The 50,127-nt window shown below is 72.0% G+C and carries 45 protein-coding genes and 1 pseudogene; 30 read left to right on the forward strand and 16 right to left on the reverse strand.

The genetic code is table 11. The annotated features are described in order from the left end of the window. Positions 1–16: 16 nt before the first annotated feature. Positions 17–1,486 (reverse strand): type IV secretory system conjugative DNA transfer family protein, encoded by a 1,470-nt coding sequence (locus HF519_RS10950; RefSeq protein ID WP_169412780.1) that lies wholly within the window; start codon positions 1,484–1,486, stop codon positions 17–19. A 66-nt stretch (positions 1,487–1,552) separates the two neighbouring features. On the opposite strand from HF519_RS10950, the gene HF519_RS32815 reads away from it, so the two are divergent. Next, complete coding sequence (locus HF519_RS32815; protein WP_169412782.1) at positions 1,553–1,723, forward strand: hypothetical protein; 171 nt, start codon at positions 1,553–1,555, stop codon at positions 1,721–1,723. Positions 1,724–1,947: 224 nt separating this feature from the next. Here HF519_RS32815 and HF519_RS10960 read toward each other — a convergent pair whose 3' ends face one another. From HF519_RS10960 to HF519_RS10975, 4 genes are all read right to left on the reverse strand, one after another. After that, on the reverse strand, positions 1,948–2,841 hold the full coding sequence (locus HF519_RS10960; protein WP_169412784.1) for a hypothetical protein: 894 nt from the start codon (positions 2,839–2,841) through the stop codon (positions 1,948–1,950). Beyond that, on the reverse strand, positions 2,838–4,601 hold the full coding sequence (locus tag HF519_RS10965; protein ID WP_169412786.1) for a type IV secretory system conjugative DNA transfer family protein: 1,764 nt from the start codon (positions 4,599–4,601) through the stop codon (positions 2,838–2,840). Before HF519_RS10965 ends, HF519_RS10960 begins: the two co-directional genes overlap by 4 nt. Continuing rightward, on the reverse strand, positions 4,598–5,725 hold the full coding sequence (locus tag HF519_RS10970) for a hypothetical protein (RefSeq protein ID WP_169412788.1): 1,128 nt from the start codon (positions 5,723–5,725) through the stop codon (positions 4,598–4,600). The genes HF519_RS10965 and HF519_RS10970 overlap by 4 nt, the downstream gene beginning before the upstream one ends. A gap of 186 nt (positions 5,726–5,911) precedes the next feature. Then, complete coding sequence (locus tag HF519_RS10975) at positions 5,912–6,220, reverse strand: hypothetical protein (RefSeq protein ID WP_169412790.1); 309 nt, start codon at positions 6,218–6,220, stop codon at positions 5,912–5,914. A 499-nt stretch (positions 6,221–6,719) separates the two neighbouring features. Between HF519_RS10975 and HF519_RS10980 the strand changes: the two genes are divergently transcribed. From HF519_RS10980 to HF519_RS11005, 6 genes and pseudogenes are all read left to right on the forward strand, one after another. Continuing rightward, positions 6,720–7,481 (forward strand): DUF6879 family protein, encoded by a 762-nt coding sequence (locus HF519_RS10980; protein WP_169412791.1) that lies wholly within the window; start codon positions 6,720–6,722, stop codon positions 7,479–7,481. Positions 7,482–7,492: 11 nt separating this feature from the next. Beyond that, positions 7,493–8,338 carry a helix-turn-helix domain-containing protein gene (locus HF519_RS10985; protein ID WP_169412793.1) on the forward strand — a complete coding sequence of 282 codons (846 nt, stop codon included), beginning with the start codon at positions 7,493–7,495 and terminating at the stop codon, positions 8,336–8,338. A gap of 135 nt (positions 8,339–8,473) precedes the next feature. Beyond that, positions 8,474–9,908: pseudogene (locus tag HF519_RS10990) on the forward strand (ISNCY family transposase). A 295-nt stretch (positions 9,909–10,203) separates the two neighbouring features. Next, positions 10,204–10,662 (forward strand): helix-turn-helix domain-containing protein, encoded by a 459-nt coding sequence (locus HF519_RS10995; protein ID WP_169412795.1) that lies wholly within the window; start codon positions 10,204–10,206, stop codon positions 10,660–10,662. 1 nt (position 10,663) lies between these two features. Continuing rightward, positions 10,664–11,215 carry a PIN domain-containing protein gene (locus tag HF519_RS11000; RefSeq protein WP_169412797.1) on the forward strand — a complete coding sequence of 184 codons (552 nt, stop codon included), beginning with the start codon at positions 10,664–10,666 and terminating at the stop codon, positions 11,213–11,215. A gap of 471 nt (positions 11,216–11,686) precedes the next feature. After that, on the forward strand, positions 11,687–13,057 hold the full coding sequence (locus tag HF519_RS11005; protein WP_169412799.1) for an FAD-binding oxidoreductase: 1,371 nt from the start codon (positions 11,687–11,689) through the stop codon (positions 13,055–13,057). 237 nt (positions 13,058–13,294) lie between these two features. Here HF519_RS11005 and HF519_RS11010 read toward each other — a convergent pair whose 3' ends face one another. After that, positions 13,295–13,693: a type II toxin-antitoxin system VapC family toxin gene (locus HF519_RS11010; protein ID WP_211169859.1), complete on the reverse strand. Its 399-nt coding sequence runs from the start codon at positions 13,691–13,693 to the stop codon at positions 13,295–13,297. Then, positions 13,690–13,968, reverse strand: a complete 279-nt coding sequence (locus tag HF519_RS11015; protein ID WP_169412801.1) for an AbrB/MazE/SpoVT family DNA-binding domain-containing protein — start codon at positions 13,966–13,968, stop codon at positions 13,690–13,692. Before HF519_RS11015 ends, HF519_RS11010 begins: the two co-directional genes overlap by 4 nt. Before the next feature lie 274 nt (positions 13,969–14,242). Between HF519_RS11015 and HF519_RS11020 the strand changes: the two genes are divergently transcribed. From HF519_RS11020 to HF519_RS30420, 7 genes are all read left to right on the forward strand, one after another. Then, positions 14,243–14,833 carry a TetR/AcrR family transcriptional regulator gene (locus HF519_RS11020; RefSeq protein ID WP_169412802.1) on the forward strand — a complete coding sequence of 197 codons (591 nt, stop codon included), beginning with the start codon at positions 14,243–14,245 and terminating at the stop codon, positions 14,831–14,833. 523 nt (positions 14,834–15,356) lie between these two features. After that, positions 15,357–16,112, forward strand: coding sequence for a glycosyltransferase (locus tag HF519_RS33270; protein WP_246243154.1), 756 nt, complete (start codon positions 15,357–15,359; stop codon positions 16,110–16,112). 689 nt (positions 16,113–16,801) lie between these two features. Next, on the forward strand, positions 16,802–18,304 hold the full coding sequence (gene rox, locus HF519_RS11035) for a rifampin monooxygenase (protein ID WP_169412808.1): 1,503 nt from the start codon (positions 16,802–16,804) through the stop codon (positions 18,302–18,304). 308 nt (positions 18,305–18,612) lie between these two features. Beyond that, positions 18,613–20,076 carry a protein adenylyltransferase SelO gene (locus HF519_RS11040; protein WP_169412810.1) on the forward strand — a complete coding sequence of 488 codons (1,464 nt, stop codon included), beginning with the start codon at positions 18,613–18,615 and terminating at the stop codon, positions 20,074–20,076. A gap of 183 nt (positions 20,077–20,259) precedes the next feature. Then, positions 20,260–20,637, forward strand: a complete 378-nt coding sequence (locus tag HF519_RS11045; protein ID WP_169412812.1) for an ATP-binding protein DrrA1-3 family domain-containing protein — start codon at positions 20,260–20,262, stop codon at positions 20,635–20,637. A gap of 169 nt (positions 20,638–20,806) precedes the next feature. Beyond that, the gene (locus HF519_RS32320) at positions 20,807–23,980 is read left to right on the forward strand and encodes an ATP-binding protein (protein WP_312860044.1); all 3,174 of its coding nucleotides are present in this window, start codon (positions 20,807–20,809) and stop codon (positions 23,978–23,980) included. After that, positions 23,977–24,597 carry a hypothetical protein gene (locus tag HF519_RS30420; protein WP_211169860.1) on the forward strand — a complete coding sequence of 207 codons (621 nt, stop codon included), beginning with the start codon at positions 23,977–23,979 and terminating at the stop codon, positions 24,595–24,597. Before HF519_RS32320 ends, HF519_RS30420 begins: the two co-directional genes overlap by 4 nt. A gap of 66 nt (positions 24,598–24,663) precedes the next feature. On the opposite strand, the gene HF519_RS11060 is transcribed toward HF519_RS30420, so the two are convergent. The 4 genes from HF519_RS11060 to HF519_RS11075 all read right to left on the reverse strand — a co-directional run bounded on the left by HF519_RS11060 (position 24,664) and on the right by HF519_RS11075 (position 28,611). Continuing rightward, positions 24,664–25,482 carry an alpha/beta fold hydrolase gene (locus HF519_RS11060; protein WP_169412815.1) on the reverse strand — a complete coding sequence of 273 codons (819 nt, stop codon included), beginning with the start codon at positions 25,480–25,482 and terminating at the stop codon, positions 24,664–24,666. 382 nt (positions 25,483–25,864) lie between these two features. Further along, the gene (locus HF519_RS11065) at positions 25,865–26,920 is read right to left on the reverse strand and encodes a class I SAM-dependent methyltransferase (RefSeq protein WP_169412816.1); all 1,056 of its coding nucleotides are present in this window, start codon (positions 26,918–26,920) and stop codon (positions 25,865–25,867) included. Between the two features lie 305 nt (positions 26,921–27,225). Beyond that, positions 27,226–28,455: an FAD-binding oxidoreductase gene (locus tag HF519_RS32820; protein ID WP_169412817.1), complete on the reverse strand. Its 1,230-nt coding sequence runs from the start codon at positions 28,453–28,455 to the stop codon at positions 27,226–27,228. A gap of 6 nt (positions 28,456–28,461) precedes the next feature. Next, positions 28,462–28,611, reverse strand: coding sequence for a hypothetical protein (locus tag HF519_RS11075; RefSeq protein WP_169412818.1), 150 nt, complete (start codon positions 28,609–28,611; stop codon positions 28,462–28,464). Positions 28,612–28,859: 248 nt separating this feature from the next. Here HF519_RS11075 and HF519_RS11080 point away from each other — a divergent pair, with 248 nt between their 5' ends. The 5 genes from HF519_RS11080 to HF519_RS11100 are packed head-to-tail and all read left to right on the forward strand — an operon-like array spanning position 28,860 to position 33,623. Continuing rightward, a complete protein-coding gene (locus HF519_RS11080; RefSeq protein ID WP_312860042.1) occupies positions 28,860–29,060 on the forward strand; it encodes a heavy-metal-associated domain-containing protein in 201 nt (66 codons plus the stop codon). Further along, positions 29,057–29,434, forward strand: a complete 378-nt coding sequence (locus tag HF519_RS11085; RefSeq protein WP_169412819.1) for an FAD-dependent oxidoreductase — start codon at positions 29,057–29,059, stop codon at positions 29,432–29,434. Before HF519_RS11080 ends, HF519_RS11085 begins: the two co-directional genes overlap by 4 nt. A gap of 47 nt (positions 29,435–29,481) precedes the next feature. Further along, positions 29,482–29,907 carry a hypothetical protein gene (locus HF519_RS11090; RefSeq protein ID WP_312860043.1) on the forward strand — a complete coding sequence of 142 codons (426 nt, stop codon included), beginning with the start codon at positions 29,482–29,484 and terminating at the stop codon, positions 29,905–29,907. Then, positions 29,904–33,125, forward strand: a complete 3,222-nt coding sequence (locus HF519_RS11095) for a heavy metal translocating P-type ATPase (protein ID WP_169412820.1) — start codon at positions 29,904–29,906, stop codon at positions 33,123–33,125. Before HF519_RS11090 ends, HF519_RS11095 begins: the two co-directional genes overlap by 4 nt. 27 nt (positions 33,126–33,152) lie before the next feature. Next, positions 33,153–33,623, forward strand: a complete 471-nt coding sequence (locus HF519_RS11100; RefSeq protein ID WP_169412821.1) for a DUF6010 family protein — start codon at positions 33,153–33,155, stop codon at positions 33,621–33,623. 697 nt (positions 33,624–34,320) lie between these two features. On the opposite strand, the gene HF519_RS11105 is transcribed toward HF519_RS11100, so the two are convergent. Beyond that, positions 34,321–35,052, reverse strand: coding sequence for a TetR/AcrR family transcriptional regulator (locus HF519_RS11105; protein ID WP_169412822.1), 732 nt, complete (start codon positions 35,050–35,052; stop codon positions 34,321–34,323). Between the two features lie 126 nt (positions 35,053–35,178). On the opposite strand from HF519_RS11105, the gene HF519_RS11110 reads away from it, so the two are divergent. The 11 genes from HF519_RS11110 (at position 35,179) to HF519_RS11160 (ending at position 45,306) form a co-directional block, all read left to right on the forward strand. Beyond that, positions 35,179–36,024, forward strand: a complete 846-nt coding sequence (locus HF519_RS11110) for an alpha/beta fold hydrolase (RefSeq protein WP_169412823.1) — start codon at positions 35,179–35,181, stop codon at positions 36,022–36,024. Continuing rightward, complete coding sequence (locus HF519_RS11115) at positions 36,021–36,293, forward strand: extradiol ring-cleavage dioxygenase (RefSeq protein ID WP_169412824.1); 273 nt, start codon at positions 36,021–36,023, stop codon at positions 36,291–36,293. Before HF519_RS11110 ends, HF519_RS11115 begins: the two co-directional genes overlap by 4 nt. A gap of 2 nt (positions 36,294–36,295) precedes the next feature. Next, a complete protein-coding gene (locus HF519_RS11120; RefSeq protein WP_169412825.1) occupies positions 36,296–37,123 on the forward strand; it encodes a DODA-type extradiol aromatic ring-opening family dioxygenase in 828 nt (275 codons plus the stop codon). A gap of 44 nt (positions 37,124–37,167) precedes the next feature. After that, positions 37,168–37,542, forward strand: coding sequence for a bifunctional 3-phenylpropionate/cinnamic acid dioxygenase ferredoxin subunit (locus tag HF519_RS11125; RefSeq protein ID WP_169412826.1), 375 nt, complete (start codon positions 37,168–37,170; stop codon positions 37,540–37,542). Then, on the forward strand, positions 37,539–38,831 hold the full coding sequence (locus HF519_RS11130; RefSeq protein WP_169412827.1) for an aromatic ring-hydroxylating oxygenase subunit alpha: 1,293 nt from the start codon (positions 37,539–37,541) through the stop codon (positions 38,829–38,831). The genes HF519_RS11125 and HF519_RS11130 overlap by 4 nt, the downstream gene beginning before the upstream one ends. Beyond that, positions 38,828–39,400 carry a 3-phenylpropionate/cinnamic acid dioxygenase subunit beta gene (locus tag HF519_RS11135; RefSeq protein WP_211169862.1) on the forward strand — a complete coding sequence of 191 codons (573 nt, stop codon included), beginning with the start codon at positions 38,828–38,830 and terminating at the stop codon, positions 39,398–39,400. The genes HF519_RS11130 and HF519_RS11135 overlap by 4 nt, the downstream gene beginning before the upstream one ends. Then, positions 39,397–40,248 carry an SDR family oxidoreductase gene (locus HF519_RS11140; RefSeq protein WP_211169863.1) on the forward strand — a complete coding sequence of 284 codons (852 nt, stop codon included), beginning with the start codon at positions 39,397–39,399 and terminating at the stop codon, positions 40,246–40,248. Before HF519_RS11135 ends, HF519_RS11140 begins: the two co-directional genes overlap by 4 nt. Before the next feature lie 44 nt (positions 40,249–40,292). Beyond that, entirely contained in the window at positions 40,293–41,309 is a 1,017-nt protein-coding gene (locus tag HF519_RS11145; RefSeq protein ID WP_308259246.1) for an NAD(P)H-dependent flavin oxidoreductase, read from the forward strand. Next, complete coding sequence (locus HF519_RS11150) at positions 41,306–42,844, forward strand: long-chain-fatty-acid--CoA ligase (RefSeq protein WP_169412829.1); 1,539 nt, start codon at positions 41,306–41,308, stop codon at positions 42,842–42,844. Before HF519_RS11145 ends, HF519_RS11150 begins: the two co-directional genes overlap by 4 nt. Positions 42,845–42,929: 85 nt before the next feature. Next, positions 42,930–43,190, forward strand: coding sequence for a hypothetical protein (locus tag HF519_RS11155; RefSeq protein ID WP_169412830.1), 261 nt, complete (start codon positions 42,930–42,932; stop codon positions 43,188–43,190). A gap of 991 nt (positions 43,191–44,181) precedes the next feature. After that, positions 44,182–45,306, forward strand: coding sequence for an LLM class flavin-dependent oxidoreductase (locus HF519_RS11160; protein WP_169412831.1), 1,125 nt, complete (start codon positions 44,182–44,184; stop codon positions 45,304–45,306). Between the two features lie 339 nt (positions 45,307–45,645). Here HF519_RS11160 and HF519_RS11165 read toward each other — a convergent pair whose 3' ends face one another. The 4 genes from HF519_RS11165 to HF519_RS11180 form a co-directional block, all read right to left on the reverse strand. After that, entirely contained in the window at positions 45,646–46,413 is a 768-nt protein-coding gene (locus tag HF519_RS11165) for a FadR/GntR family transcriptional regulator (protein WP_169412832.1), read from the reverse strand. A 121-nt stretch (positions 46,414–46,534) separates the two neighbouring features. Then, positions 46,535–48,469: a flavin-containing monooxygenase gene (locus tag HF519_RS11170; protein ID WP_211169864.1), complete on the reverse strand. Its 1,935-nt coding sequence runs from the start codon at positions 48,467–48,469 to the stop codon at positions 46,535–46,537. 98 nt (positions 48,470–48,567) lie between these two features. Then, positions 48,568–49,524 carry an alpha/beta hydrolase gene (locus HF519_RS11175; protein ID WP_169412833.1) on the reverse strand — a complete coding sequence of 319 codons (957 nt, stop codon included), beginning with the start codon at positions 49,522–49,524 and terminating at the stop codon, positions 48,568–48,570. A 1-nt stretch (position 49,525) separates the two neighbouring features. Beyond that, on the reverse strand, positions 49,526–50,127 hold a 602-nt coding region (locus HF519_RS11180; RefSeq protein ID WP_169412834.1), incomplete at its 5' end, for a dehydroquinate synthase/iron-containing alcohol dehydrogenase family protein.

The raw sequence follows: 50,127 nt of genomic DNA on the forward strand, positions 1-50,127 counted from the left end.
GGGGTGGAGTCGTTCATCAGGCGGCATCCTCCACCGGGTCGGGGACGGCGGTGAGGGGGGCCGGTGCGACGCGCTGGGTTTCCCCCGGTCGACGGACCGGTGGGGCCGGGTGGAGCCGGCGCCGGCGGCGGCGCCAGCCGGGCTCGAACCGGACGATCGCCGGCTTGGTACCCAGCCCGAGGACGTAGGCGTGCCAGCGGGGCAGCCCGTAGATGGTGTGCCCGGTGACCACCGGTTCACGGGCCTTCGACTGGTTACGCGAGCGGGTGCAGCGCCCGTCACCGTTGTCGCTGCGGCCTTCGCTGGTCTGCACCACGGTGCGCTGCCCGGCGAGGTAGGCCAGGTGCTCGAGGTCCTCGCGGGCGGCGACCCCGGGCAGGACGATCCGGGTGGGCAAGTTGGCGAAGATGGTGTGGGCGCGGGTGCGGCCCCAGCGGGTTTCCAGCTGGGCGAGGTCCTGGGCGACGGCCCAGACGGTGATCCCCCAGCCGCGGGAGTCCGCGGCCCAGTTGTCCAGCGGGACCGGGGTGATGTTGGCGATCTCGTCGAGGAACAGGCCCAGCGGCGGGTCGAGCTGTCCGCCCGGGTTGAGCGCGGCGACCTGTTTGGCGGTGCTGAACACCGCCTCGGTCAGCGCGGTGAGCAGCGGGGCGATCCGCTGGTCACCCTCCCCGGCGATGACGTAGAGGGTGCCCGGCGAGCGCAGGTAGGCGGCGAGGTCGAAGCCCTCCCCCGCGCCCGGGCGACACGCCTGGGCCACGGTCGGGTTGTCCATGAACGCGACCGCCGGGGCGAGCGCGGCGAAGTAGCCCGAGCGCGTGTTGGGCGCCGCGGCCAGGTTCTGCTCGAGCGTGCCGAGCCACCCCGACGGCACGCTCGTGCCGTACTGGGACAGCAGCCCGGCCGGGGTCCGGTCCTGCGGGTGCAGCGCCCAGGCCATGACCTGCCCCATCCCGTGACCCTCCAACGCCGCCGCGAGCAGGTAGCAGCGCAGGATCTCGGAGGCCTTGGCCGCCCAGAAGTCCGCGTTCTGGGTGCCGGTGGCCCCTCCCCCACCACGGACCAGCGCCCGCGCCCGGGCATCCGCGGTCCCCGGGTCCACGCATCCGGCGACCGGGTCCCACCGCAGCGTCGAGGCGACGGACCCGAGGCCGGTCGGGTTGAAGACGTGCACCGGCCCGAGCTGGGCGCGGTCGGCGGCGGTCATGTCGACGAACTCGGTCTTGGTACTGGTGACATTGGCCGGGCCCGGGCACTCCCGGATCGGCCCGACCAGCAGCGAACTCTTCCCCGAGCCCTGCGGGCCCAGCACGAGCACGCCCCGCTTCCACGGCGTGTAGACCGGGCGCCGGCGCAGGATCGCCGGGCCGGAGACCAGCCGGCCCACACACGCGCCCGCGGCCGAGACCGGCCGGGCGGGCAGGCCGGGGCGGCGCAGCCCACCGCGCACGGCCGCCGGGCCGGCAGTGGCGCGGTACTCGCGCACGTCGAGCCAGCCGTCGGCCCCGATCCGGCGGCGCAGCCGCGCGCTCGGCCGAAACGGCCGGGAGACGTGTCGATTACGGGCACGGTCATCGGCATCCCGAAGGGCATCCGCCGCAGCATCGCGGGCTCGACGACGGACATGCCGGTCACGCTGCTGGGTGCCACGGTCGTCACGTTCCCGACGGGCGCGATCCCGCCACCTGCGGGGCGCTGGACGGCAGCCGCGCCCGCTCCGTGACGTGACGATCGATGTGGGGCTCGCGGTGTTGTCCGCGCTCGTGCCCGGCGTCGGGCCTCGTCGGTAGCTGCGCGAACAGCGGTGGCGTCCGAGAACGGCCCCCAGAGTGCTCATCGAGCGCCGCCGACGAGACTGACCGCACCGGCACGACGGACGCCACTAAGCGCACAACAGAGCGGGGCCAGGACTCCTCAAGTCCTGGCCCCGCTCTGTTGTGCCTGGTGCTACGGCCTAGGTGTAGGCGGCACTGCGTCGCCGGTCGCGGGGGGAACCTGCGGGCCGCCGGCCTGCTGGTCGCGGCCGCGTCGCCAGTCGAGGTCCTCGCGCACAGCCTCTTCGTAGAAGCGCCACCAGTGCCGGGGTTCGGCCAGCTGCCGGCGCGCGGTCCGGATCACCCCGTCCCAGTTGTGCCCGCTCGGCGCGGAGGCCGGCGGCCGATTCCACGGCTGCTCCCCCGGCACAGGCGGTGCCGGGGGCGGGTTGGACTGGGTGACGCGCTCGCGGGACTCCTGCTCGGAGACCAGGTGCTCACCGGGGCGGCACATGTCGGTCGGGATCGCCGCCCGGATGTTGTCCAGCGCGGCGGCCTTCCATCGGACGTGCCATTCGGCCGCGATGTGCGGGTGCGAGGACGGGATGTAGGACTGGACGTGGGCGCTGCGCAGCCAGGACAGCTCGACCAGGGCGTTGGGGTGCAGCGCCCAGCAGTCGGGCAGCTGGTCGCGGGTGATCCGGTACCAGGGCACGAAGATCTCCCCGACCCACTGGGCGAGGACCGACCATTGCTCCTCGGCCTGCTCCGCGGTCAGGTGGAACCAGTCGACCGGCGGGTTCTTCTCCTTGTTCAGGGTCTTGAGGACCTCGTTGAGGTCCCCGCGCAGCGAGGCGAGCTCGTTTACGGTGGCCTGCCGCAGTGCGCCGAGCTCGGGGGCGAGCTGTTCGGAGACGGTGGCGGCCAGCTGGGTGTGCAGCTCGGCGGTCTGGTCCACCTTCTCCCGGATGCGGCGCACCTCCGCGGCCAGGGCGGTTTGCTCGCGGCCCGGGGTCGGGTTGCGCGGCCCGGGATCCGACGCGGCGCCCGCGGGCCTGTCGGGGCGCGGGTCCTCCGGTGTGCTCACGGGTGCTCCTCACGATTGGCCCGCCCGGCCAGCACGGGCTCGGGCGCGACGTCCGGCGCCGGTTCGGCGGGTGTCGGGGACACCGGAGCGGCGGCGAGTTGGGTGCGGTCGAGGCGGCGCAGCTCGCGGCGGCTGCGCCGGTAGCCGGGTTCGAACCGCACCACCGCCGGGCGCGGGCTCAGACCCAAGATGTAGGCGTGCCAGCGCGGCAGCCCGTAGATGGTGTGGCCGGTGACGACCGGCTCGCGGGTCCAGGACTGGTTGGTCGACCGGGTCTGCCGGTGGCCATCCCCGCTGGCGCTGCGGCCTTCGCTGGTCTGGAGCACCTCACGCTGCCCGCCGAGGTAGGCCAAGGCTTCCAGGTCCTCCTTGATCGCGACGCCGGGCAGCACCACCCGGGTGGGCAGGTTGGAGAAGATTGTCTTCGCCCGGGACGGGCCCCAGCGGGTCTGCAGCTGGGACAGGTCCTGGGCGACCGCGCACACCGTGATCCCCCAGCCCCGGGAGTCCGCCGCCCAGCCGTCGAGCGGGACCGGGGTGATGTTAGCGATCTCGTCGAGGAACAGGGAGAACGGCGGATCCAGCTGGCCGCCAGGCCGGCGGGCGGCGAACCGCTTGGCCCCGGTGAACACCGCTTCAGTGAGCGCGGTCAGCAGCGGGGCGATGCGGCGGTCGTCTTCGCCGGCGATCACGTAGACGGTGCCGGATGAACGGAGGAACTCCTCGATGTCGAACTGCTCCCCCGGCGCAGGTCGGCACGCGGCGGCGACCAGGGGGTTGTCCATGAACGACACCGCAGGAATCACGCCGGCGAAGTAGCCGGTGCGGGTGTTGTGGGAGGCCTTGATGTTCTGGGTGAGGGTGCCGACCCAGCCGGCCGGGACCTCGTTGGCGCGCTGTTCGAGGATATCGAGCGGGGTCGGGTCGTCGGGGTGGTGCGCCCAGTGCATCACCCAGGACATGTCCAGGCGCTGCAGCGCAGTGGCGAGCAGGTAGCAGCGGATGATCTCGGTCGCCTTGGCGGCCCAGAAGTCGGAGTTCTCCGTGCCGTGCAGGCCGCCCCCGCCGCGGACCAGCGCGGCGGCGCGGGCCTCGGCGACGGTGGGGTCGGTGCAGCCGGCGACGGGGTCCCAGCGGAACGTCGAGGCCAGGTCCCCGAGCCCGGTCGGGTTGAACACGTGCACCGGCCCGGTGCGGGCCCGGATCCGGGCGGTCATGTCGGCCAGCTCGGTCTTGGTGCTGGTGACATAGGCCGGGCCGGGGGTGTCGCAGATCGGGCCGACCAGCCAGGAGCTCTTCCCCGAGCCCTGCGGGCCGAGCAGCAGGATGCCACGCGACCAGGGCGAATACACCGCGCGGCCGCGGACCCCCAGCGGGCCGGAGACCAGACGGCCCACCTGGGCGCCAAACGCAGAAGCCGGGGCCCGCCCAGCGTGGACGGCCAGGCCGGGCCGGGCCGGGCCAGCCTGGGCGCGCAGAGCCCGGGCGCCGGCCTGGGTGCGCAGCTCCCGGTGATCCAGCCAGCCGTCGGCGCCGAGGCGGCGGCGCAGCTTCTGCGTCGGGTGGTGCCGCCACCCCAGCACCCCGGCAGCCCCGGCCGCCAGCCCGGCCGCGCCCAGCCCGGCCGCGGTCGAGACCACGTCCAGGCCCGGCAGCGGGACGGTGGCCCACCCCAGCGCCCCCGCGGCGGTGGCGGCGGCCATCAGACGGGTCGGGGCCGAACGGGAGACGACGTTGCGGGTGCGCTCGATGACGCTCATCGCCCCTCCCCCGCCGCGGCGGGCCCCGGGTCGGGCTGGAGCAGCTCGAGCGCGTCGTGCACGCCCTGGGCGCGGCGCTTCTCGCAGCCGAAGTAGCGGCGGATCGCCTCCACACTGGGCAGCCCGGTGTCCTGCCAGGACTCCAGCTCTCCGACCGCGATCGCGGTGCGGACCTTGGTGACCAGGGTCAGGGTGTCCACGGTTTCGGCTTCCAGCCGGTGTCCGCCGGTGTCTGCGGCCTCGACGTGGGCCTCGGCGAGGAGGCTGGCCAGGAACGACGCGACCAGGGGCTGCAGGATGACCGCGACCAGGATGAGCACCGGTGGGGCCAGGTGCGCGAGCAGCGTGGTGAAGTTCTGCCAGGTACCCAGCCACGGCAGCACCGGTGAGGTGTTGATCAGGATGGTGGCGGCGAGTAGCCCGGCCTCGAGGACGTAGACCTTGGTGCGGTGCGTCTTCGCGGGGAAGGTGCGGCCCCACTGCGCGGCGCGGGCGTGCAGCATCATGATCACCAGCAGTGGCAGGGAGAACAGCGGCTCCACCACGTAGGCGAGCGCGGACCCATGCGGGCCGACCAGTGCGTCGTGCACGCCGACCGAGGTCCAGGCGGTCCCGGCGACCGCGCCCCCGAGCAGCGCCGCGGTGCTGAGCACGTGGGTGCGCTGCAGTGACGCCAGCCGCGAGGTCGGGTCCAGCAGCCGGGTGCGCCGGGCCAGGGCGCGGCGCTGCCAGAGCCGGTCGGACAGCTCGTAGCGGGCCATCCGCTGTTCAGCGCGGCGCTCCCGCCCGGCCAGCCGGACCGCGGCGGTGGCGGCCGCGACGTGCTGGGTGCACCGCATGCCGCGGATCCGCTCCGCGGCAGCGCGCTCGTGATCGGCTTCTTTGTCCGAGAGCACGTCCAACCAGGCTGGGTCGCGCTGCAGCTCGGCCTTGCCGCGCAGCAGCGCGAGCTCGCGTCGCATCTTGTCCAGCTCATCCGCAGCGGTCTCGTCCAGGCTCTCGCTGCCTCCGGGATCGGCGGCGGGCGAGGCGAGGGCGACGATGCTGGGCCGGTCGTTGGCCCGGTGGTCGGTCTCGGAGGTGGTCAGCCAGCGCTCCAGAGCGCCGGTGGGCAGCTCGGTCATCGGGTCTCCTCCTCGGGGTCCCGGGGCAGCGGAAGGGGGCGTCGTTGGTGACGAGCCAGGTCCAGCCCCCGCAGCGGGGGCACCCGGTACTGATGGGGTCGCTCCAGGTGGCCGGGGCCGGCGTCCAGAGGTGCTGGCAGGCCGTGCAGGACAGCAGCACGCGGGTCGAGGCCGGGCCGAGTGCGGTCAGGTCCATGACGGCGCACCTCGCCGGGCCGAGCCGTGCACAGTGGTCGAGCAGGTGCGCAGCCACACCGACACCGCGCGCCACACCGAGCGGGAGTGCTGCTCGGAGGCGGCGAGGTCCGGAGCTGGAGACAGCACGGCCGTGCAGGCCCCGCACGGCCGGCCGGGAGCGGCGGTCATCGACGTCGGCGCCACCCACGCCCCGCACACCGCCCGGTAGCGGCCCGTGGTCGAACCTGCGAGGAGATCCTCTTCGGCGATCTCGTGGGCCAGCCCATCGAGCTGCGAGGTGATCGAGGTGGTCGGCATGCGGGGGCGGTGGCCCGAGCGGCTGCGGGCGCTCACCGCTGCCCTGCCGGAACAGCGGCGGTGCCACGGAGAGTGGCTTCCGCTCGCAGCTCGGCGATCCGGTCCCAGCGGGGGTCCCGGTAAGTCCGGCTGCCACGAGGGCCGGTGGCCACCGTCCAGCCGCACGCCAAGGCGTCAGCGTCTTGGGCGGCCAGACGATCGCGGAGATGTCGTGCTGGGTGGCGCAGCGCACGAGGGAGAATGGACACGGATCGTTCCTCCTGGTCGTGAAGGTCCTGGTCGTGCGATCCACTGGCCCCGGCAGGTGTTCGCAGCACCTGCCGGGGCCTTCCTCTGGTCCCGGGACGTCGCCTCGGCACCGGGCGTCTCGTCGTACCGAGAGGGGAACCCAGGCGACCAACGAGACGATCTGAGATTGCACATCGAGCATGCAATCTGTCAAGCCGGGTTGCACCGTCAACGTGCGACCCGGGAGACTCGCCCGCGCCGGGACATCCGGGTGCGGGAGGGGAGCCCCATGAGGATCAGCAGGCTGTTGGCCGACGACTGCCCGAACAACTTCGACTGCCCGCGCATCTACGACACCGCGGATGGGGAGAACGTGATCGTCCAGGGATCGACCGTCACCGATCCGGAGGCGCTAGAGCGCCTCCGGATGCCCGAGCACGAGTCCGCGGTCGAGGTGCCCCGCAGGCTGATCCAGGGAGTCCGGCCGATCCTCACCATCGACGAGTTCGGCGAGTGGGTAGGCCGCCACCACACCACCGACCTGTTCCGCCTGGAGACGCTTAGCACGTACGCCTCCGCCTCCGACGATCAAGACTTCCACCGGTATCTGCGGGGGGAGGACGCACCGACCGCGGCCGCGAAGGAGCCGTGGCTCCAGCGCCTCCGAGCAGACACAGACGCCGGCCGGCGGTGGCGGAAGGTCCACCTCGTGCGGGGTGAACTCTCCGATTACGAGCGCTACGAGTTCGAGTGGGGCTTCACCTACACCGTGGAGGCAGGGGAGGACGTCCGGATCCTCGACCTCGCCCACGACGATCGTCTGGCCAAGCTCGGCGAGCTCGGCGACTTTTTCGTTCTCGACGGCGAGCACGTCGCCCGCAGCCGCTACGACGACGAGGGGCGCCACCAAGGCTTCGACATCCTGACCGAGCCGGCGGCGCACATCGTGGCTGCCGAATTCATCTGGGACGCTGCCGAGCCGTTCACGTCCTGGTGGGAGCGTCACCGGCAATACCACCGCCACGCTGCGTAGAAAGGGGGCCAGTGGGCACCGAACCGCCCGGCCGAGACGAACTGTCCCGGTCACTCCGACGTCTACTCGAGGCCTCCGGGCGGACCGGCAAGGACGTCGCGGCCACGACCGGGTTCTCCAGGGCGAAGGTGTCCCGGCTTCTCCAGGGAAAGCTCGTTCCGACAGAGGCGGATGCCGATGCGCTGCTGCGGGCGCTGGATGCGTCGGCGGAGGAGCGCCAGCGCCTCGTCGACCTGGCTGCAGAGCTGCACGAGCAGCGGACCTCACGGGTGGTCGTCCTCCGCGGCGGCATGGCGACCTACCAGCGCCGCTACGGGGAGATCGAGCGGGAGTCCAAGCACATTCGGACGTTCTGCCCGCAGATGGTGCCCGGCCTCGTTCAGAGCCCCGACTACGCCCGGGTCATCTTCCAGTCCAGTGGCCGGCCGCCCGAGGAGGTCGAAGCGGGTATCGCTGCCCGGCTCGAGCGGCAGAAGCTGCTGAACGAGCTGGGAGACCGCCAGTTCACCCTGATCGTCACCGAGGGCGCGGTCCGCTGGAACCTACTGGGCCCCGAGGGCATGGCCGAACAGCTCGACCAACTGGCGGGCCGGGCCCGCCGCCCCGGCCCCGTCAGAATCGGGATCATCCCCTGGCACGTCCAGGCCAACTTCGTGACCACGACCTCGTTCGACCTGCACGACGAGCGCGCCGTCATCACAGCCACCGATGCGGGGACGAGCATCCTCACCGCGCCGCGGGACGTGGCCGAGTACATTACTCGGTTCGATCGGATCGAAACTCTGGCGTTCTTCGGAGACGCTGCTGGCGATGTCCTTGCGGGTATCGCCGACGACTACCGCCGGCTGTTGCACTAGCTACTTCGACCTGAAGAAGTAGCAGCGCCGCAAGGCCCTGACCTGCACAAATAGTCCCGCGCGCCTCCCACGCTCGCGGTCGGATGGGCGGGAGAATGCCCCGGTAGCGCCGTGAGCTGGGGAAACGGGGGCGGGATGCTGCGGACGCGGGCAGTCGAGCTGAGCTTGTGGGAGGCCGTGCTCCCCGACGAGGTGCTTCGGCTGCCCGCGGAGCTGGCGCGGGTCGACGCGCTGCTGGACGATCCGGTGTTCTTCGCCCCGTTCGCGGGGTTCTTCGATCCGCGGCTGGGTCGGCCGTCCACGCCGATGGAGGTCTACCTGCGGTTGATGTTCCTCAAGTTCCGTTACCGGCTGGGCTATGAGAGCTTGTGCCGCGAGGTGGCCGACTCGATCACCTGGCGGCGGTTCTGCCGGATCCCGCTCGACGGGCGGGTGCCGCATCCGACGACGCTGATGAAGCTCACCACCCGCTGCGGCACCGCCGCGGTCGACGGCTGCAACGAGGCGCTGCTGGCCACGGCCGCCGAGGCCAAGCTGCTGCGCACCGCCCGGCTGCGCGCGGACACCACCGTGGTCCCGGCCGACGTCGCCTACCCGACCGACTCGGGGTTGCTGGCCACGGCGGTGCGGCGAATCGCCGCGGCCGGGCGGCGAGTACAGGCCGCCGGCGGCGCCACCCACACCCGGGTTCGGGACCGCAGCCGCTCGGCCGGTGCCCGTGCCCGCGAGATCGGCACGAGGCTGCGGCTGCGCGCGGCGCCGGGCCGCGACCAGGCCCAGGCGGTGGTCCGGCGGATCACCGGGGAGCTGGCCGGGCTGGCCGAACGCGCCGCCGCCGACGCCGAGCAGCTGCTGACCAACGCCCGCCGGCGCTGCGCCGCGCGCAGGCCAGGGCCGAGCAGCTCGCCGAGACCGGGCGCCACGACCCGGCCGCGGGCCGCCGCCGCGGGCGGCTGCGCCGGGCGATCACCGACCTGACCGGGCTGCTCGACGCCACCCGGCGGATCGCCGCGCAGACCCGCCAATGCCTCGCCGGGGTCGTCCCCGACGGCGCCACCCGGCGGGTCAGCCTGCACGAGGGTGATGCCCGCCCGATCGCCAAGGGCCGGCTCGGACGCCCGGTGGAGTTCGGCTACAAGGCCCAGGTCGTGGACAACGACGACGGCATCGTGCTCGACCACACCGTCGAACGCGGCAACCCCGCCGACGCACCCCGACTGGCCCCGGCCGTCGGCCGGGTCATCCGCCGCACCGGCGCCCGCGCACCGTCACCGCCGACCGCGGCTACGGCGAAGCCAGCGTCGAGAACGACCTGCACGAGCTCGGCATCCGGACCGTGGTGATCCCGAGGAAAGGCCGACCGGGCAAGGCCCGCCAAGCCCACGAGCACCGCCGCGCGTTTCGCAGAACCGTCAAATGGCGCACCGGCAGCGAAGCCCGGATCAGCACCCTCAAACGGCAGTACGGCTGGGACCGCACCCGCCTTGATGACCTCGACGGAGCCCGGATCTGGACCGGCCACGGGGTCCTGGCCCACAACCTGGTCAAGATCGCAGCCCTCGCCGCGTGATCGACCACCAGACGGAGATCAACATCCTCCGCCGCTCGTCCCTGACCATCCCGAATCAGCGCAATCGGCCTTCTTCAGGTCGAAGTAGCTAGTCGATTCCCGACCTTGGTCGCAGGACGGTCGCCAGCTCGACGACGGGCCACGTCCTCGTGCTCGGATGGCCGACCTCATGGGCCCTTGCAAGACAGCTCGCGGGTCCGGTGTTGCGGTTACTGCGTTTATTGCGGATAGTGCATCTAGCGGCCGCCGCATGCCCGCGGCGGCCGCTAGCGACACAGAGAGGCCAGGAGGCGTCATGGCATCCCTACTGCTCGACCCGGTCCGCCCGGACGACACCGACGTCACCACCGCAGTCGAGGCGCTCCCGCACGTCAAGGACTACCTGACCCGACACCCGGGCCATGAAGCTGTGCGACTGGTCGTCGACGACGAGCGCCAAGACTCCCTGACCGTCCCGCGGGGGGCGGTCGAACTGCTGGCCCGCATCCTCGCGCACATGGCCAAGGGCCAAGGCGTCTCCGTCGTCCCCTCCCATGCGGAACTGACGACCCAGCAGGCCGCCGACATGCTCAACGTCAGTCGTCCGTTCCTCATCGGACTGCTCGACGCGGGCGAGATCGAGTACCGCAAGGTCGGCAAGCACCGCCGGATCAAGGCCGAGTCACTGATCGCCTACCTACGCGAGGACGACCGCGACCGCCGCGCGGCCGCCGACGAACTCTCCTCGCTGAGCCAGGAGATGGGCCTGCTCTGACGTGGCCTTCGTAGTCGTCTATGACGCATGCGTGCTCTACCCCAGCCTCCTGCGCGACCTGCTCATCCGGGTCGCGCAGGCAGGTTTGGTGCAGGCGAAGTGGACGAACGAGATCCTCGAGGAGACCTTCCGCAACCTGAAGGAAAACCGCCCGGACCTGGACCCTGCGCTGCTCGACCGCACGCGCGAGCGCATGGGCCGGGCGATCCGTGACGTCCTGATCACCGGCTATGAACCCCTGATCCCGATGCTCGAACTACCGGACGCGAACGATCGTCATGTCCTCGCGGCCGCGATCAAGGCGCATGCGCAGGTCATCGTCACCACCAACCTCAAGGACTTCCCCCCACCTGCGCTGAGCCAATGGCAGATCGAAGCCCAGCACCCCGACGAATTCGTGCACGACCTCGTCGACCTCCATCCGAAGGCCGTCTTCGGCGAGGTCCAGCGCATCGCCGACTCGACGAGCAAGCCACCGCTGAGTGTCGATGAGGTGCTCACCGGACTCAGCCGCTGTGGGCTGGTCGAGTCCGTCGCCGCGCTCCGCTCCTAACAGCCCTCGGACGCCTGGCACAGCGTGCGGATCGGTGACGGCCGCGGTTCTGCGCCAGGGCGCGCCGCACCGTACGCGGGCGCGCGGATGCCGTGCGGGAGGAAGCCGACGACGAAGCCGGCCGTGTCGTCGCTGCCTCGTCTCCGTAGCGGCCCGCAGGCCGGTCCGAAGCACCCCACAGTCTCCGTTCGCATGAACGGGAGCGACGTGATCTTGGCAGGCCGCCGTGCCAACTTCAGGTGAGACGAGTGCCAACTGGCTGAGACGCGGTGCCAGGCCCCCGGTGCGCCGGTACCAGCTTCGCTGAGACAGGACAGTGTTTCTCGGTCCGCGGGGATCGACTGGTCGTCGGCGGCTCGGGAGAGCCTCAAGGTACGTGTGGTCGTCGGCTCAGTACGTGCATGTGCCCTCGTGGCGACGGTGGTCGCGGCGCCATTGTGGTCGAGCATCTCCGACGCGGAAGGGGCGACCATGACCAGCACGCTCTCGACCAGCATCTCCGGGTTCCGTGGCAGCGTCCTCGATCCCACTTCGCCCGACTACGAGCAGGCCCGCGGGGTGTGGAACGCGGCGATCGACCGCAGGCCCGCGCTGATCGCCCGGTGTACGGGAGCAGCGGATGTGATCGGCGCGCTGCGACACGCCCGGTCGCGCGGGATGACCGTGGCGGTTCGAGGTGGCGGCCACAGCGGGCCCGGGTTCTCGACCTGCGACGACGGGCTCGTGGTGGATCTCTCGCCGATGCGCGCCGTCCGAGTCGATCCGAGGACACGCACGGCCTGGGTGCAGGGCGGCGCGACCTGGGGAGAGTTCGACGCCGAGGCACAGGCGTTCGGCCTCGCCACACCCGGCGGCGAGGTCTCCGACACCGGGGTCGGCGGTCTGACCCTCGGCGGCGGGATCGGCTGGCTGTCCAGACTGCACGGTCTCAGCAGCGACAACCTCGTCTCGGCGGACGTGGTCACGGCGGACGGGCGGCTGGTCCGAGCGAGTGCGGAGGACGACGCCGATCTGCTGTGGGCCCTACGAGGCGGTGGCGGGAACTTCGGCGTCGTCACCGAGTTCGGCTTCCGGCTGCACCCCGTGGATCGCATCCTCGGAGGACCGCTGCTCTATCCGGCCGATCAGGCGCCGGAGGTGCTGCGAGCAGTGCAGGAGTGGGCCCTGACCGCCGCCCGCGAGATGTCGCTCAACGTGGCGCTGGCGACACTTCCTCCTGACCCAGCACTCCCCGCGGAGGTCCGAGGAGCACGGGCGCTCGTCGTCTTCCCCGTGTGCTTCGGGACCGGAGCCGCCGGGAGGCAGCAGCTCGAGCAGCTCCGCACCATCGGTCGACCGGCGGTCGACGACGTCGGACCGCTCGACTACCTCGCCCTGCAGCGCTGGATGGACCCTCTGACGCCCCCGGGGCGCTGCTACTACGTCCGCTCGGACATGCTCGGGGTGCTCGACGACGGCGCCATCGACGCGATGCTCGACGCGTGGGCGACCGTCACATCCCCGACGACCGCCGTCCTTCTCCGGCTCGGCGGGGGAGCGATGGCCGAACCGCCCGCCGGCGCCACGGCGTTCGGACACCGGGACGCCTTCTGGATCACCGCCATCGTGAGCAGTTGGGAGCCGGGCGACGCGCCGGATCGCCACACGACATGGACGCGCAGCCTCTGGCGGTCGCTGCGCCCCGGTGCCCGTGGTGTGTATGTGAACTACCTCGAAGGAGACGAGGACCCCGGGCACGTCGACGAGGCCGCGGGAACCGCCTGCCCGACGAGCACCGCGGTGCCTCCCACCGAGTGGGCAGGCCGGCCTCGACGATCCCACCCGCCCCTGGCCCCGAACTGAACCCTGGGATGGCCCGCCGAGCCGGATCGTCCTCCAGCTCGATGCCGGCCAGGCCGGTCACACCGGCCGTGGGCCAGTAGCCGGCGGGCCGGCAGCGCATACGGCTCTCGGAGATCTTCCACGGCGCTACGTAGGCGCGTCGGCCACCGGACGGGTCGCCAAGCGCGGCGACACCGGGTATACGTACAGCCCGGCCGCGGCGGCGTCCAGCGGTGCCAGGCGGGTGGGGAGACCGGGTCAGCGGATCACCTGGACGGTGATGTCGTCCAGGTCCAGGCCGGCCCAGGCGGTGTCCGCGGTGACTGTGGGCAGCGCCAGCCGGGCGCCCAGGGCCAGGCAGCAGCGATCGCCCAGGGACAGCCCTGCGGACCGGGTGCGCGCCCATAGCTTCGCGGCGGTCACCGCGTCGGCCGTGGTCAGCGGTTCTACCCGGACCCCGAGGGTGCGCAGCCGGGTGGTGGCCCGGTCGGCGTCGACCCCGTGCTGGGCCAGCTTCTGCCAGGTCTCCGACCAGTTCGCCGCGGAGATCACCGCGGTGCCCAGCAGTGGATGCACGGCTTCGGCGCCGGGCTCGCCGCGCAGCCAGGCCAGCACCGCGGAGGCGTCCAGCACTGCGGGCGTCGCGGCGGCGGTCACGCCTGGTCCTCGCGGGCCGCCTCGGCGCGCCGGTCGGCGATCAGCTCGTCGACCACCGAACCCTCGCCGGTCCAGGCGGCGGCGACGTCGCGGCGGATCCGCTCGGCGAGCTGCTCGCGGGTCTCGAGGACCACCCGGCCGTCCTCCACATACACCACCAGCGGCACCCCGGCCTCGATCCCGGCGGCCCGCCGGATCGGCGCCGGGATCGTCACCCGGCCCTGCTCGTTGACGGTGAGATCCGCGCTTGGCGTATCTGCTGCATTGCCTGCCATGAGCAGAGTCTATGTGACAACTCTCACGAGTATGTGTCACATCTGACTTCGGCTAGCTGGTTCGACCGCCTTTCTGCCGCTTGCTCGCCCCGGCGTCGGAATGGCGGCCGGGCCCCGCCCATTACCCGGGATGATGCAGCCGTCGGCGGGCGCGAAGCTGAAGCCGCGATGTACGCACTTCTGCGTACCGCCGCAGTGTTTTACCAGGTCATCCGCTCGGCGCCGTCATCTTTCGCTTGACTGACACCCAAGTCAACGCTTGACTCTCGTGCCAATGAAAACTACGCGTGGGTACCGGATGACGGCACGGGCGGCGGCCGCGGAGCAGACGCACCGGCGGATCCTCGACGCCGCGCGGGTCCGCTTCCTGGGGGCCCCGTACGAGGAGGTGACGCTGGCGGCGATCGCGGCGGAGGCCGGTGTCAGCACACAGACCCTCCTGAACCGGTTCGGCTCCAAGGAAGGCCTGGTCGTCGAGTTCGCCACCGAGTTCTCTCGGGAGATCGACTCGCTACGGGCCACCGCCCGCGCCGGCGACCCCCGCTCCGCGGTCCGGGTGGTGCTACGTCAGTACGAGATGATGGGCGATCTCAACATCCGGACATTGGCCCTCGAGGACCGAATCCCGGCGCTGGCCGAGGTCTCGCGGATGGGCCGCGAACACCACCAGGCTTGGTTGGAGGAGACCTTCGGCGCGTTGCTGCCGAGCGATTCCCGTGCCCGCCGGACGATGCTCCTCGCGCTCTACGCGGCCACCGACGTCTACCTGTGGAAGTTGCTCCGCCGCGACCTCGGCGCCTCCCTGGCCGAGACCGCCCGTGTCATGGAACGGCTGGTTCGCGGGGCGCTCGCCCCGCCCGGGTAAGAGAAGGTGCGAGATGGACTACCTCGTGACGGTTTGGGATGCCGGCGGCAGCGTGCCACCGGAGCTCGCCCTGGTCCGCAAGCTCGCTGAACGCGGGCATCGGGTCGTCGTGCTCGCCGGTCCTCCCCTGCGGAAAGGGGTGGAGGCCGCCGGAGCGTCGTTCCGGGCCTGGCGAGAGGTTCCGCATCGGCGTTCGCCACAGGATCCCGACCCGTTTAGCGACGCCGACCTGTCCAGCCCACCACAGATCATCGGAAGGCTGGTCGATCGGATCATCGCCGGCCCCTCGGCTGTGTATGCCCGGGAGGTCGGGGCAGCACTCGACGAGTGCGGCTCCGACGTCCTGGTCTCCAGCATGCTGATGCTCGGCGGGATGGCCGCCGCCGAGGCCCGGGGCGTCCCGTGCGCAGTGACCATGCCCAACTGCCTCGCCTTGCCCGCCCGCGACATACCCCCGTTCGGCACGCCGTGGCTCCCGGCCAGAACGCCGCTCGGTCGCCTCCGTGACGCGGCGGTGAACTCGATGGCCACGAAGCTGTGGGATCGCGGGCTCGCTCCACTCAATGCCACGCGGGCCGACCTCGAGCTCCCCTCCCTGCGGCATATCCACGATCAGTACACGCGGGTGGCCCGGATCCTGGTGTTGACCTCACCGGCGTTCGACTTTCCGACCGAGCTGCCGGCCAATGTGCGCTACGTGGGCCCGCAGCTCGACGACCCGGTGTGGGTCGAGCCCGTCGAGCTGCCGCCCGGTGATGAGCCGCTCGTGCTGGTCGGGATGTCGTCGACGTTCATGAACCAGGGTGATCTGCTGCGTCGTGTCGTCGCGGCGCTCGACACATTGCCGGTTCGCGGGCTGGTCACCACTGGCCCCGAGATCGACCCCGCCGAGGTACCGGGGACCGACCGCGTCCACGTCGTCGCCGCCGCCCCGCACCGCGAAATCCTGCCTCAGTGCGCCGCCGTGGTCAGCCACGGCGGGCACGGCACCGTCATCAAGGCCGCCGCCGCCGGGGTACCCCAGCTGGTCATTCCGCTCGGCCGCGATCAGCTGAACAATGGCGCTCGCGTCGTCGCCGCCGGGATCGGTCTTCGGCTCAAGCCCTCCGCCAAGCCCACCACGATCGCGGCTGGCGTCCGCCGCCTGCTCGACGAGCCGTCGTTCACCCAGCGGGCCCGTCATCTGGCCGGGCCCATCAGGGGCGACGCGCAAAGCACGGCCGCCGTCACCGAACTCGAGAACCTCGCCCGGCCGGTCGATGACCACGCGAGGACTTGAGCCCGTCATCTCGGTCGTCCCGCCGCGAGGGGTATGGCGGGACGACCGCCCGATGGCTGAGGACCGTCTCTCTCGAAGCCCACTGACGCTCGGGTGCGACCGGCTGGTGTTGGAGCCTTGCGGTCATCCTCACACGATGATCATGATTCCGATCTCGGTCACGACGAGGCAACGACGCTGATCCAGGCACTCTTGGAGCCCGACCGGCTCTGGCGGAGCAGAGGTGCTTTCGCGTCCCTTCCCACGCCGCCCGGTGCCTGCGAATGAACCGGGAATCTCAGGAACTTGCTACTAGGTCGTGTCCTGTAAGTCGGTGCGCCGCGACAACACGATCGCGACGATGATGATCTCTGCGCGGTAGTAGGCGGCTCGCTTCGCATAGCGGGTGGCCAGGGCGCGGAACTGCTTGAGCCGGTTGAAGCAGCGTTCGGTTCGGTCGCGATCAGCACGCCGGTCAGCGCCGACGAGACCGTCTGCTCCCCCAGCGGGATGAGTCTGAACGGCACCACGACCTCGACCACGGCGGGGCCTCGGGCCGGGCAGAACGCCATGCACTCCCCGCCACTATCAACGTATAGCCCACCGGGGGTCTTGCAGCAAGACCCGGGTTGTGCCGCAGAATCTCCGGCCGGACCCGGATACGAGCAGATCCGGATTTGCGAAGCGCAATTCTTCGATCGGGGTATTTCTTGTTCGATGTGATCATTGTTGGTGGCGGACCGACCGGGATGATGCTGGCCGGTGAGCTGCGGTTGCACGGCGTGCACGTGCTCGTCCTGGAGAAGGAAGGGGCACCGGCCGAGTACGTCCGCTCGCTCGGGCTGCACGCGCGCAGCATCGAGGTGATGGACCAGCGCGGCCTGCTGGAGCGGTTCCTCGCGAACGGCCGGAAGTACCCGCTCGGGGGCTTCTTCGCGGCCATCACCAAACCTGCACCCGAGCGGCTGGATTCAGCGCACGGCTACGTGCTCGGCATCCCGCAGCCGCTCACCGACCGGCTGCTGACCGAGCACGCCGTCGAGCTCGGCGCCGAGGTCCGGCGCGGCTGCGAGCTGCTCGGGCTGAGCCAGGACGACGACGCGGTGACCGCCGACCTGGCCGACGGCACGCAGCTGCGTGCGCGCTACCTCGTCGGCTGCGACGGCGGCCGCAGCACGGTGCGCAAGCTGCTCGGCGTGGACTTCCCCGGCGAGGCCGCCAAGCTCGAGACGCTGCTGGGCGAGATGGAGGTGACGGCCGCGCCGGAGACCGTGGCCGCCGTGGTGGCCGAGATCCGCGAGACCGAGAAGCGGTTCGGCCTCGATCCCGTGGGCGATGGGAGGTACCGCGTCGTCGTGCCCGCGGACGGGGTGGCCAAGGATCGCGCGGTGCCGCCGACGCTGGAGGAGTTCAAGCGGCAGCTGCGGGCGTACGCCGGCACCGACTTCGGCGTGCACTCCCCGCGTTGGCTGTCCCGCTTCGGCGACGCCACCCGGCAGGCCGAGCGCTACCGCGTCGGCCGCGTCCTGCTGGCCGGCGACGCCGCGCACGTCCATCCCCCGATGGGCGGCCAGGGCCTCAACCTCGGCATCCAGGACGCGTTTAACCTGGGCTGGAAGCTGGCCGCCGAGGTCGCTGGCTGGGCGCCGGAGGGGCTGCTGGACAGCTACGAGGCCGAGCGGCACCCGGTCGCCGCGGACGTCCTGGACAACACCCGCGCACAGGCGGTGCTGATGTCCACCGAGCCGGGCGCGCAAGCGGTGCGCCGGCTGCTGTCGGAACTCATGGACTTCGAGGATGTGAACCGGCATCTGACCGAGAAGATCATCGCGATCGGCGTGCGCTACGACTTCGGCGGCGATCACCCCCTGCTCGGCCGACGGATGCGGGACCTGCAGCTCAAGCGGGGCCACCTCTACGGCCTGATGCACGACGGGCGCGGGCTGCTGCTGGACCAGACCGGGCAGCACTCGGTGGCGGGGTGGTCGGACCGAGTCGACCACGTCGTCGACGTGAGCGAGGAGCTGGACGTGCCGGCGGCGCTGCTGCGGCCAGATGGGCACGTGGCGTGGGTCGGTGAGGACCAGGAGGACCTGGTGGGCCACCTGGCGAAGTGGTTCGGCAGCCGTGGGCTGAGCGCCGGCAGCACGAGAACAGCCCCTGACCCGCGTTTACGCTGGTCAGGGGCTGTAGCCCGCGGGTGTGGCAGGTGAAGGATTCGAACCTTCGGATTCACAGTCGCGAGAATCACTCGGCCGGAGTAGTCGGCAGGGCACCCTCCTGACAGAGACCCGTAAGAAGGCTGCATTGTTGTACGCGATAGGCGGCCTGAAGTGGCGTCCACCAGAGTGGTGTGCCGACGGTCGGGTTGGGCTGGCGAATGCCCTGCGGCGGGTTCACCCGCGCTTGGCCGGCCGGTTGATCGGTGATGGCCGTACGGGAGGCAAGGCGCGGCCCGGACCTGGTCTAACCCCGGGGCGGCTCGGCCCGGGCACTCGCTCGGCCACGTAGCCTCGGGTTCATGACCGTCGCCGCCCGGGTGCTGTTCGAGTTCGACGACTCCTTCGCCCGTGAGCTGCCCGGCCTGTGCGTGCCGTGGACGGCGGCGCCGGTGCCGGCCCCCGAGCTGCTGGTGCTCAACGAGGAACTGGCCATGGAGCTGGGCAGCGGCCCGGACGCGTTGCGGGAGCCGGCGGGGGTCGCGCTGCTGGTCGGGAGCGGGGTGCCGGACGGGGTGTCCCCGGTCGCCCAGGCCTACGCCGGGCACCAGTTCGGCTCGTACGTGCCTCGGCTCGGTGACGGCCGGGCGCTGCTGATCGGCGAGCTCGTCGACAGCCGGGGGCAGCGCCGCGACCTGCACCTGAAGGGCTCGGGTCGCACCCCGTTCGCGCGGGGCGGTGACGGGAAGGCGGCGGTCGGGCCGATGCTGCGCGAGTACCTGATGGGGGAGGCGATGCACGCGCTCGGCATCCCGACGACCCGCGGGCTCGCGGTGGTGGCCACCGGTGAGGAGGTCGTCCGGGAGAGGAGGCTGCCGGGTGCGGTGCTCGCCCGGGTTGCCGCGAGTCACCTGCGCGTCGGCACGTTCCAGTACGCCGCCGCGTCCGGGGGCCCGGCGCTCGTGCAGAAGCTGGCCGACTACGCGATCGCGCGCCATCACCCCGAGGCGGCAGGGGCGCAGAACCCGTACCTGGAGTTGTACCGCCGCGTGGTGGATGTGCAGGCCGCGCTCGTGGCGCGCTGGATGCTCGTGGGGTTCGTCCACGGCGTGATGAACACCGACAACATGACGATCTCCGGGGAGACCATCGACTACGGGCCCTGCGCGTTCATGGACGCCTTCAGCCCGGCGACGGTGTTCAGCTCGATCGACCACGGTGGCCGCTACGCGTTTGGGAACCAGCCGCGTATCGCGCAGTGGAACCTGGCGCGTCTGGGGGAGACGTTGCTGCCGCTGATCGACGAGAGCACCGACGCAGCGGTCGAGGCCGCCACCGACGCGGTGAACTCGTTCGCCGAGCGTTACGACCGGTACGCGGCCGACGGGATGGCCGCGAAACTCGGCCTCGACGCGGCCGATGGGCAGCTGACCCAGGACCTGCTGGCGCTGCTGAACGCACAGCAGGTCGACTTCACACGGTTCTTCCGGGCGTTGTCGTCGCACCTGCGGGCACGCCCGGAACCCGTGCGAGCCCTGTTCGCCGAACCGGAGGCGTTCGACGCGTGGGCGGGGCGGTGGCAGGCGCTGCTGCCCCCGGACCGGGCCGCCGCGGCGGCGTCCATGGACCGGGTCAACCCGGCCTACATCCCGCGCAACCATCGCGTGGAGGAGGCGCTGGCCGCCGCGACCGACGGCGACATGGGGCCCTTCGTCCGGCTGGTCGAGGTGCTCGCCCGCCCGTTCGTCGAGCGTCCCGGCCTGGAGGGCTACCGCGAGCCGGCACCGATGGGCTCCGTTCCCCATGTGACCTACTGCGGCACCTGAGGTGAGACCGGCCCCGGCCGGGCCAGGCCGCGACCGGTCCTGGCCGACAAGGTGCGCTTCAAGGGCCAGAAGGTCGCGTGCGTCGACGGAATGGCACCAGAGCACCTTTCGTGGCAGGGGAGAAGCCTCGGCTGCCCTTCGTCAATCGCGAGCAAGGAGCGCCTGCGCTCGTTCCTGTCCACCGTGAACGCCCGCGGCGACGTGACGCTGCTGCTCACCACGCACGACCTTCCCGACGTCGAGCGGCTCTGTCCCCGGGTGATCGTGATCGATCACGGCAGAGTCCTGGTGGACGACGACCTGGCCACGCTGCGCCGGCAGTTCGCCGGCAACCGGGCCCTGGTCGTCGAGCTGACCGAACCGGCACCACCCCTCTCCGGCCTGCCCGGCGTGGTGGATGTGACCGTCGAGGCGGACGGGCTGCGCCAGCGACTGGAGTTCACGACGGGCACGACGGCGGCCGAACTGATCGCGGCCGTGGCCCGGCGCGTGGCACTGCGGGACGTGTCGGTGGACGAGCCGTCGATCGAGGACCTGGTCCGCACGCTCTACGCGCGCTGATCCGCTTCCGGCACCGCCATCCGAGCCCGGTTCTCGCGGGACGGCTCCTCCACCCGCTGGCCGGCGTCGCGCCCCGCCGCCGTGCCTATCGTTGGTGAAGGTTGTGCGTTGAGGGTCCGGCCGACGGCCGCGGGCCCCGCGAGCACGAGAGGCGGGGCAGTTGATCGAGGTGCGGGTCCTTGGCCCGGTCGACGTGGTGCTGGACGGGCAGGTCCGCAGCGTCGGTCGCGCCGGTGAGCGGGCCCTGCTGGCCCTGCTGGCGCTGCGGGCCGGGCAGGTGGTGTCGGCGGGGTGGCTGATCGACGACCTGTGGGGCGCCGAGCTTCCGGACGACCCGGGCAACGCACTGCAGACGCGGGTGTCGAAGCTGCGGCGGGCGCTCGCGGCGGCGGGCGCCGCCGATGTCGTGACGACCCGCGCCCCGGGCTACCTGCTCGCGGTCGGGCCGGACCGGGTGGACGCGCTGCGGGTCGCGGAGCTGGTGGAGCGGGCCCGACAGGAGCCCGGCCCGCGCCGGGCCGAGCAGCTCTACACGGAGGCGCTCGGACTGTGGCGCGGTGAGCCGCTGGACGAGTTCTCCGGCAGCGGTTGGGCCGAGCTCGAGCAGGCCCGGCTGGCCGAGCTGCGGCTGACTGCGATCGAGGAGCGTGCGCAGCTGCGGCTGGCCGCCGGTCGCGGCGCCGAGGTGCTCGCCGAGCTGGAGCTGCTGGCGGCCGCGCACCCGCTGCGCGAGCGGTTGCGCGGCCGGCAGATGACCGCGCTGTACCAGGCGGGGCGGCAGGCCGAGGCGCTGGAGGTGTACGCCGATCTCCGCCGATCGCTGGCCGATCAGCTCGGGCTGGACCCGTCGCCGGAGCTGGAGGCGGTGCGCGACGCCGTCCTTCGCCAGAATCCCGACCTCGCCGCGCCGCCCGCCCCGGCGCCCCGCCCCACGGCGTCGCTGCCCGCGCGGCTGACCACGGTGCTCGGGCGCGACGAGGAGCTGGAGCGGGCGACGACGCTGTGCCAGGCGCGGCGGCTGGTCACCCTGACCGGGCCGGGCGGCGCAGGGAAGACGACGCTCGCCACCGAGGCGGCCCGCGCGGTGGCCGACCGGTTCCGCGACGGGGTCGCGCTGGTGGAGCTGGCCGGTGTGGAGGACCCGGCCCGGGTCCCGGCCGCGGTGCTCGACGCGCTCGGGCTGGCCGGCGACGCCGCGGTCGACCCGGTCGAACGGCTCACCGCCGCCCTGCACGGCAGCCACCTGCTCCTGGTCGTGGACAACTGCGAGCACGTCGTCGACGCGTGCGCCGCGTTGGTCGAGCGGCTGCTCGCAGGGTGCCCGTCGCTGCACGTGCTGGCCAGCAGCCGCGAACCCCTGGCGGTGCCCGGGGAGGTGCAGCTCCCGGTGCGACCGCTGCCCGTCCCGCCGGCCGGGGCGAGCGCGGACGAGCTGGCCGCCAACGACGCGGTCCGGCTGTTCGCCGAGCGGGCGTGGTCGGTGAACCCGGCGTTCGTGCTCGACGGGTCCACCGTCGGCACGGTCGCGGAGATCTGCCGCCGGCTCGACGGGCTGCCGCTGGCGCTGGAGCTCGCCGCGGCCCGGGTCGCGGTCCTGCCGGTCGAGCAGATCGCCGAGCGCCTGTCGGACCGGTTCGCGCTGCTCACCGCCGGGCCGCGCACGGCGGCCGCGCGGCACCGCACGCTGCAGGCGACCCTCGACTGGAGCCACGCCCTGCTCGACGCCGACGAGCAGGTCCTGTTCCGGCGCCTGGCGGTGTTCCGCGGGGGCTGGACCCTGGAGCAGGCGGAGGCCGCGTGCGCCGGGGCGCCGCTGCGCAACGGCACGGTGCTGGACGTGCTCGGCCGGCTGGTGGCCCGGTCGCTGGTGGTCGGCGCACACGGCAGCGACGGCCGGTTCCGCATGCTGGAAACCGTGCGCGCCTACGCCGGGCGGCTCCTCGACGCCGCCGGCGAGCGGGCCGCGGTCGGCCGTCGGCACGCCGAGGCGGTGCTGGCCCTCGCCGAGGCCGCCGCCCCGCAGCTGCGCAGCCGCGGCCAGAACACCGCGCTGGCGCGGCTGCGCGCGGAGCGCGACAACATCGATGCGGCGCTGGCGTGGGCGCTCGAGCATGCCACCGACGCACCGGACGTGGGCCTGCGGCTGGTGGGGGCCCTGGGCTGGTGGTGGTACTTCGGCCGCCACGACGAGGGCCGCCGCTTCGTCGACGCCGTCTTGGGCGTGACGGCCGGCGGGTCACCCGCGGCCCGCGCCGTTGCCCACCAGGCGGCCTCGCTGGTGTGGCGGCCCGGGGCGTGCGTGGTGCACCCCAGCGCCCGTTGCGCGCAGGAGGCGGCCGCGAGCCTGGCCGCCGCCGAGGAGGCGGGCGCCGCGGAGCCGGCGGCCTACGCGCGCGTCCTGCTGGCCGTCGAAGGCGTCGGCGGGACCGACCCGGAGGGGGCCGAGCAGCTGCTCGCCACCGCGGAGGAGGCGCTGCGCGGCACCGACGACGCGTGGGGGCTGGCGCTGGCCACGTTCGTCCGGGCCGAGATCGGGTTCCGGGCGCGGACCATCCCGTTCGGCGACGCCGAGCGGCTGGCCGAGCAGGCGGCGGCCGGCTTCGCGCAGCTCGGCGACGGGTGGGGCCAGTCCGCGGTGCTGGGCCACCTCGGTACGGCACTGCGGTGGGCCGGGCGGACTGCCGACGCCGTGCCGGTCATCGAGCGCTCCGCCGCGATCGCCGCCGAGCTCGGGTTGCTGCTGACCCTGCAGTGGATGCAGGCCGACCTGGCCTACTGCGCGCTGCTGTCCGGCGACCCGGCCCGCGCCCTGCGCCTGTGCGCGCAGGCCGAGGACACCGCGCGGCGGCTCGGCACCGGCCCCGGCGCGGCGTTCGCCGCCCTCGCGCGCGCCGTCGTGGCCCGCCGCCGCGGCGAGCTGGCCGCCGCCCGGGACACGCTCGCCGTCGCCGCCGACCAGCTCGTCGCCGCGGGGATCACCGGCCTGGCGGCCACGCTGATCACCCAGCTCGGCCACGTGCTCGAGATCTCCGGCGATCTCGCCGCCGCGGAGACCGCCCACCGGCGCGCGCTGGAACTCGGCGGCCCGATCGCCCGGGCCGCCGCGCTGGAGGGACTGGCCTGCGTCGCGGCCGCCGGTGGCGACGGGCTCGAGGCGGCCCGGATGCTCGCCGCGGCCGCCGCCGAGCGGGACCGCACCCAGCGGCCCGCCGACGCCGTCGAGCAGGCCGACGCCGACCGCGCCTGCGCCGGCGCGACGGCGCTGCTCGGCGAGGAGGCCTTCGCGAGGGCCCTCGCGCAGGGACGCGCCATCGACGCTGATCCGGTGGCCTCCGGGAGGTGAGCCTGCAGGTCGGTGCGCAGGCGGCGGGTTCGAGCGGTCGACGCACCCGCTCGGCTGCGCGTGCGGCGGCCTCCGGTCCCGCACACTTGGGCGGTGTCGGAATCTGTTCGCGGAATGGGAAGGTCGACCTGGAGATCCGCCCGCCGGACACCGGGCGTCTGCTGCACGTCCTGTTCGACCACATCCGGAGTGCCGATCGGGTGATGCTGTTCCTGAACACCGTTCCTGAACACCGTGCTGTTCCTGAACACCGTGCCGCTGATGGACATCGCGTTCCTGCCGTTCGCTGCCTCGGTTCTGGCGCAGGCGTTCCGCGACGGGCAAGGGCAGCGCACCGCGGTTGCCTCCAGGGCAGTGCATTCGAACTGGCGGCGATCCTGTTCAACGCCATCTGGTGGTCCGCGAGTCGTGATCGTCGGCTGCTCGCCGACAGCATCGACCGGGCCTCACTGATCAGTCGCCGCCGGACCCGGCGGGGCGAAGCGGGTGAGCAGGAGGACCACCCCACCCGCGACGATACCGACCAGTATGCCGGCGACCAGGCCGGACAAGACCGCAGCGGCGCGGAGGACGGCCTCCCCGGTGGCCGGGTCGAAGGTGCCGACGCCTCCGCCTAGGGTCCACGGCGTGGACCTGGCCGCCGCTGCGGGTGATCCCGTCGGCGGTCAGCCGCTGCCGGTGCGTCAGGGAGACCCGTTCAGCAAGGGGCGCAGCGCCTCGGCGAAGGCAACCGGGGCGCCGAGGAAGCCCCGGTGGTCTCCGGGCATCTCGACAGGCGCGATGCCGAGAGCCGCGGCAAGGGCCTCGGTCGCGCGCCGCGGGACCTGCCCTGCGGAGTCCCGCCCGGCGGCCACCACGATCCGCGGCCCGAGAGCGCGCAGCGCCTCGACGTCCGGCTGGTACCGGCTGACCGCCACCACCGTGTGCGCGAAGAACCCCGGCAGGTTGGCGGTCATGCGGGCGAGCGCATCCAGGGCGGCCGGGTCGTCCGTCGGCGGGGGCGGCGCGTCCCCGTCCATCCCGGTGTCGGCGAGGAAGCAGGCCATCGCGGCCTGGGTGCCCTCCCGGCGTTGGAGCTCGGCCAGCCGGGCGCCGTCGCGCTGGGCGGCGTCGGGCAGCAGGGCGGTGACCGGCGGTTCGTGCGCGACCAGGCGCTTGACCTGCTCGGCGTGGCGCGTGACGAGCTCCAGGCCGGTGATCGCCCCGGCGCTGTTGCCGAAGACGGTCGCGCGGTCCGCGCCGAGCGCCGCGAGCACGCGGTGGGCGTCGTCGGCGAGCGTCGCGGTCGAGGCCATCGATCCCGGGTCGGCGGCCGGGCTGCGAGAGGTGCCCCGCGGGTCGTACGTGACCACGGTGCGGTCCGCGGCGAGCAGCGGGGCGATCCCGTCGTAGGACGCGGCGTCGGCCGCCCCGCCCGGGATCAGCAACAGGACCGGCCCGGTTCCCCGCACCTCGCAGTGCAGGCGGGCACCCGGGACCTCGACCACCCGAACCTCCGGCACAGGTGCCGATGATGCCCTAGATCGGCCGCTCCTTGGCAGGGTCCACGGGATGGCTGAACCCGCCAACCGGCCGGCCCTGCACGTGCCCGCGGGGGTCGGCCGGCCCACAATCTCAGGAGACACCCCCACCGTGGCTGACCACTGACCGACACGCCGCCGACTACCGCCGAGCTGCTCGACTGAGGCTTCGGTGCCGGACCAGTCGCCGGGCGAGCGCGACGTCGCGACGCGCCTGCCCGCGGAGGACCGCGACGGCGCGCTGGCCGTCGACGAAGGCCGTGCATCGCCGAACGCCTTGCCGGGGCGCCGGGTGTCCGGGGTGGGTGACTTGGCAGGCCGGTGGATACCGGCCCTGCCACAGCGAAGTCCGCGTTTAGCCGGGCTACGGGCGGGCCTCCAGGATCAGGTTGAACGGTGTCTCCGCGGCCCGTCGGACGCGGGTGAAACCGGCATCGCGGAGGACCTCGGTCAGCCGCGCCTCACCGGCCTGCGCGCCCAGGGCAGCGCGCGGCGCCTCGGTCATCGAGTGCGGTGTGCAGATCACGACCGAGGCCCCGTAGTAGAGACGACCGACCGGCGTCAGGTTGTCCTCGAGCGTGTCGTTGGCGAAGGGCTCGACGAGCAGCAGCGTCCCGTCCGCCTTGAGCGTCTCGCGGATGTGCCGCGCGGCGCCGAGCGGATCTGGCATGTCGTGCAGCGCGTCGAAGATCGCGACGAGGTCGTAGTCCGTGCCGGGGAAGCCGGCGGCCGCCGCGACCTCGAACGACACCCGGCCCGCCAGACCGGCGTCGGCCGCGCGCTTGCGGGCCTGCTCGATCGACGCGCCGTGGTAGTCGAACCCGGTGACCTGCGGGTTCGGGTACGACGCCCCCAGCGGCAGCGTCGAGGCACCGTGCCCGCACCCGACGTCGGCGACCTTCGCCCCGTTCTCCAGCTTCCGGGCCACCCCGTCGAGCGCAGGAATCCACGAGGCCACGAGATTGGCAACGTACCCCGGACGGAAGAACCGCTCGACGCCCTCGAACATCGCCGGGTCGTGCTCGTGCCACCCGAACCCGCCGTTGGTCTGGATGGTCTCGGTGAGGCGTTCGACGTTCTTACCGACCGCGACCGGGATCTGGAACGCTGCCGCCAGCTGCAGCCCGTCCGGCGCGGCCAGGGCGAACGCCTGCTCCTCGGTCAGCGAGAAGCGCGCCGTGGCGGCGTCATAGGTGACGTAGCCGCTGGCCGCCTGACCACTGAGCCACTCCAGCGCATACCGCTCGCCGATCCCGGCCTCCGCAGCGACCTCGGCCGCACTCGCCGGCATGATCGCCAGCAACGCGCGATACAGGCCCAGCCGATCCCCGATCACCGCGCTGATCGCGTGATACGCCCCGCCCACGTCCGCGACGAAGCTGCCCAGCAGCTCGTTCAGCTTGCCCTCGTCAACGCTCATGCCAATCCCTCCTTCGTCCACAACTGAGACACACGGTGTGTGACAGGCGAGCTACTGCTCCGTGCGGTTCGCCAGCCGCCTCGACCACTCGGCGGCCGGCCGATTCCCGATCTCGCCCGCCGTGATCGGGACGGCGGAGTACCGGCGATGTCCCGGGCCGGGTACTTCGGGTTGCTCGTAGCTACGTCTCGGACCCCACCCCAAGGCGTGCCCCCACAGGCAGCCGATCGCCGTGGCATCCTCTGCCGCCCAGGCGTTGACGATCACAGCGGCCGACCCCTCCGCGGCCGCCGCGACCCCGCGGCCTACGGCGTGATGTTCTGGTTGAGCCGGAACAGGTTGGTCAGGTCGTAGCGGCGCTTCAGCGCCTGCAGGCGGGCGTAGCGCTGCGGGCCGTAGGCGTCGCGCAGCCGCCGCCCGCCCTCCCGCTCGGTGAGGAAGTTGACGTAGGTGCGATCGCCGCCGTGAGGCGCCATCGCGGCGGCGAGGTCCCTGGTCCAGGCCTGGTTGGCGGCGTCGTCCGCGGCGTCGTCCCAGATGCCGACGACGTTGAAGGTGAACACCGCGTCCCGCCCCGGGTACGCCGTCCCGTCGGCGGGCACGCGGGCGACGGCGCCGCCCATGTGGTGCAGGTGGAACTCGCTGGCCGTCGACGGGCGGTCGCGGATCGCCTCGACGACGGTCCCGATCAGGTCGTCAGGGCAGCCCGTGGTGTACCCGCCGGCGAAGTGGTAGCGCCGCCCGGCCGGCACCTTCGCGTCGAACAGGGTCTGCCACGCCGGGTACGGCATCGGCCCGAACACGTCCGCGGCCGGCCCGAGGGACCGCAGCGCGGCGAGCTCCTCCTGTGCCTGCGCGGACGGGCCGCAGTGACAGCCGGCGACGGCGACGACGGGCCGGTCGCGCAGTTCCGGCGGCACGAACTCCGCGGGTGGGGCGGTGAGGAAGCCCAGCAAGGTGCGGAACCCGTCGCTGAGGTCCGCGAGGTGGTCGCGGTGGAACGCCGCCACCTCGGCCGCCCGCTCGAGCGGGAACAGCATCAGGCCGGCCGTGACCTCGGCGACAGGGTGCAGCGCGAAGGTGAACCGGGTGACGACGCCGAAGTTGCCCCCGCCACCGCGCAGCCCCCACATCAGATCGGGCTCGAGCTCGTCGTCCGCCCGTACCACCCGCCCGTCGGCCGTGACGAGTTCGACGGCCCGCAGGTTGTCGCACGCCAGCCCGTAGCGGCGGGAGAGCCAGCCGATGCCGCCACCGAGGGTCAGCCCGGCGACGCCGGTCGTCGAGACCAGACCACCCGGGGTCGCCAGCCCGTGCGCGGCGGTGGCGGTGTCGACGTCGCCCCACCGCGCACCCCCGCCGACGTGCGCCAGCCGGGCCGCCGGGTCCACCCGGACCTCCCGCATCCCGGACAGGTCGACGACGATCCCGCCCTCGTTCGTGGCGAATCCCGGCAGGCCGTGTCCCCCGCCCCGCACGGACAGCGGCAGTCCGTGCTCCCGGGTCAGGCCGATCGCCGCGACCACATCCGGCACCGACCGTCACCGGGCGACCGCGAGCGGGTGCCGGTCGATGCAGCCGTTCCACACCCGCCGGGCCGCGTCGAACTCCGGGTCGGGCGGCCCGACGACCGTGCCGTCCATCCGGTCGGCGAGCTCCGCGAGCGCCGCCGCGGGACCGTCCTCGGTCACCCCGGAGAAGAGGATTATGGGTAGGGAGATCGTGCGAGAACGCCCGATCGCCGTGGGCAAGCGGTACTTGTCCGAGGTCTACAGCGCGGTGGTCGAGAGTGCCCTAAGCAGCTCAGCCCTAGGCCTGTCCCGGCCTGTCCGGCACGAGATCGTCCGGACAGCGCCGGGACAGGGGCGCGACAGTGCCCCCGTCGAACCTCGATCCCAGGCGGTCGGTCCGCGACCGCCACCGGAGAGAGGAACCTCCCGTGGGAGAACTGCAGCTGCGGGTGCCGGGCATGACCTGCGAGCACTGCGTCCGCGCCATCTCGAGCAGCGTCGGCGACGTCGCCGGGGTCACCGCCGTCCAGGTCGACCTGGCCACCACGACCGTCCACGTGTCCGGCGCGGCGGCCCCCGAGCAGGTGCGCGCCGCCATCGCCGACGCCGGCTACCAGGTCGCGCCGTGACCCCGATCCTGGACGTCGCCGTGGTCGGGGCCGGGCAGGCCGGGCCGGCCCTGGCACGGCACCTGCAGCGCCGCGGCCTCGACTTCACCGTCCTGGACGCCGGCACGGAGATCGGCGCGGTGTGGCGGTCGCGCTGGGACTCGCTGCGGCTGTTCACCGCGGCCCCCTACGGCGCCCTGCCCGAGGGTGGGCGGCTGGTGCACGAGCGCGGCCTCACCCCCGCCCCCGGCCTTTCCGCGATCGGCCGGCACCGGCAGACCAGCCGCGGCTCGGCGCTGCTCGGGTTCGTCGACTGCGACGCCGCCGACCGGATCACCGCCGACCTGCGCACCACCGCCGCCGGGTCCCGGCGGACCTCTCCGCGCGCCGCGTGACCACCCGCCGCGCGTACATCACCCCTCCCCCGAACAGGAGCCTGTCCGTGAAGACCCTGCTGCGCCCGACCACCCCCACCGGCCACTTCGTCCACCACTACCTGGAGATGGTCGTGGCGATGGTGATCGGCATGGTCGCCCTCGGACCACTGTGGTCCCTCGCCGGCGACGCCCTCGGCTGGACCGCGTTCCTCCACGCCCCCGAGCCGATGGCACTGGTCATGGCCACGAACATGTCCATCGCCATGTGCGCGTGGATGCGGTTGCGCGGCCACGGCTGGCCGGCCACCCTGGAGATGGCCGCCGCCATGTACCTGCCGTTCGTCGTGCTGTTCCCGCCGATGTGGGCCGGGCTGATCTCCACCGGCACGATGATGATCGGCGGGCACGTGCTGATGCTGCCCGCGATGGCCGCCGCGATGCTGCTGCGCCGCGCCGAGTACACCGGCCACCACTGCGAGGCGCGGTCGTGACCGCCCCCGCCCTCACCACCTGCACCCTCGACATCGGCGGCATGACCTGCGCCTCCTGCGTCCGCCGCGTCGAGAAGGCCCTGAGCCGGGTCCACGGCGTCGCCGACGCGCAGGTCAACCTCGCCACCGAGGTCGCCACCGTCGGCTACGACCCCGCCCTCGTCACGCCGGCCCAGCTCACCGCCGCGGTCGCGGCCGCCGGCTACACCGGCACCGTCCGTGGCCCCGGCACCGACCGCCCGACCGTGCCGGACACCGGTTCCGGGGCCGGCGAGGAGCGCGACGCCGAGCTCGCCGGGCTCGCGCGCCGCTGGCAGGTCGCCCTGGCCGCGGGGCTCGGGCTGATGGTGCTGATGTACGTCCCGCTGCCGATCGACGCCATGGACTGGCTGATGCCGGCCATCCTCGTCGTCGCCACCGTCGTGCAGTTCTGGGCGGGCCGGGCGGTGTACGCCGCGGCGTGGGCCGCTGCCCGGCACCGCGCCACGAACATGAACACCCTCGTGGCGCTGGGCACCACCGTCGCCTACGGCTACAGCGCGTTCGTCACCCTGTGGCCCGCCGCGGCGGAGCGGTGGGGGCTGCCGCTGCACGTCTACTACGAGACCTCGCTGGTGATCATCGCGCTGGTGCTGCTCGGGCGCTGGCTGGAGGCCCGGGCGAAGAAACGGACCACCGCGGCCGTCACCGCGCTGGTCGGCCTCGCGCCGAAGACCGCGCGGGTGCTGCGCGACGGCGACGAGGTCGACATCCCGGTCGACGAGGTGGGGGTCGGCGACCTGGTCCGGGTCCGGCCCGGGGAGAAGGTGCCCGTCGACGGGGTCGTCACCGACGGCGCCACCACCGTCGACGAGAGCATGCTGACCGGCGAGAGCCTGCCGGTGGAGAAGGTCGTGGGCGACCGGGTCATCGGCGCCACCCTCAACCGGACCGGCTCGATCGTGCTGCGCGCCACCGCGGTCGGGCAGGACACCACGCTCGCCCAGATCGTGCGGCTGGTGTCCGAGGCCCAGGGCGCGAAGGCGCCGATGCAGCAGCTCGCCGACCGGGTCTCCGGCTGGTTCGTCCCCGCCGTGCTGGTGCTCGCCGCCGCGACCTTCGCCGGATGGTCGGCGTTCGGCCCGGACACCGGCCGGCTGACCCTCGCGATCGGCACCGCGATCGCCGTGCTGATCATCGCCTGCCCGTGCGCGCTCGGGCTCGCCACCCCGACCGCGGTCATGGTCGGCACCGGCAAGGCCGCCGAGCTCGGGATCCTCATCGGGTCCGGGGAGGCGCTGGAGCAGACGCGGCGGCTCACCGCCGTCGTCCTGGACAAGACCGGCACGATCACCCGCGGCCGGCCCACCGTCACCGACGTCCGCACCCAGGACTGGGCGGCCGACGAGCTGCTCGCGCTGGTCGCGGCCGCCGAGGTCGGCAGCGAGCACCCGCTCGGCGAGGCGATCGTCACCGCCGCCCGCGACCGCGGGCTGACGCTGCCCCGCGCGGAGTCCTTCCAGGCCGTGCCCGGGCACGGCGCCACGGCCACCGTCGCCGGGCGGCGGGTGCTGGCGGGCAACCTCGCCCTGATGGCGGTCGAGGGCGTCGAGGTCACCGCGTTCGCCGAGGACGCCGCGGCGGCCGCCGCGGCGGGCCGCACGCCGATGTTCGTCGCGGTCGACGGCGCCGCGGCCGGGCTGGTCGTGGTCGCCGACCCGGTCAAGCCCGAGTCCGCCGCGGTGGTCGCCCAGCTCGAGGCCCTCGGGCTGCAGGTGTGGATGCTGACCGGCGACAACGCCGCCACCGCCACCGCGGTCGCCGCCGAGGTCGGCATCGAGCACGTGATCGCCGAGGTGCTGCCCGACCAGAAGGCCGCGCGGGTCGCCGCGCTGCAGCGCGACGGGCAGGTCGTGGCCATGGTCGGCGACGGCATCAACGACGCCCCCGCCCTCGCGCAGGCCGACCTCGGCATCGCGATCGGCACCGGCAGCGACGCCGCCATCGCCGCCTCCGACATCACCCTGGTCGGCGGCGACCTGCGCGGCATCGTTTCCGCGATCGCGCTGGCCCGCCGCACCGTGCGCACCATCACGCAGGGCCTGGGCTGGGCGTTCGGCTACAACCTCGCGCTCGTCCCCGTCGCGGCCGGCGCGCTGTACTGGTGGGACGGGCTGCTGCTCGACCCGGTCCTCGCCGCCGCGGCGATGGCGATGAGCTCGGTCAGCGTGGTCGGCAACGCGCTGCGGCTGCGCCGGTTCGCACCGCCCGCCCGGACCGCGGAGATCCTGCGCCCGCCGCTGCGCACCCGGCTGGCCGACTACGGCTACCTGCTCGCCGTCGCGGCCCTCGCGCTCGCCGTCGGAGCCGGGCTGACCGCGCTGTCCCGCGCCGATTTCGCCCAGCGCGGCATGAACGGCGTGCTGACCTGGATGCAGAGCACGGGCATGCCGATGCGCACCGCGATGTCGGTCATGATGACCACCGACGTCGACCCGGTCGACGCGCACGACGCCGGCCTGCGGGTCGACGTGGCGGTCCCCGCCGACGCCCGCCCCGGTGAGCCCACCCGGGTCGCGGCGACCGTCCGGACCGCCGACGGCGCGCCCGTCGAGGACGTCGTCCGCAGCCACCAGGCGTGGATGCACCTCATCGCGACCCGCGCCGACCTCGCCACGTTCGCCCACGTCCACCCCGCGCCCACCGGCCGTCCCGGCGAGCTCGCCGTCGACGTGGTGTTCCCGACGCCGGGCCGCTACACGATCCACACCGAGTTCCGCCGGCAGGGCCAGATGAACGACGTCCTCGACGCGCACGAGGTCGTCGTCGCCGGACCGGCCCCGGCCGCCGAGCCCGTCGTCGAGGGGCCACGGGAGGTGGTCGTCGCCGGGGTGCGGGTCACCCTGCGCGGCGACTCCCGCGCCGGGGAGGAGAGCGAGTTCCGCTTCGCCTTCGCCGACGCCGCCACCGGCCGCCCCGTCGCCGACCTGCAGCCCTACCTCGCCGCCGCCGGACACGTCGTGTCCATGCGGGCCGACGGCCGGGCCTTCGCCCACGGCCACGCCGAGGTCGAGGACGCCCAGGGCGACCCGGTGTTCGCCCTGCCCGGCCAGACCTTCGGCCCCGAGCTGGGCTTCCACACCCGCTTCGCGGCCCCCGGCACCTACCGCCTGTGGGCCCAGTTCCGGCTCGCCGACGGCTCCGTCATCACCGCCCCGTTCACCGTCACCGCCGGCTGAGCCGGCCCCCTCCTGGAAGGAACCACCGTGGTACTCGACTGGCTCATCAACGGCGCGATCGGCGGCGCCGTCGTGTCCCTCGTCGCCTTCGTCCTGTCCCGCTTCGTCCACGACGTCGTCGGCCGCGTCTGGCTCGCCTTCGTCCTGGTGGCGGCCGCCTTCTTCTACCTCGTGTTCGCCTCACGCGCGGACGCGGGCACCGCCTGGCTGATCGGCGAGGTCGCCGGCCTCGTCATCTACGGCGGGATGGGTGTGCTCGGCAACCGCCGCTCCCCGATGTGGCTCGCGGCGGGGTGGGCCCTGCACCCGGTGTGGGACATGCTGCTGCACCACGTCGGCCCGGGCCGCTCCTTCACGCCCGAGGCCTACCCGATCTCCTGCGTGAGCTGGGATCTCCTGGTCGCCGCCTACATCGCGGCCGCGTACGGGTTCGGGCTGCTCGGCGGCCGCCGGTCGGGGCTGCGCGCGGAGCGCGCGGTGCGCGGTACGGCGCGGTAGCGGAGGGCGAGTGCGGCCGGGCCCGAGCGGTCCGGCCGCGTCGCCACGTCCTCTACGCGCCCAGCCGCCGCCTCGGACGCGGCGACCCCGGGCCTCCGACCGCCGCGGAAGGCGTCCACGAACAGGGCGTGGGCGGCGCGCACCTGCACGGTGTAGTCGTGGGCGAACTCGACCACCCTGGTCACCGCGCACTCGGAGAAGGAAGACACGGAAGACACGGCCCGCACCTGGAAGAAGGGGTTCGGGCCCGAACACCGCCGCCGATCACGTCGTGGTGCTCGACACCGCCCTGGCCCAGCTCCCCGCCCCGCTGCGGGCCGGCGACGGGACCGGGCGGGTGGCGGTGCTGGTGTGCACCGACGCCGCCGGCGCCGCCCGCGAGTTCGCCGCCCACCTGCAGGCCCGGGGTGTGGAGTTCTCGGTCGGAGCCAGCTGCGCCCACCTCGACGTGCACGCCGGCCTCGCGCAGCTGCCGGCGGCGGCGTGGCCCCCGGCGTATCAGGCCCGCAAGCCCCGCGCCGCCGAACACGGCGTGCAGATCGAGCCCTGCCCTGCGTGGAGAACGTGCTCGACGAGCACCCGCGGCTCGGCACCCCGGCGCTGGTCGCGATACCCGATCCCCGGCTGCAGGAGCGCGCCCGCGCGGTCGTCGTCCTCGTCCCGGGCGAGCCCGCTGATGCTGAAGGAGGTGCGGCGGTTACAGATTCGGATCGTCCGCCGATCGTGGGTCATGCAGTGGCGCGGAGCGCAGCTGCGCGTCCAGGGCGGCGGGCGGTGGCCCGTAGGGCAGTCCGATCAGTGCGATGAAGCCGCGCGCGATGCTGTCCGGAGTATGCGGCCCGTCCGGCTGATACCACCAGTACATCCAGGCGAGCATGCCGAGCAGGCCATTCGTGATGATCTCGGTGGGCTGGTCCGCCGGCAGCGCGCCGGCAGCCTGGGCGCGTTCGACGAGCTGGGTCGTCTGCTCGACGAACGTCCGCTGGTCGGCCGCGACCGCACGCGCGACCTCTGGCGGGAACGTCCGGTACTCCTTCCAGTACACCGCGTAGGAGTAGCGGTTGCGTGCCAGCGCAGCGGTGAAGGCATAGATCACGCTGCGCAGCTGTTCGACGGGGTCGTCGCTGGCCCGGAATGCCGCCGCGGTGGAGGCGCTGAAGTCCCTGTCCACCTGGCGGGCGATCTCAACGAGGAGATCGTGTTTGCTGCCTACGTAGTGGTAGATGGCCGACTGCGTCAGGCCGACCAGCGCCGCGATCTCCTTCGTTGTGCCGCGCTCGAACCCGCGCAGGAAGAACACCTGCGCGGCGGCTTCGAGGATCTCCCGTCGCCGCCGGTCCCAGCCGTCGTCGTCAACGGGTCCACGAGCTGAACCCTCCTGGTCGCCGGTGGGGGATGTGCCGTGCGGCTCCGGGGCTCGACGTGCCATCGGAGCAGCCTAGCCGCGCTGCATCTGCGCGCCCGACGTCGAGGGCACGGGAACGAAGTCTTGACTCACGAGCCTCTACGAGCGCAGACTGTCGGTGATTGATAGACCTATCAAAACGGGGCGACAATGTCAGTCACGGAGTATTCTCGGGAAGTTCCGTCGGGTCTGACGGTGCATGCAGCAGGGCATCGAACGAATTACTACGACAACGGTGAGGGGCCGCCGCTCGTCCTGCTTCACGGGTCAGGTCCGGGCGTTAGCGCATACAGCAACTGGCACAGCGTGACGCCGTTGCTCGCCAGTAATTTCCGGACGATTGCTCCGGACATCGCCGGCTACGGGCTCACTGAGTTCAGGGCCGACGGCCACTACGACATCAAGCTGTGGGCCGCCCATCTGCTCGCCGTTCTCGACGCGCTGGAGGTCGACCGCGCGGTCCTTGTCGGCAACAGCTTCGGTGGGGCACTCGCGATCGCCACGGCCGTGTTCGCCCCGGAACGGGTCGCCGGGCTGGTCCTGCTCGGCACCCCGGCCGGGGAGTTTCCGATGACCCCGGGACTGCGTTCGGGCTGGTACTACGAACCCAGCCCGGAGAACATGCGGGCGATCCTCCGGGAGTTCCCCTTCGACCCGGGCATCGTGACCGACGAGATGGTCGCTGCGCGGTACGCGCTCTCGGCGCGTCCGGGTGCGCAGGAGGCGTTCCGGCGGCTGGTCCCCGAACCGTCGGGCGCCGACGGCGGCACGGTGCGTGGCGCCGGTGCGGGGTTCCTGGCCAAGGTCGCCGCGCCGGCACTGATCGTGCACGGCCGGGAGGACCGCGTGGTGCCACTCGAGGCGGGACTGTTCGCGGGCAGGCACATCCCGGGGGCCGACATGCACGTCTTCGGCCGCTGCGGGCACTGGGTCCAACTGGAGCGACCGGAGGCCTTCGCCCGGCAGGTCGCCCTGTTCGCCGGAGGGCTCGGATGAGCCAGACGATGCTCGAGAAGGTCCTCTACGACCTCAGCGTCGATCGATCGGCCAAGAAGGCCTTCCGAGACGATCCGCGCGCCCTGCTCGCGGGCTACCGCCTCACCGCCGAGGAGATCGAGCTGATCTGCGACTTCGACCTGCACGCGCTCCGGGAACGGGGGGTCAATCCGATGCTGCTCATGGGCTACTGGCAGCTCGCCCGCCAGGACATGACGAGCTACCTGCGCCGCATCGCGGGACCGCGCGACATGGAGGGAAAGGCGTAGTCATGGGGCAGATCGTCGGAGGGTTCCTCGTCCCGCACGACCCACTGATCTTCGCCGCACCCGACACAGTGCCGGCCGAGGTCAAGGACGCCGTCTTCGACGCTTACGCCGAGGCGGCCCGTCGCCTCGGCGAACTGCGCGCCGACGCCGTCGTGGTCTTCGGCACCGATCACTACATCCTCTTCGGTCCCGGCTGCCTGCCGCAGGCGCTCATGGGGGTCGGCGAGCTCGACGGTCCGATCGACCGGATGCGGGGCCTGGACCGCCGGGTCATCCCGCACCACCCCGAGCTGGCCGACCACATCCTGCGCCACGTGCTGGACGGAGACTTCGACCTGGCCTGCGCCAAGGTCCTCACGGTCGACCACAGCGTCGCCATCCCCCAGCAGTTGGTCGTCGCCCCGGCAGGCGACCTCCCGATCATCCCGTTCTACCTGGCCTGCGGCGTCGACCCGGTGATCCCGATGCGGCGCGCAGCGCACCTGGGCGGGCTCGTGCGCAGCGCCGTCGAGGCGTGGCCGGGCGATGAGCGGGTCGTGGTCATCGGCAGCGGCGGGATCAGCCACTCCGTCGGCGAAGCCGACATGGGACGGGTCAACGTCGAGTTCGACCAGATGATCCTCGAGCTCGTCGCCGAGGGCGACGTCGAGGGCCTGTGCGCCCTGAGCGACGACGACGTCGTGCGCGACGGCGGCAACGGGGCTCTGGAGATCAGGAACTTCGCCGCGGCGCTGTCCGCCGTCCCGAACCCGCGCGGGGAGCTGATCGCGTACCGGCCCGTACCGCAGTGGATCACCGGCCTCGGCTTCGTCGAGGTGCGCGCGGCATGAACAGGCCGGGTTCCGACGAGCAACGAGAGGCGAGGACAGCAGTCATGCAGCGAGCCGAGCGGCGGCTGAGTGTGTGTCCGGTGGCCGAGCTACCCCCCGGGACGATGCGCCGCGTCGAGGCGCCCGACGTCGAGGCGATCACCGTGTACAACGTGGACGGTGAGTTCTACGCGACCGCGGACACGTGTACCCACGCGCTCGCCAGCCTCGCCGAGGGCGACCTCGAGGACGCCGAGGTCAGCTGCCCGGTGCACTGGGCCCGGTTCGACGTGCGCACCGGTGCCGCGCTGTGCTTCCCGGCCACCGAGGACCTGACGACCTACCGGGTGGAGGTCGCCGACGGCATCGTGAGGGTTGTGCTCGATGCCTCGCGGACCGGTCCGGACCCGACCGGCCCGTCCTCAGGCAGCGCGGCATGAGCCCCGCGGGGAGCGACATCACGCACCTGGTCGACATCGACGAGGGCTGGGTGGACCGCTCGATCTACTGGGACCCCGACATCTACGCTCTGGAGCTGGAGCGGATCTTCGCGCGGGCCTGGCTGTTCCTGGCGCACGAGTCGCAGATCCCCCGGCCCGGCGACTTCGTCACGACGTGGATGGGCCAGGACCGCGTGATCGTCGTGCGTGGCCGCGACGGCACCGTGGGCGCCTACCTCAACAGCTGCCCGCACCGGGGCAACGTCGTCTGCCACGCCGAGGCCGGCCGGGCGCGCGGGTTCGTGTGCAACTACCACGGGTGGTCCTTCGGCCTGGACGGCAGCCTCGTGGGCATGCACGAGGTCGAGGCCTTCGAACGCACTCCGGGGTTCGACCGGCGCAAGCTGGGCCTGACCCCCGTCGCGAAGATCGACACCTACAAGGGGCTCGTCTTCGCGACGTTCGACCCGGACGCGCCCTCGCTCCCCGACTACTTCGGGGAGTTCACGTACTACCTCGACGTCATGCTGGACAACGACGAGGGCGGCACCGAGTTCATGCCCGGCTGCATCCGGTCGATGCTGCCGTGCAACTGGAAGGTCGCCGCCGAGAACTTCGCCGGCGACGCCCTGCACGCCGGATGGACCCATGACTCCGGGGCGCAGGCGATGTTGGGTCGCGGGGTCGGCAAGGTGTCCGACGAGAACAGCTACCAGGCCAACATCAACGGCCACTGTTGGGAGTTCAACCTCGATCTGCTCGGGAACGCCGCCACGTTCGGCGACCGGTCGGTCCTCAGGTGGCTGCGTTCGCGGGAACCGGAGATGGCGCAGCGGCTGGGCCCGATCCGGGCGCGCATGGTCGGCTCGATGTCCTCGGTCAATGTCTTCCCGAACTTCTCGTTCCTGCCGGGGCAGAGCACGTTCCGGGTGTGGCAGCCGCGCGGACCGCAGCGGACGGAACTGCAGACGTGGGTGCTGGTGAACCGCAACGCTCCCGACCACATCAAGGAGGCCTACCGCAAGGGCGTGATGATGACCTTCTCGCCGGCCGGGGTGTTCGAGATGGACGACGGCGACAACTGGCAGTACGCGACCCGAGCGAACGACGGCGTCGTCACCCGTCGTCAGCGGCTCTACTACGGCCTGGGTCTCGGGACGGGCATCGATCATCCCGAGCTGCCCGGCAACGTCCACCAGGGCCAGGTCAACGATGCGAACCAGCGCGCCTTCCTGCAGCGGTGGGCCCAGCTCATGGACGCGCGGAGCTGGTCGGAGGTGGCCTCGTGAGCGACGTCGTCGACGAGATGGCCCTGCATTTCGAGGTGAGTCGGTTCCTCTACCGGGAGGCCCGGCTGCTGGACGAAGAACGCTACGACGACTGGCTCGCGCTCTTCACCTCCGACGTCCACTACTGGGTACCGGGCGTGGAGAACCGGATGCGGCGCGACCCCCTGGGCAGCATCACGCGGTCGCACATGGCCTTCTTCGACGACACCTTCATGGATCTCTCCCGGCGCGTCGCGCGTTTCCAGGCCCCCACCGCCTGGGCAGAGGACCCGGCGACCCGCCACGTCCATGTCGTGACCAACATCGAGGTGGAGCAGGTCGGAGCCGAACCCGGCAGCGGCCCGGACGGCCCTTCCCCGCACGGTGAGGAGCCACCCGCCCCCGGGGAGATGCTCGTCCGCTCGGTGCTTGTGAGCTACCGCAACCGCAACCACGACGAGGAGGACGTCCTCAGCGCCCGCCGGACCGACGTCCTCCGCCGGACCGACGACGGGCTACGGATCGCCCGACGCACCGTCGTCATGGGCCAGTCCGTGCTGCTCTCGCAGAACATCAACACGTTCCTGTGAGCGGATCGGAGAGGCTGCGCGGACAGGTCGCCCTCGTCTCGGGCGGGGCAAACGGCATCGGACGCGCCGTGGTGGAGCGGTTCCTCGCCGAGGGTGCGTGCGTGGGCGTGCTCGACCGGCAGCCCGACGCGCTGCACGACCTGCGGGCCGAGTGGTCCGACCGGCTGGTCGTCGTGGGCGGCGACGTCCGGGACGCCGCCGCCCACGAGGCGGTCCTCGACGCGACCTCGCAGAGTTTCGGGCCGGTGGACACCTACGTGGCCAACGCGGGCATCCATGACATGTGGACGCGGCTCGAGGACATCCCCACCGACCAGTTGCCCGCCGCGTTCCACGAGCTGTTCACCGTCGACGTCCTCGGCTACCTGCTGGGGGCGCGGAGGATGGCGAGCGCGTTGCGGGCGGCCCGTGGCAGCATGATCTTCACCGCCTCCAGCAGCAGCCGCTACGCCGGCGGCGGCGGCGCGCTGTACGTGGCAGCCAAGCACGCCGTCGTCGGGCTCGTGCGCCAGCTCGCCCACGAGCTCGCTCCCGACGTGCGCGTCAACGCGATCGCGCCCGGCGCGACGGCGACCGGGTTGAGCGGGCTGTCGGACTCCGAGGTCGGCCGTGGACGGTTGGACGAGCGACCCGGGCTGATGGACCGAGTCGCGGAGACGGTGCCGCTGGGCTTCGTCGCCGAACCGGCAGACCATGCGGCGCTGTATGTCCTGCTCGCCAGCGCCACCGAGGCCCCCTTCGTGACGGGCGCGGTACTGCCCAGCGACGGCGGTCTCGACGTGCGTCGATCCGGACGTCACCACCGCAGGCAGCGGATGTCCGGCGCGAGCGCGGCGGCCCAGACATGACCGTCACAACCCCCCACGGTGTCAGCACACGCAGCAACAGTCCGGTGGGAACACCGGGACCGGTGCTGGCCCGGCTGCGGATACCGGTCATCGCCGCACCGATGTTCCTGGTGTCCGGCCCCGAACTGGTGCTGGCCGCCCACCGCGCCGGGATCGTCGGGGCCTTCCCGGCGCCCAACGCCCGCGAGCTCGCCGACTTCGACCGGTGGTGCCAGACGATCAGCACCGGCGTGGCCGCGGACGCCGGTGGCACTGTTGCGCGAGGCAGCGGCGCCTGGGCAGTGAACCTGTTCGCCCACCGCACCTACCGGCGTCTGGACGCCGAGGTCGACATCCTCTGCCGGTACCGGCCCGACCTGGTGATCACTTCCCTGGGTGCGCCGAACCGCGTCGTGGACGCCGTCCACGGCTACGGGGGTGAGGTCTTCGCCGACGTCGCCACCCTCGCCCAGTCGAAGCGGGCCCTGGCGGCAGGCGTCGACGGGCTCGTCCTCGTGTGCGCGGGCAGTGGCGGTCACACCGGGACCTTCAGCCCGCTGGCCTTCGTCTCCGCGGTCCGGGGCTTCTACGACGGCCCACTGCTCGTCGCCGGCGGGATCGGTGACGGCCGCGCTGTGGCCGCGGTCGAGGCCCTCGGCGCAGATGGAGCCTACGTGGGGACGCGATTCATCGCGGCGACCGAGAGCCTCGCGAGCGAGCAGTACCGAGACATGCTCCTCACCGCGGAGATGGCGGACGTCGTGGCGAGCCGAGCCGTCACCGGGGTGACCGCCAACTGGTTGCGACCCAGTCTCGAACGCGCCGGCTACGACGTCGACGGCGCGGGGCCGGCGGACTTCTCGGGTGATCTGCAGGGCGCCAAGCCGTGGAAGCAGCTGTGGTCGGCCGGCCATGGCGTCGGCAGTGTCCGCTCGGTCACCACGGTGCGAGCGATCGTCGACGAGCTGGTCGCCGACCGCGCCGCAAGCCTGCGACGGCTCGCCGATCGGGCCGCCGCCGGCGGGAACTCCTACGACAGTGCAGTGCAAATCGGGTCGGGGCCGGAGAAGGGTGAGTCATGAGGGTTCTCGGTGAGGTCCTCGTCAAGCAGGGCAGGGCCCTGCCCGACCGCATCGCGTTGATCGACCCACGTCGGGATCGTCAGTACTCGTTCGCCGAGGTGGCGCAGCGATCGGCCCGAATCGCGAACGGCTTGGCGGAGCTCGGTGTAACCAGGGGAGACCGGGTCGCCATGCTGCTCGGCAACTGCGCAGTCTGCGCCGAACTCCCCTTCGCCGTCGGTCTCCTCGGTGCGGTGACCGTCAACGTCAACGAGCGTCTCAAGCATGACGAGGTCGAGTTCATCCTGGCCGATTCCGGCGCGGCGGTCGTGGTCACCTCGACGGACCTGCTCGACACCGTCCACGCGGTCCGGGAGCGTCTGCCGCAGCTGCGCCACGTGGTCACCGTGGACGGTGCCGCGCCGGGCACGGTGGACTTCGAGGCCATGGTGGCCGACGCGTCCCCGACCCCGCCCCAGGTGGAGGTGGCCGAGAGCTCGACCGCGATGCTGATCTACACCAGCGGCACCACGGGCCGGCCGAAGGGCGTCCGGCTCACGCACGCCAACCTCATTCACAGCGCGACGAACTTCCTGGTCGAGGGGTTCCACAACGCCGGCGGTGTCTACCTCGCCTGCGTGCCGTACTACCACGCCGCGTGCATCCCGCACATGGCCGCGCTCATGCGCGGTATGACCGTCATCGCCGTGCCGTTCGACCTCGAGACCGTCGTGGATCTCACCGAGCGCTATCGGGTCACGGACGCATTCTTCGTGCCGACGATGATCGCACTGCTGCTACAGCGCACTGACCTGCTCGACGCACACGATCTCTCCAGCCTGCAGACGATCTTCTACGCCGCGGCCCCGATCCCCGTCCCCGTGCTCAGCGTCGCGCTGGAACGTTTCGGGCCGATCTTCGTCCAGATGTACGGGCTCAGCGAGAGCGCCACCATCAGCACCGTCCTGCGCAAGGAGGACCACCGGCTCGACGGTGACCATCGCCGGCTGAGTTCGTGCGGACGGGAGATCACGCACGTGGAGGTTCGGATCGGTTCCGTGGACGAGGAGTGCCCGCCGGGGGAGCGCGGCGAGGTGCTCCTCCGGGGGGCGAACGTCATGGCCGGCTACTGGGGCTTGCCGGAGGCGAGTGAGCAGGCCCTGAAGGGCGGCTGGCTGCATACCGGCGACATCGGCATCCGGGACGAGGACGGCTACCTCTACATCGTCGACCGCAAACACGACATGATCATCACCGGCGGCGCCAACGTGTACCCGCGCGAGGTGGAGGACGTGCTGTACTCACATCCGGCCGTCGCGGAGGCGGCGGTCATCGGCGTCCCCGACCAGACGTGGGGCGAGACCGTCCTAGCGGTGATCGCGCCCTGTCCGGACCGCACGGTGACCGAGGCTGAACTCGTCGACTTCTGTGCCGAGCGGCTGGCCGACTACAAGAAGCCGCGACAGGTCGTGTTCGTCGACACGATCGTCAAGACGCCAGTCGGGAAGATCGACAAAGCGACGCTGCGCGCCGGGTTTGCCCGAATGGGGGTGTGACGGGCCGAGGCGGAGATGCGCACCGCCGCCGGTTTCGCTGCCGAGCTGGGGGCCCCGCGCCGAGCACCTCGCCGCCATTCGCGCGGTGCGCGAGGCGTGGGCCGTCGACGCCGCCCGCGCCGAGCAGCGCGCCCAGCTTGCCGGCGACGAACTGGAAAAGCGCGGCCTGCCTCGTGATCTGGTCCCGACGGCGGCCGGTGAGCAGGCCGCACTGTTCGATCCGACGCCGCGAGCACCTCCGCGACCGCGGAACGGGCTGCCTTGCGCTCGCGCACGATCGATGCAGGAGAACACCTCCCTCACCTGCTTGCCGGCGGCGGTCGCGGTCATGAATCGCATGACGTAGGCGTTGCGGGCCTCGACGAACTCGGGGAGGTCCTGGGTGGGCTATTGCGAGGCGCTCGCCGCCTTCCTCCAGCGCCAGGTCTGAACCTGAGGGGAGGAGGCACGCGGATGCAGCTACCCCGGATCGCGGGTGTCGGCGGTGGGTGGGGACCTCCACACTGGCCGCTACGCTGCGGGCGCGCGACGGCGGGATTTATCGCGACGGCGGGATTTATCGCGGCGGCGATGTGGTCGACGTGCTCGTGGCCCGCTTGACCATGTATTCGCTCGGGCACTCAGCGGGCGATCGCGGCAACGCCCGGTCCTTGCGGGCCTGCGGTCCTTGCGGTCATGCCGACATCCCGGGCGACTCGGGTGGCGATCACATACGCCCCGGGGCGGGTCAACCGGCCCGCAGGATCTAATGGCCTCGGTCGCCGAGGTGACCCGCTGGCAACCGGGGCCTGGAGGCGAGCTTCACGATGGCCGGAGCGGCAGTGCTGGGCCGGGCAGCGCGGACGGGTTGACCGGGCGGATCCGCATCGCCTACGACCCGGCCGGCCGGGGCGACATGACGGCCGGATCGGAGGCAACGCCAAGGGCTCCCGCCGCGCTGCCCCGCCGACGGTGGCACGTCCACGCCGTCCTCGGAGGCCTCGTCGTCTAGTGCGTCATGGACAAGACCGCTGTTCGAACCGGTTCTGCGTCTGCTGCCTGCCCCTTGCAGGGTCGTGGTCCGTCACCTGAGTGTTGACAGACCATATCTCTCATCCTAAATTGGGCAACCTCCGAGTACTCTGATACTAGATTTCCGCCTCTTTGGGGCGCCGCACTGGGCGAGGCTGCGATCTGGAGGCCGTCACCGACATCTGCGCGTCGCGCTGCTCTGAATCGTTGCCCGGTTTGGTGATCGGGCGTGAGGGCGGCACATCCTTCGTCCCAAATGGTGTCCACGGCCGCGCCCGGGGTCAGAGCACCACGCGATGCATCGATTCCACAGGAAGGAACCCTTGATGAATGGTCATCCGGTCACGTCCCGGACGCTGGGTCAGCGCAACAAGTTCAAGCTGGGCCTGTTCTCCTACAACACCTACGGCGGGCTGACGAACACGCTCGCTCCCGAGCGGTGGGACGCGTCCTGGGATAACACGGTGGCACTCACCAAGGCCGCGGAGGATGCCGGCCTGGAGTTCGTGCTGCCACTGGCCGGATGGCTGGGCCACGAGGGTGCAGCGCCGACCGACGGACACTTCCACGAGACCATGGCGTGGGCGGCAGGCCTGCTGCAGGCGACGAGCCGGATCAACGTGTTCGCGACGATCCACGTCCCGTTCCTCAACCCGGTCTTCGCCGCCAAGCAGGCCGCCACCTGTGACCACATCGGCAATGGCCGGTTCGGGCTCAACGTGGTCGCCGGATACAACCGCGACGAGTTCAACATGCTCGGTGTCGACTACCTCGGCCACGAGGAGCGCTACGCCTACCTCGAGGAGTGGCTCACCCTCGTCAAGCGGATGTGGACCGAGGAGGCACCGTTCGACTTCGCCGGCGAGCACTTCAACCTCAAGGGCGTGTGGAGCAAGCCCCGGCCGGTAGGCCCTGACCGCCCGATCGTGGTCAGCGCCGGCTCCTCCCCCGCCGGTCGCAGCTTCGCCCTGCGCCAGGCCGACGCCCTGTTCATGATCATCACGAATCTGGACCTGCTCGCCGACGACCTGACCCAGGTGCGGGCGTCGATGGCCGACCGGCCGATCGAGGTGTACGCCAGCGGGCACGTGATCTGCCGCAAGACGAAGAAGGAGACCGAGGAGTACCTGCACTACCTGGTCCATGAGCAGGGCGACTGGGCAGCCGGGGAGTACATGCGGAAGTCCTACGAAGAGATCAAGTCCATCCCGGACGCCGTACTCCAGAGCCCCGAGTTCCTCGAGCGACTGATGAGCGGGCACGGCACGTTCCGCGTGATGGGCGACCCGGACGAGGTCGTCGCGACGTTCCAGCGCATCAGCGATGCCGGCGTGAACGGCATGGCCGTCGCCCTGCCGAGCTACCTCGCCGACTTCGAGATCTTCCGCGACGAGGTCCTGCCGCGGATGGAGGCGGCCGGGTTGCGGGAGAAGTTCGTGCTTCCTGAATGATCCGGTGAGCACGGCGAAGCCGGGTGCGCTCGGGCGACATCCCGCCCGGGCGTACCCGGCTCCGCGGGTTCCGGTGCTTCATCGACGCTTGGTTTCGGGCACAGGACAGCGAGCCCGTGATCGTCACGGATGTACTCCGCACCCGGCAAGGAATCGAGCAGGGCCCGCATCCGCTCGGCAGTCGTCACCCGCGGTCCGCTGAATCGTCGATCTCAGGAGCAGGCCGCCGGTGGCGAGCGCGTCGATGACGCATTTCGCTCGTGCTGGTTGCGCGGTTATTACACAGCTGGGAACGACGGCTCGCCGAGCTCGGCGGCCCTGTGAGCGCTCGACCGGGACTCAGTCGTGGCGCTGCTCAGCGAGAACCTCGTCCACGTCCGGCCACCGGATCCGAGTCTCCATCTTGGCTCGTTGATTGCGTTGCAGATCATCCATAAGCCACTGGAACATGCTGGTGATGGCTTCCGCGGCAGCAGCGGAGTCCGACATCCGAATGGCCTCGACCACGGTGCTGATCCGCTCGGTGAGCTCCGGGCGACTGCCTCGCGGATAGCGCCACGGCACTGTCGTGGTCATCGCCGCAAGCGCCGGTACGACGGTCGCCAGCACCTCGTTGTGCGAGGCCTCCGCTACTCGGAGGTGGAACAGTCCACTCTGCACGGCGTACTCCGGCCCGGGCACCCGCTGGGCGGCCCGCAGGGCGGTGACCGATTCGTCCAGACGCTCCAGGTCTGTGTCCTTGCGGTTCGACGCCGCCAGCGCTGCGACCGAGGGCTCGATCGCCGTGCGCGCCTCGAACACCGTCCGCAGCGTGGCGCCGCGGAACTGCACGACCATGCCCATGGCACTGCCCACCACCGCCGGGCTCGGTGTCGCCAGCCGCGGGCCGCCCTGCGGACCCGACCTGATGGTGATCGCGCCGAGAAACGTCAGCAGCCGCAGCGCCTCGCGCAGCGTTCCCCGAGAGACGTTGTACTGCTCGATGAGACCGGCCTCGTCCGTCAGGGCGTCACCGGGCTCCAAGCCGCGCGCCTGGACATCGCGCAGGATGCGGCGGGCCGTGTGCGAGGGCAACGAGCCGCGGCTGACCGCTTCGCGTTCGGTCATCTCCGGCCCCCCGGCTCGAATCGGTAAGCTCATCGGATCTCTCATACTACTTCCTGGCCGATGAGCTCGGCCCAGCCCGCGGGTGGAGGCGGTGCATGCGCCGGCCTAACTGCTGCAGCAGTTAGGCCGGATGGCGCTCCTGGGCAGCCTCGCGGAACGAGACGATGAAGTCCTCGACGGCGGGCCGGCGGGTCATCCGCCAGTAGTCGAGCAGTCGCCACGGCGTGTTGGTGACGACCCGGCCGCGCGCGTTGCGGTACCAGGTGTCCATCCCGCGGTGCGTCCAGATCATTCGCTCGTGCGCCGCGTCGACCCGGGCGTTGTACTCCTCGAAGACCTCCGGCCGGCACTCGATCGCCGCGATGTCCCGCTCGATCATCGTGATGAGCAGGCGGATGACGTAGTTGACCTGGCACTCGGTGTGGAAGATGACGCTGCCGCCGTGGCCGAGGTTGGTGTTCGGCCCGTAGAGCAGGAAGAGGTTGGGGAAGCCGGGCACGGTCATGCCGAGATAGGCCCGCGCGTCGTCCTCACCCCACAGCTCGCGCAGCGACCGCCCGCCGACGCCTCGGACGTCCATCGGGTAGAGCATCCGCTTGCTCTGGAACCCGGTGGCGAACACCAGCACGTCCAACTGGTGACGGTTCCCGTCCGCGGTCACCACGGCGTCGCCGTCGATCCGCTGCACGTCCTCGGTCACCAGCCGCACGTCGTCCCGGGCGATCGTGCGGTACCAGTCGTTGTCCATGAGAATCCGCTTGCCGTAGGGCGGGTAGGTCGGAACGACCTTGTCCCAGAGGTCCTCGCGGCCGGCGAGCTGCTCGTGGATGTAGCGGGTGAAGAAGCGGCGGTGCTTGTCGTTGGTCGCGTTGATCGCCCGGTCGGGGTGCGGCCAGTCCGGGTCGATCTGTAGCGACGGGTGCAGCTTGTCGTTGAACATCCACAGCAGCCGCATCCGGTACCAGGTGGCGTAGTAGGGAACCTGCTCCATCAGCAGCCGGGTCCCGTCCTGCACCGGCCGCAGGTAGTTCGGGTTCGGCGCCACCCACTGCGGGGACCGTTGGAACACCACCACCTCTGCAGGAGTGCCGGCGATGGACGGGACGATCTGCATCGCGCTCGCCCCGGTGCCCAGGACCCCGACGCGCTTGCCGGCGAGGTCGACGTCGTGGTGCCAGCGGGCGGAGTGGAAGGCCGGGCCGGGGAAGGTCTCCAGCCCCGGGACCGTCGGCATCTGTGGCCGGTTGAGCTGGCCGACCGAGCTGATGACGACGTCGGCGCGGTAGGCCCGGGTCGCGCCGTCGGTCTCGCGTGCCACCACCTCCCAGCGCTGCGCCGCGGCGTCGAAGGTCGCGGAGACCACCTCGGTGCCGAACCGGACGTCGCGCAGGATCCCGTGCCGTTCCGCGACGCCGCGCAGGTAGTCGAGGATCTCCCCTTGTTTGGCGTAGTAGCGCGACCAGCCGGGGTGGGGGTCGAAGGAGAACGAGTACAGGTGGCTGGGCGTGTCGACCCCGGCACCCGGATAGTCGTTCTCCAGCCACGTCCCGCCGACGGTGTCGTTCTTCTCCAGCACGACGTAGGGGATGCCCAGCTCGTGCAGTTTGATCGCCGCGCAGATCCCCGAGATGCCGGCGCCGATCACCACGACCCGGAAGTCCGCCAGCTTGCGCCGCGGCGGCCCGTCGGTCCACCGGGCGTCTCGTCGGCGGAACCCCGCCTCCTCGGCCATCATCGGTGCGTACTCGTCAGGCACGGGCTCGCCCATGCAGACGCTGAGCATCTCAACGATCCGCTGGTCGCTCAGCGGCGTCGGGGTGGAGATCTGGCCGTCACGCCACCGGCGCAGCACGTCCCACGCCGCCGCCCGCACCTCGGCCTGCCGGGAGGGGGACAGGCCGCCGGTGTCGTTGTCGTCGAGCGCCTTCGTCCGGTCGGGCCGGTAGGGCTCCTCGAGCCAGGAGCGGTCGCCGGTGAGGTGTGCGAGGACCATGAGCAGGGTCGGGAGGTTCGCGCACTCCAGCGCGGCCCGCAGCTCCTCGTCGCTTGCGTCCATCCGGTTCGGATGTGCTGTCACGGTGATGACGCCTCCATGTGTGGGCCGGGCACCGCGGGCATCCGCCGGCGTCAGCGGTTGCGGATGCCGGGCCCGGGTCAGTGCTCGACGGTGCGTACGCCGGTGCGGCGCAGGAATTCGTCGATCGTCCGCAGACCCTCTGCGTGACAGGGGTGGGTCGGTAGCTGCAGGAATCCGTGCGGCGCACCGGGTACGACCACGAACTCGTGGTGCACGGCGGCCGCAGTGAGCCGGTCGGCCAGCGCTGCCGACTCGGCGAACAGCGGGTCGCGCTCGCCCGCGAGGATCAGGGTGGGCGGGAAGCCGGCGCAGTAGCGCTCGGGATGGAGCCGGGGATCGTCGAGCCGCCGGCGGGCGTCCTCCGGCTCGAGGTAGAGCTGCGTGGCTGGGTCGGGCCCGCCGAGGAGGTCGGCGAGTACCGGCAGGGCGCGGTGCACGTCGTAGATGCCATAGCACAGCAGCGCCGCGGCGACGGCGCCGGCGCGCCCGGTCGCCAGTGCCGCCGCGGCCAGGTTCGCCCCGGCGGAGTCGCCGCCGACGAGCAGCCGGGACGGGTCGCCGCCGTGGGCTGCGGCGTGGTCGCGCGCCCAGTCGATCGCGTGCACGGTGTCCTCGACCGCGGCCGGGAAGCGGTGCCTCGGCGCCCGCCGGTAGTCGACGACGATGGTCAGCAGGCCCAGCGCCGCGAGGTCAGCAGCCAACCGGCGGTGAGTCGACGGCGCGCCCATCACCCAGGCTCCGCCGTGCAGGTACACCAGGGTGGGGAACGGCGGTTCGCCGAACGGCCGGTACACATCCGCCGTGACCCGCCACCCCGCCATCTCACGCACGGGCACCTGGTGGATCACCGCGGCGACCGGGGGCAACCTCTGGTTGATGTAGGCGTCGAAGGAGGCCAGCAGGTCACGCACCGAGCCGGACCGGGGCAGGGCGAGGGTGAGCTGAAACTCCAGCAGCTCAGGCGGGAGCTCGACCGCCGCTCCGTCTCCCGGGGGCGGAGCACCGGGGCCGACCCCCGAGAGACGGAGGGTCATCTCAGTAGGCCCGTTCGAGGATGGAGATGACGTCGGCCTCGTCGGTGACCGGGCGTGGGTTGGAGGCCACGATGAGGTCGGCCATGGCGTCGTGGGCCAGGGCCGGGAACTCCGAGGGTTCCACGCCGATGTCGCGCAGCCGGGTCGGTAGCCCGAGCGAGGCGATGAATTGGCGCACCAGTTCGCCGGCGCCGGCGTCCGGGTCGGTGGTGACCCCGGCGGCGTCGGCGAAGATCTCGGCGATGCGGGCCTGCGGTTCCCGGGTGTGGTCGAGGTTGAACTCGAGCACCGACGGCAGCATCACGCAGGAGGTGATGCCGTGCGGGACACCGCATCGGGCGCCGAGTTGATGGCCGATGCCGTGGCTGAGCCCCAGGTTCACATTGGTCAGCCCGAAGATCGACTGCCAGGCCGCCACCTGGCACTGGGTGGCCGCGTACAGGTCGGTCTCGTCGCGCGCGGAGACGGGCAGGTACCGGGTCAGCCTCCGCAGCGCGTCCGCGCACAGCGCGTCGGTCACCGGCTGCGCGGTGGTCGAGCACAGCGCCTCGACCGCGTGGTCGACCGACCGCATCCCGGTGGAGGCCCACAGGTCCCGCGGGG

Source organism: Pseudonocardia bannensis (assembly GCF_012911875.1).
Taxonomy (GTDB): domain Bacteria; phylum Actinomycetota; class Actinomycetes; order Mycobacteriales; family Pseudonocardiaceae; genus Pseudonocardia; species Pseudonocardia bannensis.

Coding starts and splice junctions, on each gene's coding strand:
- HF519_RS11105 (WP_169412822.1), bottom strand. CDS start 35,052: ATGGCACGTCGAGCCCCGGAGCCGCACGGCACATCCCCCACCGGCGAC.
- HF519_RS33270 (WP_246243154.1), top strand. CDS start 15,357: ATGGCCACGAAGCTGTGGGATCGCGGGCTCGCTCCACTCAATGCCACG.
- HF519_RS11015 (WP_169412801.1), bottom strand. CDS start 13,968: ATGGCAGGCAATGCAGCAGATACGCCAAGCGCGGATCTCACCGTCAAC.
- HF519_RS11065 (WP_169412816.1), bottom strand. CDS start 26,920: ATGAGCGTTGACGAGGGCAAGCTGAACGAGCTGCTGGGCAGCTTCGTC.
- HF519_RS11165 (WP_169412832.1), bottom strand. CDS start 46,413: ATGACCGAACGCGAAGCGGTCAGCCGCGGCTCGTTGCCCTCGCACACG.
- HF519_RS11125 (WP_169412826.1), top strand. CDS start 37,168: ATGCAGCGAGCCGAGCGGCGGCTGAGTGTGTGTCCGGTGGCCGAGCTA.
- HF519_RS11130 (WP_169412827.1), top strand. CDS start 37,539: ATGAGCCCCGCGGGGAGCGACATCACGCACCTGGTCGACATCGACGAG.
- HF519_RS11115 (WP_169412824.1), top strand. CDS start 36,021: ATGAGCCAGACGATGCTCGAGAAGGTCCTCTACGACCTCAGCGTCGAT.
- HF519_RS10995 (WP_169412795.1), top strand. CDS start 10,204: ATGGCATCCCTACTGCTCGACCCGGTCCGCCCGGACGACACCGACGTC.
- HF519_RS10975 (WP_169412790.1), bottom strand. CDS start 6,220: ATGCCGACCACCTCGATCACCTCGCAGCTCGATGGGCTGGCCCACGAG.
- HF519_RS11020 (WP_169412802.1), top strand. CDS start 14,243: ATGAAAACTACGCGTGGGTACCGGATGACGGCACGGGCGGCGGCCGCG.
- HF519_RS11120 (WP_169412825.1), top strand. CDS start 36,296: ATGGGGCAGATCGTCGGAGGGTTCCTCGTCCCGCACGACCCACTGATC.
- HF519_RS11040 (WP_169412810.1), top strand. CDS start 18,613: ATGACCGTCGCCGCCCGGGTGCTGTTCGAGTTCGACGACTCCTTCGCC.
- HF519_RS11160 (WP_169412831.1), top strand. CDS start 44,182: ATGAATGGTCATCCGGTCACGTCCCGGACGCTGGGTCAGCGCAACAAG.
- HF519_RS11170 (WP_211169864.1), bottom strand. CDS start 48,469: ATGGACGCAAGCGACGAGGAGCTGCGGGCCGCGCTGGAGTGCGCGAAC.
- HF519_RS11005 (WP_169412799.1), top strand. CDS start 11,687: ATGACCAGCACGCTCTCGACCAGCATCTCCGGGTTCCGTGGCAGCGTC.
- HF519_RS11110 (WP_169412823.1), top strand. CDS start 35,179: ATGTCAGTCACGGAGTATTCTCGGGAAGTTCCGTCGGGTCTGACGGTG.
- HF519_RS11150 (WP_169412829.1), top strand. CDS start 41,306: ATGAGGGTTCTCGGTGAGGTCCTCGTCAAGCAGGGCAGGGCCCTGCCC.
- HF519_RS10965 (WP_169412786.1), bottom strand. CDS start 4,601: ATGAGCGTCATCGAGCGCACCCGCAACGTCGTCTCCCGTTCGGCCCCG.
- HF519_RS10970 (WP_169412788.1), bottom strand. CDS start 5,725: ATGACCGAGCTGCCCACCGGCGCTCTGGAGCGCTGGCTGACCACCTCC.
- HF519_RS11175 (WP_169412833.1), bottom strand. CDS start 49,524: ATGACCCTCCGTCTCTCGGGGGTCGGCCCCGGTGCTCCGCCCCCGGGA.